General features: G+C 38.3%; 60 protein-coding genes and 4 pseudogenes (2 of these 64 only partly in view). 35 read left to right on the forward strand and 29 right to left on the reverse strand.

Annotated elements, in window-relative coordinates:
* Both ACHB7C_RS11775 and ACHB7C_RS11780 read right to left on the reverse strand, forming a co-directional pair.
* Positions 1-267: the 5' portion of a toxin YdaT family protein gene (locus tag ACHB7C_RS11775; protein ID WP_110592086.1), read on the reverse strand. Its footprint begins 189 nt before the window's first position; 267 of the gene's 456 nt are visible here — the first part of the coding sequence; it begins with the start codon at positions 265-267; its stop codon lies off the left edge, out of view.
* A 71-nt stretch (positions 268-338) separates the two neighbouring features.
* On the reverse strand, positions 339-548 hold the full coding sequence (locus ACHB7C_RS11780; protein ID WP_048607770.1) for a helix-turn-helix domain-containing protein: 210 nt from the start codon (positions 546-548) through the stop codon (positions 339-341).
* A gap of 104 nt (positions 549-652) precedes the next feature.
* Here ACHB7C_RS11780 and ACHB7C_RS11785 point away from each other — a divergent pair, with 104 nt between their 5' ends.
* The 14 genes from ACHB7C_RS11785 (at position 653) to ACHB7C_RS11850 (ending at position 12,671) form a co-directional block, all read left to right on the forward strand.
* On the forward strand, positions 653-1,345 hold the full coding sequence (locus tag ACHB7C_RS11785) for a helix-turn-helix transcriptional regulator (RefSeq protein ID WP_048607772.1): 693 nt from the start codon (positions 653-655) through the stop codon (positions 1,343-1,345).
* A gap of 9 nt (positions 1,346-1,354) precedes the next feature.
* Positions 1,355-2,512: a type I restriction endonuclease gene (locus tag ACHB7C_RS11790; protein WP_110732076.1), complete on the forward strand. Its 1,158-nt coding sequence runs from the start codon at positions 1,355-1,357 to the stop codon at positions 2,510-2,512.
* A gap of 554 nt (positions 2,513-3,066) precedes the next feature.
* Entirely contained in the window at positions 3,067-3,399 is a 333-nt protein-coding gene (locus ACHB7C_RS11795) for a hypothetical protein (RefSeq protein WP_349491958.1), read from the forward strand.
* Positions 3,400-3,411: 12 nt separating this feature from the next.
* A complete protein-coding gene (locus ACHB7C_RS11800) occupies positions 3,412-5,376 on the forward strand; it encodes a hypothetical protein (RefSeq protein WP_395347392.1) in 1,965 nt (654 codons plus the stop codon).
* Positions 5,376-5,876 carry a siphovirus Gp157 family protein gene (locus tag ACHB7C_RS11805; protein ID WP_222960451.1) on the forward strand — a complete coding sequence of 167 codons (501 nt, stop codon included), beginning with the start codon at positions 5,376-5,378 and terminating at the stop codon, positions 5,874-5,876. Before ACHB7C_RS11800 ends, ACHB7C_RS11805 begins: the two co-directional genes overlap by 1 nt.
* A 45-nt stretch (positions 5,877-5,921) precedes the next feature.
* On the forward strand, positions 5,922-6,098 hold the full coding sequence (locus tag ACHB7C_RS11810; RefSeq protein ID WP_165568298.1) for a hypothetical protein: 177 nt from the start codon (positions 5,922-5,924) through the stop codon (positions 6,096-6,098).
* Positions 6,099-6,120: 22 nt separating this feature from the next.
* Positions 6,121-6,351: a hypothetical protein gene (locus tag ACHB7C_RS11815; RefSeq protein WP_349491961.1), complete on the forward strand. Its 231-nt coding sequence runs from the start codon at positions 6,121-6,123 to the stop codon at positions 6,349-6,351.
* A complete protein-coding gene (locus ACHB7C_RS11820; protein WP_395347395.1) occupies positions 6,351-6,935 on the forward strand; it encodes an HNH endonuclease signature motif containing protein in 585 nt (194 codons plus the stop codon). The genes ACHB7C_RS11815 and ACHB7C_RS11820 overlap by 1 nt, the downstream gene beginning before the upstream one ends.
* Positions 6,936-7,197: 262 nt before the next feature.
* Positions 7,198-7,404 carry a hypothetical protein gene (locus tag ACHB7C_RS11825; RefSeq protein WP_395347397.1) on the forward strand — a complete coding sequence of 69 codons (207 nt, stop codon included), beginning with the start codon at positions 7,198-7,200 and terminating at the stop codon, positions 7,402-7,404.
* Positions 7,405-7,448: 44 nt separating this feature from the next.
* Positions 7,449-7,658, forward strand: coding sequence for an excisionase (locus tag ACHB7C_RS11830; protein ID WP_068445436.1), 210 nt, complete (start codon positions 7,449-7,451; stop codon positions 7,656-7,658).
* Positions 7,613-8,794 (forward strand): Arm DNA-binding domain-containing protein, encoded by a 1,182-nt coding sequence (locus tag ACHB7C_RS11835; protein ID WP_395347399.1) that lies wholly within the window; start codon positions 7,613-7,615, stop codon positions 8,792-8,794. Before ACHB7C_RS11830 ends, ACHB7C_RS11835 begins: the two co-directional genes overlap by 46 nt.
* Positions 8,795-9,056: 262 nt before the next feature.
* On the forward strand, positions 9,057-9,977 hold the full coding sequence (locus ACHB7C_RS11840) for a hypothetical protein (RefSeq protein WP_395347402.1): 921 nt from the start codon (positions 9,057-9,059) through the stop codon (positions 9,975-9,977).
* A 674-nt stretch (positions 9,978-10,651) separates the two neighbouring features.
* The gene (locus ACHB7C_RS11845; RefSeq protein ID WP_042844839.1) at positions 10,652-11,917 is read left to right on the forward strand and encodes an integrase domain-containing protein; all 1,266 of its coding nucleotides are present in this window, start codon (positions 10,652-10,654) and stop codon (positions 11,915-11,917) included.
* 1 nt (position 11,918) lies between these two features.
* Positions 11,919-12,671: a hypothetical protein gene (locus tag ACHB7C_RS11850; protein ID WP_395347404.1), complete on the forward strand. Its 753-nt coding sequence runs from the start codon at positions 11,919-11,921 to the stop codon at positions 12,669-12,671.
* A gap of 44 nt (positions 12,672-12,715) precedes the next feature.
* Here the strand turns inward: ACHB7C_RS11850 and ACHB7C_RS11855 are convergent, their stop codons facing one another.
* The 6 genes from ACHB7C_RS11855 to ACHB7C_RS11880 all read right to left on the reverse strand — a co-directional run bounded on the left by ACHB7C_RS11855 (position 12,716) and on the right by ACHB7C_RS11880 (position 18,006).
* Positions 12,716-13,696, reverse strand: coding sequence for a hypothetical protein (locus tag ACHB7C_RS11855; RefSeq protein ID WP_395347406.1), 981 nt, complete (start codon positions 13,694-13,696; stop codon positions 12,716-12,718).
* Positions 13,697-13,899: 203 nt separating this feature from the next.
* Positions 13,900-16,770, reverse strand: coding sequence for a DUF927 domain-containing protein (locus ACHB7C_RS11860; protein ID WP_395347408.1), 2,871 nt, complete (start codon positions 16,768-16,770; stop codon positions 13,900-13,902).
* A 3-nt stretch (positions 16,771-16,773) separates the two neighbouring features.
* Positions 16,774-16,971 carry a hypothetical protein gene (locus ACHB7C_RS11865; RefSeq protein ID WP_395347410.1) on the reverse strand — a complete coding sequence of 66 codons (198 nt, stop codon included), beginning with the start codon at positions 16,969-16,971 and terminating at the stop codon, positions 16,774-16,776.
* Between the two features lie 4 nt (positions 16,972-16,975).
* The gene (locus ACHB7C_RS11870) at positions 16,976-17,161 is read right to left on the reverse strand and encodes an AlpA family transcriptional regulator (RefSeq protein WP_247605712.1); all 186 of its coding nucleotides are present in this window, start codon (positions 17,159-17,161) and stop codon (positions 16,976-16,978) included.
* Between the two features lie 181 nt (positions 17,162-17,342).
* Positions 17,343-17,534 carry a hypothetical protein gene (locus ACHB7C_RS11875; RefSeq protein WP_395347412.1) on the reverse strand — a complete coding sequence of 64 codons (192 nt, stop codon included), beginning with the start codon at positions 17,532-17,534 and terminating at the stop codon, positions 17,343-17,345.
* Positions 17,527-18,006 (reverse strand): host cell division inhibitor Icd-like protein, encoded by a 480-nt coding sequence (locus tag ACHB7C_RS11880; RefSeq protein WP_395347414.1) that lies wholly within the window; start codon positions 18,004-18,006, stop codon positions 17,527-17,529. The genes ACHB7C_RS11875 and ACHB7C_RS11880 overlap by 8 nt, the downstream gene beginning before the upstream one ends.
* Positions 18,007-18,085: 79 nt before the next feature.
* On the opposite strand from ACHB7C_RS11880, the gene ACHB7C_RS11885 reads away from it, so the two are divergent.
* The 5 genes from ACHB7C_RS11885 (at position 18,086) to ACHB7C_RS11905 (ending at position 22,136) form a co-directional block, all read left to right on the forward strand.
* Entirely contained in the window at positions 18,086-18,808 is a 723-nt protein-coding gene (locus tag ACHB7C_RS11885; RefSeq protein WP_294110470.1) for a hypothetical protein, read from the forward strand.
* A gap of 3 nt (positions 18,809-18,811) precedes the next feature.
* The gene (locus tag ACHB7C_RS11890; protein WP_336431037.1) at positions 18,812-19,921 is read left to right on the forward strand and encodes an XRE family transcriptional regulator; all 1,110 of its coding nucleotides are present in this window, start codon (positions 18,812-18,814) and stop codon (positions 19,919-19,921) included.
* A 38-nt stretch (positions 19,922-19,959) separates the two neighbouring features.
* On the forward strand, positions 19,960-20,394 hold the full coding sequence (locus tag ACHB7C_RS11895; protein WP_395347416.1) for a hypothetical protein: 435 nt from the start codon (positions 19,960-19,962) through the stop codon (positions 20,392-20,394).
* Positions 20,395-20,424: 30 nt separating this feature from the next.
* Entirely contained in the window at positions 20,425-21,621 is a 1,197-nt protein-coding gene (locus ACHB7C_RS11900) for a hypothetical protein (RefSeq protein ID WP_395347418.1), read from the forward strand.
* An 83-nt stretch (positions 21,622-21,704) separates the two neighbouring features.
* Positions 21,705-22,136 carry an antiterminator Q family protein gene (locus ACHB7C_RS11905; protein ID WP_395347420.1) on the forward strand — a complete coding sequence of 144 codons (432 nt, stop codon included), beginning with the start codon at positions 21,705-21,707 and terminating at the stop codon, positions 22,134-22,136.
* A gap of 51 nt (positions 22,137-22,187) precedes the next feature.
* On the opposite strand, the gene ACHB7C_RS11910 is transcribed toward ACHB7C_RS11905, so the two are convergent.
* Entirely contained in the window at positions 22,188-23,243 is a 1,056-nt protein-coding gene (locus ACHB7C_RS11910) for a competence protein CoiA (protein ID WP_395347422.1), read from the reverse strand.
* A 572-nt stretch (positions 23,244-23,815) separates the two neighbouring features.
* Between ACHB7C_RS11910 and ACHB7C_RS11915 the strand changes: the two genes are divergently transcribed.
* A complete protein-coding gene (locus ACHB7C_RS11915) occupies positions 23,816-24,598 on the forward strand; it encodes a hypothetical protein (protein ID WP_349483782.1) in 783 nt (260 codons plus the stop codon).
* A 164-nt stretch (positions 24,599-24,762) separates the two neighbouring features.
* Here ACHB7C_RS11915 and ACHB7C_RS11920 read toward each other — a convergent pair whose 3' ends face one another.
* Positions 24,763-25,566 carry a CatB-related O-acetyltransferase gene (locus tag ACHB7C_RS11920; RefSeq protein WP_349483781.1) on the reverse strand — a complete coding sequence of 268 codons (804 nt, stop codon included), beginning with the start codon at positions 25,564-25,566 and terminating at the stop codon, positions 24,763-24,765.
* Positions 25,567-25,792: 226 nt separating this feature from the next.
* Between ACHB7C_RS11920 and ACHB7C_RS11925 the strand changes: the two genes are divergently transcribed.
* Entirely contained in the window at positions 25,793-26,782 is a 990-nt protein-coding gene (locus ACHB7C_RS11925; protein ID WP_395347424.1) for a glycosyltransferase family 52, read from the forward strand.
* Positions 26,783-26,829: 47 nt separating this feature from the next.
* On the opposite strand, the gene ACHB7C_RS11930 is transcribed toward ACHB7C_RS11925, so the two are convergent.
* From ACHB7C_RS11930 to ACHB7C_RS11940, 3 genes and pseudogenes are all read right to left on the reverse strand, one after another.
* A complete protein-coding gene (locus tag ACHB7C_RS11930) occupies positions 26,830-27,426 on the reverse strand; it encodes a phage baseplate protein (protein WP_349483794.1) in 597 nt (198 codons plus the stop codon).
* 493 nt (positions 27,427-27,919) lie between these two features.
* A pseudogene (locus tag ACHB7C_RS11935) lies at positions 27,920-28,300 on the reverse strand (phage tail protein); the annotation flags it as partial.
* A gap of 5 nt (positions 28,301-28,305) precedes the next feature.
* Complete coding sequence (locus tag ACHB7C_RS11940) at positions 28,306-28,965, reverse strand: DUF2612 domain-containing protein (protein WP_395347426.1); 660 nt, start codon at positions 28,963-28,965, stop codon at positions 28,306-28,308.
* A 698-nt stretch (positions 28,966-29,663) separates the two neighbouring features.
* Here ACHB7C_RS11940 and ACHB7C_RS11945 point away from each other — a divergent pair.
* Together ACHB7C_RS11945 and ACHB7C_RS11950 are read left to right on the forward strand one after the other, a co-directional pair.
* A protein-coding gene (locus tag ACHB7C_RS11945) for an IS5 family transposase (protein WP_395347470.1) occupies positions 29,664-30,378 on the forward strand; the annotation gives its coding sequence in 2 pieces (ribosomal slippage) (positions 29,664-30,332 and positions 30,334-30,378; 714 coding nt in all).
* Positions 30,379-30,489: 111 nt separating this feature from the next.
* A complete protein-coding gene (locus tag ACHB7C_RS11950; RefSeq protein ID WP_131680628.1) occupies positions 30,490-30,882 on the forward strand; it encodes an SMI1/KNR4 family protein in 393 nt (130 codons plus the stop codon).
* Between the two features lie 3 nt (positions 30,883-30,885).
* Here the strand turns inward: ACHB7C_RS11950 and ACHB7C_RS11955 are convergent.
* The 3 genes and pseudogenes from ACHB7C_RS11955 to ACHB7C_RS11965 form a co-directional block, all read right to left on the reverse strand.
* Positions 30,886-31,187, reverse strand: a pseudogene (locus tag ACHB7C_RS11955) (RNA 2'-phosphotransferase); the annotation flags it as partial.
* A 795-nt stretch (positions 31,188-31,982) separates the two neighbouring features.
* Positions 31,983-32,714, reverse strand: a complete 732-nt coding sequence (locus ACHB7C_RS11960; RefSeq protein ID WP_395347429.1) for a hypothetical protein — start codon at positions 32,712-32,714, stop codon at positions 31,983-31,985.
* A 93-nt stretch (positions 32,715-32,807) separates the two neighbouring features.
* Positions 32,808-33,104 carry an antitermination protein gene (locus tag ACHB7C_RS11965; protein WP_395347431.1) on the reverse strand — a complete coding sequence of 99 codons (297 nt, stop codon included), beginning with the start codon at positions 33,102-33,104 and terminating at the stop codon, positions 32,808-32,810.
* Between the two features lie 179 nt (positions 33,105-33,283).
* On the opposite strand from ACHB7C_RS11965, the gene ACHB7C_RS11970 reads away from it, so the two are divergent.
* Genes ACHB7C_RS11970 through ACHB7C_RS11980 form a run of 3 tightly spaced genes read left to right on the forward strand, consistent with a single transcriptional unit; the run spans position 33,284 to position 35,083 of the window.
* Positions 33,284-33,622, forward strand: a complete 339-nt coding sequence (locus tag ACHB7C_RS11970) for a hypothetical protein (RefSeq protein ID WP_395347433.1) — start codon at positions 33,284-33,286, stop codon at positions 33,620-33,622.
* Position 33,623: 1 nt separating this feature from the next.
* The gene (locus ACHB7C_RS11975) at positions 33,624-34,391 is read left to right on the forward strand and encodes a Tox-REase-5 domain-containing protein (protein ID WP_042844943.1); all 768 of its coding nucleotides are present in this window, start codon (positions 33,624-33,626) and stop codon (positions 34,389-34,391) included.
* 14 nt (positions 34,392-34,405) lie between these two features.
* A complete protein-coding gene (locus tag ACHB7C_RS11980) occupies positions 34,406-35,083 on the forward strand; it encodes a hypothetical protein (RefSeq protein WP_395347436.1) in 678 nt (225 codons plus the stop codon).
* 626 nt (positions 35,084-35,709) lie between these two features.
* Here ACHB7C_RS11980 and ACHB7C_RS11985 read toward each other — a convergent pair.
* Positions 35,710-35,921: pseudogene (locus ACHB7C_RS11985) on the reverse strand (IS1-like element transposase); the annotation flags it as partial.
* A 274-nt stretch (positions 35,922-36,195) separates the two neighbouring features.
* On the opposite strand from ACHB7C_RS11985, the gene ACHB7C_RS11990 reads away from it, so the two are divergent.
* Entirely contained in the window at positions 36,196-37,194 is a 999-nt protein-coding gene (locus ACHB7C_RS11990; RefSeq protein ID WP_042844947.1) for an FUSC family protein, read from the forward strand.
* A 345-nt stretch (positions 37,195-37,539) separates the two neighbouring features.
* Here ACHB7C_RS11990 and ACHB7C_RS11995 read toward each other — a convergent pair whose 3' ends face one another.
* From ACHB7C_RS11995 to ACHB7C_RS12005, 3 genes are all read right to left on the reverse strand, one after another.
* Positions 37,540-37,698: a hypothetical protein gene (locus ACHB7C_RS11995; RefSeq protein ID WP_158516029.1), complete on the reverse strand. Its 159-nt coding sequence runs from the start codon at positions 37,696-37,698 to the stop codon at positions 37,540-37,542.
* 229 nt (positions 37,699-37,927) lie between these two features.
* Positions 37,928-39,022 (reverse strand): Zn-dependent alcohol dehydrogenase, encoded by a 1,095-nt coding sequence (locus ACHB7C_RS12000; RefSeq protein ID WP_197679462.1) that lies wholly within the window; start codon positions 39,020-39,022, stop codon positions 37,928-37,930.
* Between the two features lie 92 nt (positions 39,023-39,114).
* The gene (locus ACHB7C_RS12005; RefSeq protein ID WP_042844948.1) at positions 39,115-39,615 is read right to left on the reverse strand and encodes a DUF4334 domain-containing protein; all 501 of its coding nucleotides are present in this window, start codon (positions 39,613-39,615) and stop codon (positions 39,115-39,117) included.
* Between the two features lie 300 nt (positions 39,616-39,915).
* Here ACHB7C_RS12005 and ACHB7C_RS12010 point away from each other — a divergent pair, with 300 nt between their 5' ends.
* Together ACHB7C_RS12010 and ACHB7C_RS12015 are read left to right on the forward strand one after the other, a co-directional pair.
* Entirely contained in the window at positions 39,916-40,791 is an 876-nt protein-coding gene (locus ACHB7C_RS12010) for a LysR family transcriptional regulator (protein ID WP_272572533.1), read from the forward strand.
* Between the two features lie 427 nt (positions 40,792-41,218).
* The gene (locus ACHB7C_RS12015; RefSeq protein WP_129466185.1) at positions 41,219-41,413 is read left to right on the forward strand and encodes a hypothetical protein; all 195 of its coding nucleotides are present in this window, start codon (positions 41,219-41,221) and stop codon (positions 41,411-41,413) included.
* 615 nt (positions 41,414-42,028) lie between these two features.
* Here ACHB7C_RS12015 and ACHB7C_RS12020 read toward each other — a convergent pair.
* Positions 42,029-42,391 carry a hypothetical protein gene (locus ACHB7C_RS12020; protein WP_042844954.1) on the reverse strand — a complete coding sequence of 121 codons (363 nt, stop codon included), beginning with the start codon at positions 42,389-42,391 and terminating at the stop codon, positions 42,029-42,031.
* Positions 42,392-42,509: 118 nt separating this feature from the next.
* On the opposite strand from ACHB7C_RS12020, the pseudogene ACHB7C_RS12025 reads away from it, so the two are divergent.
* A pseudogene (locus ACHB7C_RS12025) lies at positions 42,510-43,670 on the forward strand (IS3 family transposase).
* 122 nt (positions 43,671-43,792) lie between these two features.
* Here ACHB7C_RS12025 and ACHB7C_RS12030 read toward each other — a convergent pair.
* Complete coding sequence (locus tag ACHB7C_RS12030) at positions 43,793-45,361, reverse strand: hypothetical protein (RefSeq protein WP_198860806.1); 1,569 nt, start codon at positions 45,359-45,361, stop codon at positions 43,793-43,795.
* A gap of 339 nt (positions 45,362-45,700) precedes the next feature.
* On the opposite strand from ACHB7C_RS12030, the gene galE reads away from it, so the two are divergent.
* Complete coding sequence (gene galE, locus ACHB7C_RS12035; RefSeq protein WP_198860807.1) at positions 45,701-46,741, forward strand: UDP-glucose 4-epimerase GalE; 1,041 nt, start codon at positions 45,701-45,703, stop codon at positions 46,739-46,741.
* A 9-nt stretch (positions 46,742-46,750) separates the two neighbouring features.
* Positions 46,751-47,800: a UDP-glucose--hexose-1-phosphate uridylyltransferase gene (locus ACHB7C_RS12040; RefSeq protein WP_198860808.1), complete on the forward strand. Its 1,050-nt coding sequence runs from the start codon at positions 46,751-46,753 to the stop codon at positions 47,798-47,800.
* A 39-nt stretch (positions 47,801-47,839) separates the two neighbouring features.
* On the opposite strand, the gene ACHB7C_RS12045 is transcribed toward ACHB7C_RS12040, so the two are convergent.
* Positions 47,840-50,020 (reverse strand): extracellular solute-binding protein, encoded by a 2,181-nt coding sequence (locus ACHB7C_RS12045; protein WP_198860809.1) that lies wholly within the window; start codon positions 50,018-50,020, stop codon positions 47,840-47,842.
* A gap of 295 nt (positions 50,021-50,315) precedes the next feature.
* Here ACHB7C_RS12045 and ACHB7C_RS12050 point away from each other — a divergent pair, with 295 nt between their 5' ends.
* From ACHB7C_RS12050 to ACHB7C_RS12060, 3 genes are read left to right on the forward strand one after another with little or no spacing between them, the layout of a single operon-like run.
* Positions 50,316-51,137 (forward strand): MBL fold metallo-hydrolase, encoded by an 822-nt coding sequence (locus ACHB7C_RS12050; RefSeq protein ID WP_198860810.1) that lies wholly within the window; start codon positions 50,316-50,318, stop codon positions 51,135-51,137.
* A 10-nt stretch (positions 51,138-51,147) separates the two neighbouring features.
* Positions 51,148-52,398, forward strand: coding sequence for an MFS transporter (locus ACHB7C_RS12055; protein ID WP_198860811.1), 1,251 nt, complete (start codon positions 51,148-51,150; stop codon positions 52,396-52,398).
* 21 nt (positions 52,399-52,419) lie between these two features.
* Positions 52,420-53,130, forward strand: a complete 711-nt coding sequence (locus ACHB7C_RS12060; RefSeq protein WP_198860812.1) for an MgtC/SapB family protein — start codon at positions 52,420-52,422, stop codon at positions 53,128-53,130.
* Between the two features lie 33 nt (positions 53,131-53,163).
* Here ACHB7C_RS12060 and ACHB7C_RS12065 read toward each other — a convergent pair whose 3' ends face one another.
* From ACHB7C_RS12065 to ACHB7C_RS12090, 6 genes are all read right to left on the reverse strand, one after another.
* Positions 53,164-55,017, reverse strand: coding sequence for a glycerophosphodiester phosphodiesterase family protein (locus ACHB7C_RS12065; protein WP_198860813.1), 1,854 nt, complete (start codon positions 55,015-55,017; stop codon positions 53,164-53,166).
* A 191-nt stretch (positions 55,018-55,208) separates the two neighbouring features.
* Positions 55,209-55,619: a lysozyme gene (locus ACHB7C_RS12070; RefSeq protein ID WP_198860814.1), complete on the reverse strand. Its 411-nt coding sequence runs from the start codon at positions 55,617-55,619 to the stop codon at positions 55,209-55,211.
* Entirely contained in the window at positions 55,619-55,888 is a 270-nt protein-coding gene (locus tag ACHB7C_RS12075) for an HP1 family phage holin (RefSeq protein ID WP_198860815.1), read from the reverse strand. Before ACHB7C_RS12075 ends, ACHB7C_RS12070 begins: the two co-directional genes overlap by 1 nt.
* A gap of 107 nt (positions 55,889-55,995) precedes the next feature.
* Positions 55,996-56,502, reverse strand: a complete 507-nt coding sequence (locus ACHB7C_RS12080) for a hypothetical protein (protein WP_198860816.1) — start codon at positions 56,500-56,502, stop codon at positions 55,996-55,998.
* Positions 56,503-56,824: 322 nt separating this feature from the next.
* Entirely contained in the window at positions 56,825-57,331 is a 507-nt protein-coding gene (locus ACHB7C_RS12085) for an AAA family ATPase (protein WP_210855301.1), read from the reverse strand.
* Between the two features lie 250 nt (positions 57,332-57,581).
* A protein-coding gene (locus ACHB7C_RS12090; RefSeq protein ID WP_048607795.1) for an antitermination protein crosses the window boundary here: on the reverse strand, positions 57,582-57,671 show its 3' portion. It continues 714 nt past the right edge of the window; only the last 90 of its 804 coding nucleotides appear in the window; its start codon lies off the right edge, out of view — the gene reads right to left on this strand; it ends in the stop codon at positions 57,582-57,584.

Consider the following 57,671-nt stretch of genomic DNA (forward strand, 5'->3'; position numbering starts at 1 on the left):
CTCAATTGCAGGCATCAGCTCTGCTAATTTCTTCATCGATGCGTTCGAATCACCTCGTAGCCAGCGAAATATCTGCTGTCGGTTATTGTTAATCGCTTTCCAATCCGCTTGACCTCGTTCATCTTCAATCACATGTAAGCGGCTCTGTGACTTGTCTCGTGTGATCTGCAAATACGCACGGCTTATCTCAATTGCTACGTGCTCTTGACCATGTTCTGTCGCCCAGCTCTCGATTTCAGAGCGGACAATATCGATATCAAAACTCATCTCTGCGTCTCCTGTCGCAAAATTGATTATGAATAATCAGTTTTTTAAATTTCTTGTTGATATATTCGCTTTCATACAACTCTCTCATTGCCATTGATGAGCCACGTTGGGTCACAATTTAAAACCTTCGCAATTTCAACAATAAACCGAGGTCTTTTAATAAGACCTGATTCGATTTGCTGAATTGATTGCTGTTTTAGCCCAACTCTGTCTGCAAGTTCTGACTGAGTTAAATGGAGCTCTATACGACGAGTCTTAACTCGTTCAGATAACGTTCCCATCCTCACCTCCTTTTACAATATTTCTTGTATTTAAAAACAAATTAGTTTGTTTGTCAATTACAGGTTTTCTTGTAATTATCCTCTAGAGTTATAAAGGGGTTTATATGTCAATTTCTGAACGCGTAAAAAATAAAAGAATTCTTCTCGGCCTCACTCAAACAGAGTTAGCCGAAACCGTTGGCACTACACAGCAGTCAATAGAGCAATTAGAAAGCGGAAAAACAAAACGTCCTCGCTTTTTGCCCGAACTTGCAGCTGCCTTAAGGTGTTCTGTTAGCTGGTTGGTTACAGGAGAAGAAGACAAGAACGATACCCTACCTCCTGAAAATGAATGGGGAGGGATAAAGTCTTGGGATAATAAAACGCCTTTGGATTACGATGAAGTAGAAGTGCCATTCTATAAAGATATTGAATTTGCTTGTGGTACCGGCGGTAGTATTGATGTGGATTACAACGGTTTTAAATTAAGGTTTGCCAAATCAACACTACGCAAGATTGGTGCCCCTACTGATGGCTCAACAATTATTTGTTTTCCAGCAAGTGGCGATAGTATGGAGCCGGTAATACCAGACGGTTCTGCTATTGCCATTGATGTATCTAATAAAAAAATTATTGATGGAAAAGTTTACGCTATCGATCAAGATGGCTTGAAACGTTTAAAAATGCTTTATCGAAAACCAGGTGGAAAACTTATTATTCGCAGTTATAACCGTGAAGAATACGACGATGAAGAGGCTGATGAAAACAGCGTAATGATTATTGGCAGAATGTTTTGGTATTCTGTTCTTGATTACTAAGGTAACCCTATGGAAAATTTCAAGTTAAAGCTTAAAAATCATGTGGATCATGTAAAACAAGTTGGGCAACATTGCTCAACAGAGGAGACAACTAAACAGGCATTAATCTTGCCTTTCCTTGATATCCTCGGCTTTAGCCCTTATGACCCTCAAAAAGTCAAAGCAGAATACGGTGCTGACTTCCCTGGTGTAAAAGCAAATGAACGTGTTGACTATGCTCTATTCTGTCAAGATGTCCCCGTTATGTTTATCGAAGCCAAATGCTATTTTGAAAAATTAGATAACCATTGTCCTCAGCTTTCTAGATATTTTAACTCGACTCCTGAAGTTACAATCTCAGCAATAACCAATGGGCTAGAGTGGCGTTTTTTCACTGATTTAAAACAAAAAAATGTTATGGACCCTACTCCATTCTTACGCATTAGAATGGATGAGATTAGTGATTCAGACGCAAGCCAATTATTCCGTTTTAGGCATGATAAATTCAAACCTGAAGCATTAAGAACGTTAGCTGAAGAGAGCGTATATTTATCTGCTTTCACTAAAACCATTAGTTCAAGCCTAAGAGATGTTGATAGTGAATTTGTTCGCTATGTCGCTAGCCGCTCTAATGTTGAAAGACAATTAAATCAGCGTTTTATTGACTCTATTACACCACTAGTAAAACAAGCCGTTGAGCGTTCTGTTAGTGCGATGGTGGTTTCAGGCTTATCTGGTAAATTTACTTACGGTGAAGAGCCTGTTGAAGCGGCGGCAGAGGAAACTCAAGAGTCTAATGAATTAAAAGATATTATCGATCCCGATAATCCAAACATTATTACCACAACGACTGAATTAACTTTATTTGAAAAAATAAAGCAGATCACTGGATGTGATGAAATTGAATATAAAGATACTGAGTCTTACTTCGGTGTCCTATATCAAGGTAAGGTTAATCGTTGGATAGTTAGATTCTACGATAAGAAAAATAGCGCTTATATCATGGTTCCTATAGAGATTACTGATCTGCTAGGTAATGAAATAAAGCGTGCAGGTTTAGAATTAACGAATAACCGAATCACCATTCAATCCCCTGAAGATATATTAAGAATAACAGGCATCATTCTTGACTCGTTTGAATATGTAAAAAATGATGAAAACTTCAGAAAAAAGTCAGCTAATGAATAAGTTATAATTTATCTATATCCGCCCTTGTTCAATAAAGCACAAGGGTTTTTTGTATGTTCTCTATACTTTCCCCCTCATGTTTTGTTCTCAGTTTAAAGCTCCCTATAACCCATTTGTAGTATTTCCTACTATTTAAACCGTGACCATCTCCCTGTTTTCACAAAATTAAACAAAATAAATCATCCTATAAAAACAATAAATTACAATTAAAATCACGATAGAATACAATTTAATACAAATTTAATTGTTTACATTCATACAAGATACCTTGTATATTACAAATATCGAAACAAACACAGCAAGTGTTTAGATAAGTGTTCAGACTTAAATATTAGCCCACACCAGGGAAACAGTTAGACTAAAGCTTGAGGCAAGACCAGACAGCTCGGAAAGACGAGTATTGATTTGCTGACGTAAAAAAACCCACCGAAGTGGGTTCCTTTACCTCGGGTCGCCGACCAAAGCTAACCGAGAGTTCTACTAGCGCGACCAAACGCTAGAAGAGGCAAGACCAATGATAAATCACTGATCACAGTTATTTTAAAGGAGCTGCTATGAAAGCACAACCTAAAACCCTAAGTGTCACCCTTTACATCCATGCACAGAAGCAACCTGATGGTTCATATCAATTCAACGCCTATGCATTTAAGTCTGATGTGAAATCAGGGTTAGGCTTTGTTATTGCTGAACACGTTACTGAAATTCCTTTTACAGAACCAACCAATGCAGAACTTGTTCAGTTAGAAATCAATGCACTCAAAGCTGAGCAAAGCAAAATTCTTGCTGATGCTCAGGTGAAATCAAGCTTACTGGAAGACCAGATCCAGATGTTGCTCTGTTTGGAAGGCAAACCCATTTCTAAAACTGACGAACAAATCCCTTATTAAGAGGCAAGACCAATGACAACTTTTATCTGTGTATTTGAGCCTACAACCGAGGCTCGAACCAATGGCGCTGTACCTTTAACAATTGCTTTCAATGCAGCTAATACCAAAATTGCGGCAGCAACAGCAATGATTAAGCTATCGGAAGCTTACCCTGATTCCATGGATAACTTTAATATCGATGAGCCGATTATTTGTGAGGATGCTGTCGGTTCCCCTCGCCCTGCGCTCGATCAGTTCGATGAAAAATTTGCTGTTGAAAATGAATTTGACGGCGAAAAATGGCAACCCATTAAATATAAAGAATTTAAAAAGCTGGCCACTAAACCTCGCGTAGCTGCTTTACTACTATTTGGTAAAACTCAAATAACGGATCAAGAATTCACTTATACATTGAACCATCTTAGTGAAAGTAAAGCTGCTCCTAAAATTCGTAATATCGCCACTGGCCTTGCTGAAATTACCAAAGTTTCATTGATGGATGCTGAAGCCACGATGGAAATTGCACAGGCGGTTTATGAGCATGCTGACGATAATGTCACCATCGAAGATGCTAAGGCGCTTGGTGAAAGTTGGTTAACCGAGGAACCTGAACTTCCTCCCGTTGAGGACGAGCCTGTCCTTAAACGTGATTATGCCGCTCTTGACCTCGAAATTGCCCTCGCTCTCATGGACGTTAAACCAAGCGATGCAAAAAGCGCAGATATTCGCAAAGCAAAAAAACTTATCAGCGCTGAAGATAAAGCATGGAAGCGTTTATCAATGGATTTACGCACATTCCCTAGCGTGCTAGATATCCCTCGCGAGAACATCTTTGCACTAGTGGCTGAGGCACGCGAAAAGCCCGAACTATTTGATGATGCAAATGCCCGTAAAGCGTTTATTGATTCAAAACTTGGTGCCAATAACCCTAAAGTAACCTCACTCGGTAGTGGCCGTTTTGCAGTTGATAATTTAGATGCTAAGCCAGCTAATGATGAAACGCCCGAAGTACCAGTCAAAACGGAAAAACCAAAGCGCACCAACAAGAAAAAAGACACACTGGCTAAAGTAGAAAAAGAACCAGCTGTGATTGAGATACCTGTTATTTCTGCGCCAATTGCCACTGAACAAGATGATTTTGAACAACGTGCAGCGGTACTTGATGAGGTGCTTAATAGCGGTAATACAAACCACCTTAATATTTGGAAGCAAGTACAACGTACTGATTCACGCTTTACCAAACCACTTGATGGCATGGGCTTTGTTGGTACCAGTATCAACAGCACCTATATGTTTATGCGTGCGACTGAAATATTTGGTCCAATAGGTGAAGGCTGGGGTTATGAAATCATTGAAGAAAAAATGATTGATGGAAAGCCCCTTGTCGAGCCCGTACTCGATGCTCACCATAAACAAGTCGCAATGAGGTTCCTGCGTGATGGGGATGGAACATTACTCTTTGAACAAAATCACTCAATCAAGATACGCTTTTGGTACATCATCGAAGGCGAAACTCGTGGTGAGTTTGAGAGCTACGGTGCCACACCTTATCGCTATCAGACCAAGCAAGGAATAAGAACGGACAGTGAAGTGATAAAAAAATCACTCACCGATTCAATCAAAAAAGCACTTTCCATGCTGGGCTTTAGCTCTGACGTATTTATGGGAATGCATGATAACCCTGAATATGTGGCGAGTAATAAGCTCGAGTACGAAATCAAAGCCGCTAGCGATAACGCTGAAGATGCTACCCGCATTCGCAAAGAGCTAGACGAGAAGTTCACGCGACACACTGAAACGATGCGCAGTGCGGTGACGCCAAACGAATTACGGGGTATCACATCCACCCTCACCCGTGAAATTTCAACGCATGCCAAGTTGGCCAAACAACGTGGCGACAGTGAATATGAAAAATATTTAAACGGCCGTCTACGCCGACTAAATGAAATTGAAAAAGAGTGTTTAGACCAACTGAAACAAAAAGAAGAGGCAATGTAATGACCAAGACAACTGCTATTGCAATGGCTGCTGACTACAGCAAATTACAACAACTCGTCGAAACAGGTGAATTCACCGCAGAAGATGTTGCCGATACACTTCAGGGTATTGAAGGTGAACTAGGCGATAAACTCGATGCAATTATGCTTCACGCTCGTAATTTAGAGGGGCAAGCCAAAACACTGGATGAGGAATCTAAACGTTTGGCTGACCGTAAAAAATCATTCGAAAACCAAGTTAAGAACCTGAAAAAATATGCATTGGATTGCCTATTAACATCAGGCAAAGACAAGTTAAAAACCACTAAAAATACTTTTACTGCTCGCGCCGGTGTTGTGCGTGTCATCATCGATAATGAGGCTGCTTTGCCCGATGAATTGGTAGATGTTCAGACCATTACCGCCCCTGACAAGAAACGCATTAAAGAAGCGATTGAAAACGGTATTGAAATACCTGGTGCTCACCTAGAAGTCGGTGACCGTTCATTAATGGTTCGTTAATCAATATAGCGCCCAGTAATGGGTGCATTATCAGGAGATATCTTTATGGCCATGAAATTAGAAGTCATCATTACTCACGATGAAACTAACAATAAATGCAGCGTTGAATGGTCAACGGCCGCAACCGAGAACGTGACTCAACAAGAAAAACAAACCCTGACTCAAATACAAAAAGCAGTAATGATCCAGTTTGACTGCCCTGTTAACACCGTCATGCATTAGCGTGACATGTCACGGAATATTGATGATGAAAAATAATTTAGAAGATTTACACAACCACTTGTTTGCTCAGTTAGAACGCTTATCCGATGAAGACCTGAAAGATAACGAACTTAAAGACGAAATAAATCGTGCTAAAGCATTATCAGCAGTTGCGTCACAAATAATTAGCAATGGGCAATTGGCCATTAATGTTCAGCGTTTAACTTATAACGATATCGTACAGAAACCACCAAAGTATTTAGAGGTAAAGTAATGAAGTGCTTTGTTTATAGCGAGAAAATGCGTGATTGGATGCGACTGAATTATATGTTACGCCTAGACCTCCTCACGGACGCTTTTAATCACAAATTTAAAACTGAACGTTCGCGCGAAGCAATTAATGGCTTTCGCAAAAGATTAAGGCTCCGCGTTGGTCGTTCTGGTAAATTTTCTAAGGGTAATGTTCCTTTTAACAAAGGTAAAAAGGGACTAATTTCTGGAAATAGCGGCTCTTTTCAAAAAGGACACAAACCACATAATCATCAACAGATTGGGGCTGAGGCGCTGACTAAAGATGGCTATATAAAAGTGAAAATTGCCGAGCCAAATAAATGGGAGTTAAAACACCGGCTTGTGTGGGAGGAACATAACGGTCCTGTTCCACAAGACCACGTTATTAAATTCATTGATGATGATAAGCAGAATTGTGATATCGATAACTTAATGATTATCACAATGAAAGAGCATGCAATTATTAATCGACATTATTCAGGAGCTACCGCGGAACATAAACAAGCAACTGTTCAACTGGCCAGAATTAAATTAGCTATTTCTAGCCGAACTAAAAAGACCAAATAGAGGCAAGGCCAATGCTAAGACACGAACATCAAAAAGACCAGGAAGTAAAAATCACCCTACCTGATGGATCGTACGGTTTTATCTCAACAGATAGACGTTGCAAGGTTTCTTATGACTTTCCGGCGAATGTCAAAATTGAAATACAGCCTACAGTAACCGCACAACAAAGGGGGATTGGCAATCTAATTGATTAAGCATAATCAGTTTTCTTCTGCATTTTTTCTTACTGTGGTGGTTTATTCAAAACCAATGGATAACCACCATGAAACAACCACAATTAACCCCTTGGACACCCGAGGAGCAATTATTAACTGAGTTTGATATTAAGTTAGGCAAGCTAGCTGCCAGTGTAAAAAACAGACCATGTACTGAAGCTGATATCAAGCATGCCTGCAACATTGCTGACCAACTTATTTTATTAATGATGAGGCAAGACCAAGATGAAACAAAATATCACAGAAGGCTATGATTTATTTCGCCGCGACATTAAACAAGCGGACATAGGAGGAAGTTATGTTATATGAATGTTTGCCTATTTCCGCATACTGCAATATGTACGGAGAAACACCAGAGTCCATTAATAAGCGCATACAGAGGCAATATTGGATAGTCGGTGTACATGTTTTAAAAGTTGAAGGTTCAAAAGAACGTTGGATTGATATTGCTGAGGTGAATAAGTGGGCGCGAAAAAACAAACAGGCTACGCACTACCAAGAGGGGTGACCGTTCGTAACAACAAAACCAGCCAAACTATTGTTATCACGTTTACTTATAGAGGGGCGCTCTGTAGAGAGCCTCTCTCTAGACTAACCGTCGATAATAAAAACATTAAATACGCTGAAAGGTTGCTCGCTGAGATTCAAAATAACATTGAAAAAGGCACTTTTAATTACGCTAAATACTTTCCTAACTCTAAAAAATTAATGCTTTTTGGCGTTAATAATCGAGAGAAAAGAGTAATTGATTATTTAGAGGAATATTTAGTTATTTGTGAAACTCGAAATTTATCGCCCTCAACGATTGGCGGTTATAAAAAATGCAAAAGCGCCTTGTCTGATTTGCACCAATTACATGTTTCATCACTAACACCAGCAATACTAAAAAACTGGATACAAAAGCAAACGACAGTATTAAAAACCATCCGTAATCAGCTCTCTTTCTTGCGTAGCTCGCTAGATGAAGCTATTACCGATGGGATTGTATCAATTAATCCTGTGAGCCTTGTATCTGCTTCAAGGTATCAATCAAATAACAGTGGCAATGAAAGCAGTTATATTGTTGACCCATTGTCACCTAAAGAAGTCTCTGCCCTACTCGCTGCGGCAAGATATGAGCAATGGAAAAATTTATTTCAGTTTGCCATTAATACAGGGTTAAGAAGTTCTGAATTATGCGCACTAAGATGGAGTGATATCGATTTCATAGAAAATACTGCACACGTGCAATCGGCCAGCGTCGTCGGTGTTATTAAGAAAACCAAAACTAAAGCCGGTACTAGAAAGGTAGAATTAAATAGTGAGGCCATGAACGCCCTAAATGACCAAAAACAATTCACGTTCATGAAAGATAGTGTAATTTTCGAAGACCCGAAAACAAATAAGGCCTGGGCAGGCGCTGATGCGATCAGAAAAAAAGCATGGGTACCAACTCTGAAAAAGGCTGGTATCCGATACCGCAATCCTTACCAAACGAGACATACCTTTGCCACTAGGCATATAAGCCAAGGTGCTAACCTTTTTTGGCTAGCAGGACAAATGGGGCATAAAGGGCCTGAAATGTTGTTTAGGCATTATGGGGGTTATCTTAAGGAGTATGATGGGGGTACGGTGAATAATATGTCTCAAATATCTTTAAGCTAGGATTTATTTAAATTGAATCAAATTTCAAATAACAGTCAGCTTTGTATTTAATAAAATTATTTCATCAAAAACCGCCTCTTCACGGTATACTTCAGTTCAAATCAGTGTAGTTATCACAATAAAAGCAAATGTACTCAGTTATATATGGGAAGGCATTAATTAATTTGAAGATAATCATGTTGTTAATGAGAATACATACGATTAACCTATACAGGTAGATGAAAATAAAACCTAATAATAGTTTTGTGCTAAGGATAATATTGTGAAACGTCATGAACTTTGGCGAAATGAATATCGTCAGCATCGGTATATGGAACACTTATCTGATGATGAATTACAAACAAGAACTAAAGATATCATATCAAACATGTCTACCCTTACCCCTAAAGGTCAAATTGGTCTTCATGACATCAATGATACTGGCATATTTTGGATGATTAAATGGACTCATATAGTAGAAGAGTTTGGATTACGGTATGGCCCCTATCCTAATGGTTTTACTTCTGGCTTTTTGAAAGATGTTCCTATCGTTAATCCTACTTACCCAGAAATACCCGCATCAAAGAAAATAATAGATCAAGTTGATGGACTAAAGGAAGGATATGTATATAAATTTGGAAAAAGTACACACTTAATGCCAATGTTTAAGTATGGACGAATTAGAATTTCGCCTGCATCATTCTATAATGACCCTTCATTAAACAAGGCAATACAAGATGATGAGCTTTCTTTTTCTGTTAGTAGAAAATCTGAGCAGGTAATCATTAAAGATAATGATAATAACGACATACCGACATATGGCAATGTTATATTCCATCTTAAGTCGAATACCAATTACTACGTTCATTGCTTTGCTAATAAATATACTTTTAGAGAATTTGACGATTTTGAAGCAGACTCCTGTATTATTATTTCTAACCCAAGAATTTTATTTCAAAAGATGATGAAAGCCTGTCATAAAAAAATCTCTGATTACACAGGGTTCGTATCTCCCGTCAAATATTTAGATCCACTGATATGTGATCCACAAGATGTTAATATATTATTTTCCAAGCATTTTAGATACTCATATCAAAATGAAGTAAGAGCAATATGGGTACCTCCATCACCAATACAAGATTTAGAACCACTATATATAGAGATAGGATGTATGGATAAATATGCAAAAATTATTCATCTTTAATAACATATGTAACGGCATAAACTAGAGATCCTATTCTAATGAATATTTAATATAATAGCCTTCGGGATCCCTACACCATGACCTCCATGTGCACGTCTAGTGCACATGATTGAAGCCTCTTTAAAATACCCTTTCATAATCAACAAATTAAAAAAATACGGACTCGGGTTCAACTCCCGCCAGCTCCACCAAATTAGTATTCGAATACATTCGTAATTATTCGAAAACACCTTAAAAAGCCTTAATTCATAACGAGTTAAGGCTTTTTTATTATACGTTTATATTCGTTACCTATCGTTTTAACTCGAAAGCTTTGGTAGTATGTTTAGTAGTAAAGGATAGATACTACTATTTTTCTTACTACCAAAGTCCTGTCCTTATAAAATCTCTTTATATAGTTATGTTTTTCGCTGAAAAATGCGTCCCGCTGTCCCAAAGCAGATTATCGCATTGATATATAAATAAAAAACATAGGACAACGCCCCGTCCTCGGCTATTGTCTCAACATTTATTAACCAGCCACAAAAACAAGCTAACCACATGATTTAAAATAGAAATACACACTGGGACACTAAAATTAAAATAGGACACACTGTTAAGTAATAGAGCAAATGTCCCATAGTAGTAAGCGATTTAACCGTTAAAAACGTTACTACCAAGATAGAGAATCGAATATGCCTAAAAAAATAAAGCCCCTATCCCCTACGGCTGTAGCCAACGCAAAAGCTAAACCTAATCAGGCAGGGGAACTTAAGGACACAATATATCGAGACGGGGACGGATTAGAACTCCTCGCTAAAGTTTCGGGTTCTCGTCGTTGGTACTTTCGTTACTACAAGCCGCTTACACAAAAACGCACAATGATAGCAATTGGTGAATACCCTGCTATTGGATTAGCTGACGCCCGTAAAATCAAAGATGAGTACAAAGCATTACTGGCACAAAATATTGATCCTCTTGATTGGGGTAAACAGCAACAAGCTATAGCACAAGAGGAAAATAGTCATACTCTTGAAAAAGTTGCTACTCGCTGGATAGCCATTAAAAGAACGACCGTCACACCCGACTACGCAAATGATGTATGGCGTTCACTCGAAAAAGATATTTTCCCCAAATTAGGTAAAATGCCAGTATCTTTACTCAAAGCCCCTATGCTGGTGGAAATATTAAAGCCTATTCAAGCAAGAGGAAATTTAGAGACAATAAAGCGCCTTACTCAACGAACAGTTGAAATAATGGACTTTGCGATGAATGCAGGGATTATTGATGCCAATCCGTTTACTACCGTTAGTAAAGCGTTTCCTAAACCCAAGAAAAAGCATAACCCGACCCTAAAACCCGATGAGCTTCCTCGGTTAATGCGTGCGCTATCTGTTGCACAAATTGAATTATCGACTCGCTTAGTTATTGAATGGCAATTACTAACCGTTACTAGACCAGGAGAAGCAGTACAAGCTCGTTGGTCTGAAATTGACTTTGATAACAAGTTGTGGAATGTGCCCGCTGAAACAATGAAGATGGGCCATGCACATACAATCCCATTAAACCAACCTGCTCTCGATATCTTAGAAGTCATGAAACCTATTTCAGGCCACAGAGAATTTGTCTTTCCTCATCGTTCTGAACCTTCAAAATCGATGAATAGCCAAACAGCTAACATGGCCTTAAAACGTATGGGATTTGAAGGCTTACTAACAGCTCATGGAATGCGCGCTATCGCCAGTACTGCGATGAACGAACAAGAGTTCATGCCTGATGCTATTGAAGCCGTGCTAGCCCATAGAGAAAAGAATTCGGTACGTGCAGCCTATAACCGCTCAACTTATCTTGAACAACGAAAGGTTATTATGGATTGGTGGGGACAATTTGTTAAAGGTGCTGCAACTGGTGATATGACAGCTGCAGAATGTATTAAGGGTTTACGGGTTGTTGGTGAATAACATGAGCAAAGATCTGTTCACTCTAGAAAATATCAACAAGGCTAAGGTATTATTTTCCCCCTATAACGAGGATAGTCTAGATTTATCTGTCTACTCCTCGGCTCATTGGTGTATCCACCAGCTTTCTATGCTATCAGAGGATAATATTAACCAAGCGTTAGATTACTTAAGCGTATGGGACTTAGTTTATGAGCCATTCGTCACAGTTACCGAGTTGACCAAAATTGATAGTGATGTATGGCAATATTGCATAGCTTCACCATTATCAGAGGGTAATAAAATAATACCTATAGTTGGTGCTTGTGCTGTGCTTGGCAGCAATGGAAACGCAGGAGTTCTATTAGAACAAGCTTTACTTGCGGCTGGTAATTTTGCCTTTGCCATCTTAGCTAAACAACAATTTGACGCTGAAACAATCAACGACTTTGATAACCTTGACTTAAAATCTAAAAAAAGAAAAGCCGCCAAAGCTAAAAGTGATATTTACTATGGCCCAATCAAGGCACAAATGATCGAATGGGCAAAACAGGTAATAAATACAAATACAGGAAAAATAACTAAAGCAGAGCTAACAGCTAAAGTAGATGCTAAATACCGAGAATGGATAGCTACTAACCCTGTCGGGTCAGAAAGTTATGCTAGATTACATCCATTTAACAAAAACGATGAAATAGATAAAATTATTGCTGAAAAGACGATTTATAGTTATGTATCCCCGCTACTTACTCCTAAATTAAGTAAGCCAGCTAACTGACTCACCTAAGCTAAATCCTCTTACAAATTGGTATACTAGTTAAATTAACTCTGGCTACTTCTTTCATAAAAAGTATCTGGTATTGAAAGGTTTAGACAATATCGAATTGGTTTCTCCTTTTTAGGAGCATCATTAAAATATATTTTATATACAGGGAAATTTGGCAAAGTTAAAATAATACAAGCAAGAAAAACTTCTTCAAAAAATGTAATTAAGAAGTTAAGGATTTCGTTAGCCTGTATATGAATGAAATTTAAAGCATCATTTTTAATTCCCCATTTAGGTAGGGATAGATCAAGCCCATTCTCAATATTAAAATTTTTCACTATTAATGGCTTATCTGTTGTCGCGGCATGCTCTTGTGAGTTCCGTAGAGAGAAAATATACTCACACATTGCTAAGTTGTTTCGAAGAACTTCTATCAACTCATTCGCATTATCATGCTCAGACTCAATTTCACTCAATAACTTATCGATTCGTCCATGCTTAGCTTTCAGTGTGATAAAACAATTAACTAACACTGAAATTTCTTGAATACATCTTTTAGCTGTAATCAATAATTCTGTTGCAATCCCATCTATATTCTTGATTTGTGGAAAGTAAGCATGAGCTCTTCCATTCATCTCATTCTTATTAAAATCATATTTATCGATTTCTTCTTTTAATTTTTCAGTAAAAGATATTAGGGAACATAAATATTCCAATAATACATTTCTAATATCTCTAACCTTCTGAATAATAACAAGGCGCTTAGGGCTATCAATAGAAAAAAGTTGTTCCAAAAACTCATTTGCAAGTAATATTGTATTAGCAACTAATTCATTTGAAGCACCAAAATGAGAAGTCTTAGTATAGATCCAAGGTGTTTCCTGGTGCTTTCTATCTGGGTCTAAGGTGTCTGGGCTTACCATTTTAAATGTAGAATTTTCAGTAAATACTTCCATTATATCGCCCAAATTTACCATTGCTAAAATATCGCCTGTTTCGTCTTCAGGCAAACCAAAAGATACCGGATCATCACGCATTTGACTCTCTCCAATTTCAATCAATCAAACTTTCTACAAAGAGAACTACCTGCCACATTACCTTAAAGTGAAACTTACTTCATCGTGAATCTCCATCAATAATTTAGGTTCATAGCTCATTCATAAAACTATCCTAAATATTCAATCTTTGTATGTGATGTGAGTATTCAATTCTAATATAGCGCTGCTACTACATCACCTAGCTATAATTCTAACTTCGTTTCATCAATACGATAGTAACGCTTCCGTTTACCGTCGATAGGATTATAAGCCCTTGGGTTATACTCAAATTTAAACTGCCCATTTAGCTCTTGGGCTTCTTTAACTCCAATTAGCGCACCAACTTTATGCAGCTCGGCTAATGTCATTTCCATGTTACAGTTGGCTAATACCCTATCTCGCATAGCATCAGCCGTTACCCAATACACCCCACCAGCATCTATAACTTCATCAGTGTTATCCGTGGTTTCATCGACAAAATCACCAATTGAAGCATCTGGAGCTTGATTGCGAACATAATAGCCGTCAAAGGTAGACAATGAAGAATTGACGCCTATCTGCTTAAAACGTGCTTCGCGGTGCGTACTTAAATAGGCGCAAAGCTGCCTAATACCATTAACACTTTCTAAGTCCCCTACCGTTCCTCGTTCTTCAACATAGCTATTAAAGCACTCCCCTACCCCATTAATAGCTTCACCATTGCCCCAACCAGTTACACCCAACTCAGTCGCATACTCACCCGCAGCCGCGCATAGCGCAAAACGTTCTAATACTCGGTCAAGCTGAGAACTTGCATTATCTGGGCGGTACATAGCCTTAAATTGGGTAATATATGCCTCAAGCTTCGGCATTAACTCTGAGCGTTCAATATGTGTAAGCTTCTCGAGCCAGTGAATGCCGGCAGAACCATAGTATTGAGCTGATAAAGTATTGAGGCTGTCAGCAAATGCTTTCGCGGAGGACATACTATGGATATCATCAAACACACCCAACTCATCACTAACAATCGCAGGTATATCAACAAATCGAGCTTGCTGACCTGCAGCTATAGCTTCACCTGCCGCTTTGAGATAATTTTCAAAAGCATCTTCACTAGAAGCTAGAACAAGCGTTCGCCATTGTAGAGTATCACGTAAAGTAACATCTTTAGTTCCTCGGACTTTACCCTGTCCGAGTGCCAACATATAAGCGATTTGCCCCACCATTTTAGGGTTAGCCGCTTTCAGCTCATCCAGTATTAATGGAAGATCATTATGAGCGGTGGCCAGAACTTCAATTCCAACTAGTGAAGTATTACAACTATGTGCATAGCCACCTGTTGTAGCACCACTCCCCCAAACAGAAGCCGCTGTATGTTGAGCCGTGCTCTTACCTTTAGAAGATGGGCCTTTTAAGCTAAAGACTCCACCATCTACGCCTAGGACGTCTAACAATGGTGCAGATAGTGCCACACAGACCGCAAAAACTAATCGAGTGTTATTAACACACTTAGCTGCAATATGTTCTTGCCACTCTTCTAATGTACCTAATTGTGATAATTGGCTACTTTCGGTTTTCTTTCTACCCGATAAACGATACATGATCTTATCGTCAGTAGGGCCAATTGTTCTATCGGGTAAAACAAATGCATGAGCATTAAACCAACCTGTTGTATCTGCCAATGTAATGCGTTCTTTTGCTGTTGTAATATTGAAGTAATCGAGTAACGCTCTACTTTGTGAAATGTTGATCCACAAGCCTAAGTTAGCGAGCCGCTGGAGGATATCCGTACCTTGTTTATGTAATTGCTCATCGGGAACAATAAATTGCTTCTGTATAGAATCCCTATCATTAAACGTAATTAACTTACCCCAGTTATCGCTATACGCATCACGCGTTAAGCCTTGAATTGAAAATAAAGCGGAAACTTGCTTAGTAACAATGATTTTATTCTTGCCTGTCCCTTCCTCTTTATTGAGCATTAACCCCTCATCAGTCATGTATAACCCGACTTTTTTAAGCTCAAGATAAGGTCTTAACTTTTGTGGGTTTACCCAACCTAAGCGATCTGCTTTTGCAAAAACAGCTTTATAGCTGGTTAAATCTGCTCTAGATGTAGCCCAAGTCTCCTCGAATGCTTGCTCATCAAATGTAGAACCGCCAGCAATAGACCACGATAAGGCCAGTTGATAAGCTTCATCTTCATAAGGCGTATTTTTTAGACTACCGAGTGCCGCTAACACTTTTTGCCAGTCAGTGCGCCCACCTTTTGATATTTCAACCATTGGCTGGAAGAACAAAGCATCCTGTAAATCGGCTAAGGTATGTTCATCAACATCAAGCCAATTATCAAAATCAGTAAAATCATCAGTGTTAGGCTCATATTTTTTAGGTGCTTTTAGCTCTAGCGTATCCGCCCACTCTAAACATTCTGCAACGTTGACTAGCTCACCATCGAATTTATAGGTAATTGCATCTGTAACTGGTACGCCTTTCCTAATTTCTTTATTCAACGGATTCTTTATCGGTAAATAGCACTGTTGTTCTGCACGATATACCGACTCATCCCACCCAATGGTTGGACTCCATGAAGAGTCACCTAGCTGTTCAGCCAATGAACTCAAAGCTTGGTTAATTTCTACTTCAATAGCTTTACTGACTAGTTTCCCTTGATTGCGGTCAACCTCACTATTCAACAGCAGCACAAAGCGGCATCGAGGAGCTTCTACGGTGTAGTTGAATGTGGTGTATAAAAGTCCTTTATACCTTTTTTGCAAATAACTGATCAGTGCTTGGTAGGTTTTAGGGCTATCAAAGCTGTCACAATCAAAGCTAATGAATCGACGTTTAGCGGCAAGTAAAGATAAGCGCCAAGGTTTAGTACCTTGAAACTTTTCAGGATACTTTTCTTTTGGATCTTGCCCTCGAGGATGTTCACCTATTGCCATTGGAGCACAAAAATACTGCTGATATTTTGCTTTAGCGGTATCGGACAGAATTTTATTGATAAAATCGTCCTCATCCTCTGCACACCGCTGTTCGGGCGTAATGTCGAACTTATCCCGACCTCGGGAATAGTAGATTTTATCTGCCATATATTAACTACCTAATTTCTTATTACGTTTTCTTTCATTAGCCTTTATACGACGACGTACAGCCCGATTAACAAAACCCGAGTCCATGACAACCATGTCGCCATAATGTTTTTCTATGCCTATATCTGATGAAAATGTTTCTGCTTTAGCTGCACTACAACGCTGTAAAACTGCAATGTGTGAGTTAGAGTATTTAGACATAATGTTAGTTATCCTCTCGTGAACTAAGTTGAGCGGCTAAATAAGCATCGACTTCACTAGCCGCCCACCCTACACGCCTTAGCCCTAACTTGACGGACTTTGGAAATGTAGGCGTTCTTTTTAAAAACTCATGAAAGCCACTATCAGACTTATAATGCAGTAAAGCCTTTACTTCCTTTTTCGTTAGCATTGATTCACCCGTTGTCATTGTCTTCATCTTTATTCGGTATTATTCGGTTTACGCTGAAAAGGTACGCTGGCTAATTACCGCTTATAAGACTTGTGCATGTGCAGAGGGGAATAGACACGAATAAGGCAAAGTTGCAAAAAATTACCTACTCCGCGAAATATTCCCCCTCTAACACCAATTACTAATCATCAATTGGCTTTTCGTTTTGCATCTTAATAGCCATAAGCGCGGCTGTTTCTTGCGCCCATGCGATTAGGTCATTGGAGATGTCTTTAGCCAGAGGATCTAACGCCAAGAACTGAGCCGCTTCTAATGCCGCAGCAATTGGGCGAATAATATCCGCAGGAGTAGCAAAAACAGGATGATTAGGCATGTGCCACCTCCTGACGAATACGCGCAGAAAATACACAAGGTGAGTCGGGGAGTAATAAACGAGCTTCTTGTTCGCTGGTGGCTTCAACAGTGAAATATTTAAATTGTTGGCAGGAGAAAAAACGCCATATAAATTTAGGGTGAGTTTGGGCAGGGGTAGCCATCATTATGATGATCTCCGTTTGTATTAATTCGAAGTCACCACCAGAAACGCCAATTTCGAGGGTGGTGACGTTGACAGGGTTGGCGTTACTGGCACAAACGGAAACCAGCCAGCCCGAAGGCTGCCCCACCAACGCCACCATTGAATCAGAACGGCATAACACCGTATTTAATAGGTGTGCGTAGGCATGGACACAAAAAAAGACGCAAGGCGCGTCATGTGTCGCCGTTTGTAAATTCAGGACGCCAATCCTGATACTAGATTTTGCTAGTATGAGATCACTATATCGAATTGATACTGGTAGATGCAAGTTATTTTCACAATAACTTTCTTGATTTACAACCTCAATTGAGGTTTAATAAATGGAAAGTCATCTAAAGGAACCCAACATGCAGTTATTAAATACAGAAAGAATAAAAGTTATTCATCAGGAAGATGATGTAAATGCATTTTTATCATCTTTAGATGTAAGTACAGAAGAGTTTACAGAAATATTATATAGAGCATTAAGCAAACGAGAATCCGTAACCTCAAATTTCCCTGCGGCATCTAAAGGGCACTTTTTTACTGGTGAGGCTGTTAGCAGCTCTCGTGAAATCCTTAGTCTTAAAGGCTTCAAAAAATTATCTATTCGAAATGTTGAATTTGTTGCGAACGATAAAATAGCCATTCATATAACTCGAGGATGCGAACAAACAGGATTGGTTAATGGTTATCCAGAAACGTTCTATCCTAAAGGTGAATTTACATGTGACCTAATGGGGCTTTTCGAAAATGATATGCCTGGTCAAGGAACTTTACCAACAATAAATGATGAACAGCTAACTTTTGATTTTCCAACTACCAATATTGAAAATATATCTCCACTTCCTAACAAACTAAATTTAGACTTATGGTTTTTAATGTATACATTTACTGAACCTAATAGCTTTGGTCAACAAACTATACGAGCTGAATTTTCAAGGCCTTTAACGTTTAGTTATAAGAATAAAATTAATAGTTTTTCAATTCGAGTAATTCTTTCGATACCAACTGATCACCCTATAGAACCAGTGACAATTTCACCAGAATTCACTCCAGATATCGATATTGATATCCTTAACGTTGGTTAATTTATGTATTTTTCTGAACGGATTCGAATGGCTAGAGAGCGTCGTGGCTTAACACAAAAAGCTCTCGCAGACGCTACTGGATTAACAAGTAAAACAATTAATAACTATGAGAATGCAAATAATTTTGAACTAGCTATCGATGATAATATAAGCAAAATAGCTAACGCACTGAATTATCCATTAAGTTTTTTTGAAGTTGAAGATACACCTACTTTAGAAAACGATACCGTAAGTTTCCGCGCAATGACAAAACTTTCTGCGGGTCGGAGAGCATCAGCAATCAGTGCAGGAAAATTGGCTCAAGATATATCTAAATGGATTGAGTCTAGCTTTCGACTACCTGAACCTTGCTTACCTGATTGCTCCTTTGATAATTTCATGGGGCCAGATCAGGCTGCAAGGGTTACAAGAGAAGCTTGGGGATTAGGAGAATTATCTTTAAAAAATATTATTCACTTAGTTGAATCTAAAGGAGTAAGAGTTTTTTCTCTTGCTGAAAACTGTCTTGAAGTCGATGCTTTTTCTTTTTGGATGGATAACAAACCATTCATGCTGCTGAACACCATGAAAACACCAGAAAGAAGTCGATTTGATACCGCACATGAATTAGGCCATTTAATTATGCATAAGCACTCAAGTAATAGCGGTAGAGAAGCTGAAATAGAGGCAGATCGATTTGCTTCTGCATTTTTAATGCCAGAGCGCAGCGTATTAGCTAATGTGCCAAGAATGCCATCCTTAGATTTATTAATTGAATTAAAGAAATTTTGGAATGTATCTTTAGCTGCTCTTGTACGACGAACTTTTGATTTAAACCTTTCAACAGAATGGCATTATAGGCAATTATGCATAGATTTAACTCGTAGAGGATTCAAAACATCAGAGCCTGAAGGATTAGAAGTTAGAGAAAAATCGCTTATATTAGATAAAATATTCACAGCATTAAGACAGCAAGGGATAAAAAGATCTGAAGTTTTAGAACAATTAAATATACCTTTAGATGAAATGAATGCGTTAACATTCAATAACCCTTTCTTTATGGAAGCTTATAACGGAATTTCTGAAAGCAATGACTACCGTTCTGCTAAAGCAAAATTAAGTCTTGTAAAATGACTATATGTATTAAATTAGCTTCCGATCTCCGAGAAATATTGGAAAAGGCCCATACTAAACTTGATAGTATGGGTTTTCCTTTCTTTTTTGATTTTCCTGTAAATTGTTGCCAAGGAAGTTCCATTCTCCTAGGATTAGAAGCATCACAAAATTTTCCCTCATCCAAAATTGAAATTATCTTAGGAAGTACTAGAAAGCGAGATATACATCATTATTGGGTTGAAATAGATAGCAAAGTATATGACCTAACAATTGACCAATTTTCATCTTGGATAGATAAAAAATATCAATGCCCCACCAGCCCTGTGTATGCAGCTAAAAAACACCCGCTGAGAAATTACTTTTTCTATAAAGAACGCTATACACCTATTGAAGCATACGTAATATTTTGTAGTAAGCATGCTAACTTAAAAGATGTCATTAAAGCACAAAGCTTAGTCAAAAAAGAATTAGTACATTTTGGGTGGATATAATGAAACTTAAAAAAATTTAATGGTGAAAAAATGGATTTAACATCAAGTATAAAAATAAAAATTGCGTATTATGACAAAGGTCATCAGACTCTATTAGAAAATAGTAATAACTATGACCCAGATTTTATAGCGAATATGAAAGCGTTAGTGGAGGATGGCTTTGAAATATCAGTCAGTGATTTTGTTTTAAATTCTTTGTTTCATAAAAAACAAGTAAATTCAACAAAATACCCTGACAGAGATTCATTAAAATCGTCTATAAGTAATACCATTGAAAATATGACAGATTATCTAGATATTAAAAATAATACTTTGGTAATAAAAAAAAATTGCGATCCAACAGTAGAAAATAGAGAGCGTATTGGCGAGTCATTTGCTATATCCGTTATATCTAAAATTATTGGAGTTATTGATGCCGACTGGGATATTATACCTGTACTTCCCGAAAAAGCCTTTGATTTTATATATTCCAGTACTGGAGCCAAAGTTACACAAATCGAAGCTAAAGGATGTTTTTCCAATGAAAAGGGAAAATCCTCATCAATATGTAACCATAAAAAAAGTATTATTGATAAAAAAAGAAGTGTAAGAAACAATACTACTCATAGTTATAAAGCAGACTATTACTATGGTGTAATTACAAAAATCAGCAATGGTAACAAGGTCACCTGTTATTTATTAGATCCTCCAACATCAGGGTTTGAGGGAGATAGCTTCAAGCTTAAAATAAAAAACAGATTGAAATACTACTCTCACTTTCTAAATTTAATAGCTCCAACATCAGAACTAACGAAAATAATAATAAATTATGATAGTGATATATACATAGACAATGAACCATTACACTATAAATATATATCAGAGCCATATAATAGTTTTTTTCATCAAAAAATAACATTTCAATTTGCCAATGAGATAATTGGAGGAAGTTTAATCTTCCAAAAAGATAATTTTTTTATTTTTATTGGATTAACTTCATCTATAATAAATTCAATAGCTTTAGGGAAATTAGCATCATTCTCTAAAACTAGAACGGAAACTTTAAAAAACATAGAGTTTCATATAGATGGATATAACCTTTCTAAATCAGAGCAAGAAGAAATAGAAAAATTTATCGAAGCAAATCCACATAGCTCACGGTTATTACTAAACCAGATACATTTTTCAGGTGATATTAGTATATCTAATTCAGGAGTAGCTATTGGAATTCTATCATTAAACTATTAAGTAAATAAGTTATAGGCTATTTGCTTTATTTCTTTTACATCGTAAAAATGTACTAATTGATACAGAAAGCTACAAGTGTAAAAATGCAAAGAGATATACAGAAGATACTTTTACATTGGAGTGGTTGGGTAGTTCGTGGGCGATCTGGCCTTGGCTACTCGTCTGTTGCCGCTGGGTTTAAAGGCTTGGTGAGCCGCACGAGTATTACTAAGCTGTCATGTTGTGACGAGGACGGACTTATTATTGATGGATGTATTGCGAAATTGCGTAATGTTCAGATGGAACAAGAATGTGACTTTATCGAATGCTACTACGCCAAGGGCATGTCCAAGCGGTCTATAGGTCGTAAGTATAAGCTGAATGAAAGCGAGGTCCGTAAACGCATGGCGATAGCGGAGAGCTTTATCTTAGGTTATTTAACCGCAGTAGATGAACCTTTAGAACTAGACTTACTTTATGGCTTTCCCTGCCACCAGCAACGCGTACAGCTACAAAATACTGCAGCTCTTAGATAACCCTGCCTGAGTAGATGGTATCGTTTTTGAGCCATGTTAAAAATTGCATGGTTATATTAGCTTTGCTCTTTTTCCTTGAAAATACCAATTCGGCTCGATAAAAGGACTTCCGCGATAGTCAAACGTAAACGCCACTATAGATTTATATTTACTTGCTTGATATTCAAAAGAAAGAGGGGCATCAGGTAAATAAATATCCCCAAGCAAAGCATCGCAATACTTACACCCGTTGGAAAAATAAAATTCTTTCTTAGTTTTACTATACCTAACTTTTAACTCACCAACTCCATATGATTTTAAGATTTCATTTTTAATATTATGATATATAAGATCTTTGCAATCATGATTATGAAAAGAAATAAAATCTAGAGCTGTGTCATCAAGCGAATGTACCCCTATTCCTCGGACTCTGTTAGTATTCTTTCCGCAGCACCAACATTTTTCTTTATACAAAATAACCTTAGCTTGTAGCTTTGCATTATTTTGTGGATACCAAGCTAACTTTTTATTTAAAACACCAGTAATGAACTGATCTACTGAAACCGAGAATTGAGGCAAATAGTAATTATTATTTTCGTCCTGCAGCAGACCAAACATTGGTAAATCGTAGGATATACAAATATCGCGAAAATAAAATTCTTTGCCTTTTCTCAATTTGTGTAACCAAAGAACTCTATTAATGCCTGACGCTGTGTACTTAGCCTGTCGTTCTTTGAATACATCCATGCTCTGTTGTGATAGCTGTACTTCAAATATCAATTGAACATTATTTTTAGTGCAGTAGACATCCGCTATCCACTGCTCACCTGTTGGCGTTTGGCCTGATTTCTCTGTAGTAACAGACCATCCAGCTTTGTGCGCTAACTTTGCAATTAAAAATTTCAGGTATAAATGATCTGGGCTTTCCCTTGCATACTGGCAATCGCTTTTGGGTTTGTGCGAAAAATGAAAGTTATTTAGCTTACTGGTTTTGGGTATGGCACCGTGTCCACAGCACGACATTACGAGAGTTCGTTTTCTATATGAGTCTTTTAACTCTTCCCATTCCCTCTCATTAAAAGTGAATGAGTGGATTTCTTCCCCATCTAAAATTGCTTTTAACGGCATGTCCCCTCCCTGAAATGATGAACAGTCAAAGCTAGTATACATAAGTACACTTCCTAACTGGTACAGAAAAGCACAGGTTAAAATTCAACCGCCCCCATTAGGTACAATCCGAGGAGGGGTAACGCATTAGGACACAGAAAAAATAGGTGTCCTGCGCATTGTCCCATGATATGTACGTTAGGTAGGTATTTTAACTGTATAATATATATAATATTTTTATATTTATATATACTATATAGGACAGATGGGACAGCGGGACAAGCAAAAATAGATAAATGTATTTATAAAAATACTATACTCTTCCTCTCCTCGGTCTAATCCCCCTAGCAAAATACTTTGGTAGTAAGCTTGGTAGTAAAAGTAAAAACAATAAATACAAATAATACTATTTATCAAAATGTTACATCACTAATTCCAATTCCGCCAGCCCAAATTTAGTGGGTCAGTGATAGGACAACAGGTTTAAAAACAGGAAGTTAGCGAAATCAGTTGGACTAGACACTGGCAACATTAAGACTAGAAAGTGCACGTGAAATGCACGCGCATTTGAGAGTTACTAAAAGCCCATTTCGGTGGGCTTTTTTACAACTATAGGTAATTTCATAGATGTTCTATATAGCAATACCTTCTGGACCGCTATTTCAGCAAGCGCTGCTGTTATTGCTATAGTATTGTCCCAAATACAGCCATTGAAAATATTCTCTAAACGCAAAAAACCACTATTAACATTCCCTGTTCAATGTGCGGTAACTCACTATATCGGAAAGCCTAGCTTAAACATATTTATAGGCATTGATAATGAATCTCGTCATGATATCAAAATAGTATCAATAAAAAGCATCATCAAGAAATCATCAGACAAATCATCCATTGAATTGCCAATTAATGCGTACTTTGGAACTTCACCACAAGATCAAATGCTAAAGTCATTCATACCATTTACACTAAAAGCAGGAAGCTCTTGGGCTAATAATTTACAGTTTTATACTCCTATTGCTGGTGAGTCTGACAATAACTTAAGAAAAATAATAAAAATATATAAAGAAATAAAAGCAGAGAATGCTACATCTCCCAATAGGATTAATTATTTTGAACATGATAGTGAGTTAGAGAAAAAAATTGATTCTCTATTCAAAGCCAATAAATATTGGACCGAAGGTCAGTACCATATCAATTTAGAGATAAAAACAACAAATGAAAAATGCAGCATTAATGCCGCCTTTGATTTTTACCTTTACCAGATTGATATTCAAACAATGGAAGAGATGTTTAAGCATGATGTCATGTATGGTGGGAGCATATTGTATCAAACAATTGACCATATAGTGTATCCTTCCATTAATATTGAACGATAAAATTTAAAACCATTCACCAATTAATTGGCATCCACTACCACTATCTAACCAATTGAGTTTGATAATTAACTCTAGCTAGCATTCCATATATTAACCTTTCAGCCCTAGTTGTCTTCTGATTGAAGGTGAGTTACTTAGTATTATAGAAACTATAAAATATACATTTAAATCTCACTCAACTCTTTCCCTATATTGAATTTTTTATAAATAATTGGCTTTATATCACCTCGTTCAATACTTAACGAAAGATGCTCGATAAAATAATTCATATCATCGCAATGCGAGTTATCCGGTAGGTCTGTAAACTTATAATCCCACCATTTTAGCTTTAAGAGCTTAATAATAACCTCTTCAGGAAAACGATATTTAATCACCTTTGCAGGAACACCTGCAACTATAGCGTAGGGAGGGACATCCTTAGTTACTACTGAGTTTGCCGCTATTACCGCTCCATCACCAATTTTAATATTGCCTTTAATCACCACGTCATCTGCAATCCATACATCATTACCAATCACTGGAGCCCCAATATTCGTGTTATATGGCTTAACATCCCAATGGTCACCTTGAGATTTGGCAATATCCTCAAATTCTTTTTTATACGTCAGTCTGCTAGTCGTAAACCTATCATAGGGATGCTGTCCCCCCATAACTTTTACGCCACTAGAAATACTGCAATAACGACCTATTACAACATCATTTGAAAAATAGCATGCGGGCTCTGAAAATGCGCCAACAGAACAAAAGCTACGAAATGGCATCATTGAATATTCTTCAACAAAAACATCGCCAATAATCCTAATTTTTTCACCACGATCGAAAAGAATAAAGTTTCGTCTGGAATAAACACCATCCACTTTTTTAGATTGACCACCTTGTCTCAAGAATATTTTATTTTCTATCAAATAGTCTTCATGTGCTTTTTTCCATCTAAAAACATACTCTATTGAAGCGCCCATGTTTTCCATAGTATAATTACTTCTTATTTAATTAAATACAACCAACTATATCATAACCATTGGCGCACATTAAATCACACTTAGGCAGAAATAGTAACTCTGTAAAATAGTTAAAAATCGATATGTTACACAGAAACATCAGTATAAAAACCACGTATAAAGTAGTGCCATTTACTTAGTTAAGAGCTATACTTAAGAAATAATTAAGTTATAAATAAAAGTATGGAAAATAGTAATGTCATCACACGTATTCTTAATCTGCTCACCACTTCAGCTTCGAATCGCAGCAACAATAAGAGATAAATTGACAGAAGGTAATTTTCACGCGATCTACCTAAATACAAATAAAAATATTATGGTTGGGGTAAAAAAAGAATTAGAGTTTAAATTTGATTCTCACTTAGTTGCTAAAATGGACTATGACATAGTGAACTTGATCGCAATCAATAATTATCTAAAAAAATCAGTCAATAACCCGACTACTGTATACTTAGCCAATGCTGGGGAATTACCCCTTCATTACATAGTTAGCTTACTGGGTAAGAACATTACAATAAAAACATTCGATGATGGTATTTTGAACCTCAACTCATTGGATGACATACAAAAGATTGATGGTCGTATGAAGGAGAGAAGTAAACTAAGGTATAAACTATCACGCCTTTTCTTCAAAAAAATATATAACACACAAAAAATTGTTGATAGCACGATCTTGCATTACACTATTTTACATGAAAATAAAAAGGTTAATGTAAAATCAAATGTAGTCAAACTTGAAATATTCAATAAAGAACATGATAGCGTCGAGAGTACGAAAAAAATTAAAAAAAATAAAACAGTTAATATTTTTGTAGGTTCAAGATTTAAAGATATTCTACAGGCTAAAACCCCTGAGAATTTAAATAGTTTAATAGCAAAAATAGATAATGTCTCAAATAAATATGATGATGTAATGTATTTGAGGCATCCTAGAGAGTTATCAGAAAATTCATTTAATATGATAGAACACCATATCGAAACCATTTCAGAAGATTATATTTACAAACTAGCAGAAGAGAATAACTCATTAAATATTATTGGGTTTGGTAGCACATGCCAACTCAATGTAATGAATATACCCAATGTAAGTGTAGTTTTACTACAAACAAAGTTAATTAGAAATGACATATTAGACTCATTTGGTTTATTTAAATCTCCTAACGTAATTATATTCAATATAGATTAATATTCATTAGTAATGGTGAAGATATTCCCCATTACTAACTATCCATCTTAACTTATACGATACCAGCCCATCAACATGACATAAGTGTTAGTTACTGTCAAAGCAGCTCCTGAACCTAAGTTTTCTGTATTCCCTGAATAGGTATGAGTATGTGTCCCACTATTAGAAGTTTCCCCTGTCCAAGAACTAGCCGCATTAAATATATACTTACGAGAACTTACGTTATTTGAGCCTGTGTATCCACCATTAGCAGAACCATCACCTAAAGAAAAAGCGCCCGATGCATAAGCGTATTGGGCGGCATCACGACGCATATAACCATGCTCGCCCGTAATATTCATTGTCCCACGCGTGTGGGTATGCCCTCCACTTGAAACAGTTGTACCCGAATACTTAAGTGAAACCGCAGGAAGATGACCTTTACCTATCGTAACTGAATCCGAACCGCCAGTTGTCAACACATTCGCACCACTTGCAGCAGCTAATCGAATGGTTTTATTCTCGCCAATGTACTGCCATTTCGTACCAGGGAATAATGTATTGGGGTTCTTGTTTTGCGCGAACCACACAACAATACCAATAGGGTAAATGGTATTAAGATTGACCGCGTTTTGTAATGCATCAGTGACGGCTTTCTGACTCATCACGCTAGTTGTTGATGCGCCAGTCGATTGGACGACACTACTTGTATTGAGCTTATTATTAAGCCCGTTATTGAGTGCTGTGTTTGTTGCATAATCCCCCGACGGTTGATAACTCCCCTTAGCTTGGTACCGTGTATCCCCTTCCGCTTTGGTGTAGCTCTCGCCTTTGAGTGCATAATTCCCTGCGGGGGCATAGTTGCCCTTAGGTTGATAGTTGGTGTCTGACTCGGCTTTCGAATAGCTATAGCCCGCGGCTTGATAACTGCCTTTAGGTTGATATTTACCATCGGTTTCAGCCTTGGTATAACTATCTCCTTTTAAGGCATAATCCCCTGATGGCTGATAACTGCCTTTTGGCTGATATCGTGTATCCCCTTCTGCCTTTGGGTTGATAATTGGTATCAGATTCGGCTTTAGAATAGCTATAACCTGCCGCTTGGTAATTGCCTAACGGCTGGAAGCGCTTGTCAGATTCCGTTTTGGTATAAACATTGATATCACCGGCACTTAAATCGGCTTTCAGTTCCTGCCATGCTGTACCTGCGACAGGTTCAACATTGTTATTTTCAATCTTCGACTGCCACGTTTTGTTTTTATGATAAACGATAGCGCGAATTGGGTATGGCGTACCTTCTGTCGCCCATTTAGGTAAACCAAAGCTCTGCAACTCACCTATTGCTTCTGTAATATCGTGAAATATGCCGTTCATCTTTTCACGTTCAATATCTTTAGCTGCAGGATCAGTTTGTTGGTCACGCTCATAATCGTAACTATAGCCTTGCGTATAAGAAACCGCGCCATCGGCTTGCACATCATCGGGAATAGAAGTCCTGTCCCCTTGTGTTGCAAAGGGGATTTTAAATATTTTTGTCATGAGTTTTAGGCTCCGAAATTACTGCTAAGGAAGTTTTTGCGATATTGGCCGTGACCGAAGGCTTTTTTCGTCACGATACGGTATTTGACACCCACACCCGATGGGCGAGGCATAAGATCAAAGTTTTCAAGAAGAACCCGTAAACGTTCGTCCGGATTGAAATTAAACACGTAATACAAATAGGTCATATCCAGCGGATCAAGCACGAATACTTTACTATCCGCCTGCCAAAAGAAGCGTTTAAGAAATTCATTAATATTGGTGACCGTTGGGCTTTGCGTAAGGTTAAAATAGCGCATACGCACGATGAGACGTTTTTGGTCGACCGTCAGCGATAAGGTGTAATCGGCATTACGCCGAGAGTTGCCTTTGAAATTGGCATTCTTTTTACCAAAACCAAAGCCGATTTTCGTTTTATCGCTAGGCGGGACATCAATCCCCAACGGCACATCGAGTATGCGCGCCCAAATATTTAGCCCAAACTCGTTCGCAGTATCGATATTAAACACATCACGGTACCAATCACGCCAAAACTGGACTGTGGATTGTTCAAAATAGTCTGCTTTGTGTTTAGCTAACGCCTTGAGGTTTGCCGCATCCTCATATTGCCAAAGGATCGCCTTTAATAAATCAGAATGAAAATCAAAGGATTGAATTTTGCTCATACCAACTTCGTCCCAATATCTGGGGCATTTTTATTTTTTCCTCACAAAATAAGGTTATGTGAGGAACTGTTGCTGTAGCGTCCCCCAATTCGGTTTAGCCATCGTGCTTATCTCCTGTATAAATCTCTATAAATGCCACTTTATGAATAACGTTTGTAGGATTTTATAAAATTCCGGTAATAAAAAACCCGCACTAGGCGGGTCATTCATAAAAAAACAAAATGTACAGTACAGGTATGAGAATCATTACTGTAATAACAGTAAATATTATGAAAGCAAAACACTCATCTGAATCAATTTTTTTTGAAATCCATTCAGGCCTTGAGCCTTGGCTCATCATTACCTGCTTGCTTTCAATTGATTCCTCATTCATTTTTTACCTTTGTCGTACATTGATAATACTAGTACAGGTAAAATCAGAAGTAAGACAATAAATACAATGACAATTACAAGTGTAATTACAGATATTCCAATATATCCATCCATAGAGCACCTATCATTAACTAGCCATTTCAATCCAGTTTATCAATTTATGTTTAGTGCACAATAAAAAAGCGATTTGATTCGCAGCTTAGCGATGTTTTGCTAAGCCACTTCTAGTCAGTTTCTAGGGGCTGTTGATCTTTGTACTTTTTTTGAACGGCATGGTGATGCTGTATAATCGATTTCGCCAAAAATTAACAATACAAATAGTCACCATGCCTCGAACAATGTTAACAGAAAAACTGTGGGTTACGCTTTACCAACTGATGAGAAATACTCGACGGGTTTATAATAAATACGAACATAGAATGACGTTTGAAGGCATTCTATATCGAATGAGAACGGACCGCCCTTGGCGAGACATCCCTAAAGCATTTGGTGAATGGAATACGATTTTTAGACGATTTAATCTTTGGTCTAGAAAAGGAATTATTTATATTTTATTCAATGAGTTATCACGTACATCCGATAGCAAATATCTCTTCATTGATGGCACAATTATACGAGCACATCAACATGCTACAGGTGCGGCAACAGAAGAAAATGAAGAGATAGGAAAAAGTCGAGGAGGAAATTCAACGAAGATCCATCTCGCAGTAGATAGTCACGGTTACCCTGTTAACTTTGAGCTTTCAGGCGGTCATCGAAATGACATTGTTTTTGCAGAAGAACTTGTTAAAAATAGCCCAACATGTGATTTCACAGTAGCGGATAAAGGTTATGACAGTGAGAAATTTCGTGCTTATTTAACGGGTATAAAAGGGTCGACGCCAATGATACCAAGGCGAAAAGTGAATCTATTAAACAATGATCATATGGACTGGGAGCTTTATAAGGTAAGGCATTTTGTTGAAAATGCGTTTGCGCAGATAAAGCATTTTAAATGCTATATCAAGTAGATATGATAAATTGGCAAGAAATTACTCATAGATGGTCGCTCTTTCATTAATCATGATGTGGATACCAAAATACCGATGAGTAATTTTTATACAAAGATCAATAGCCCCTAGGGTAACTGGAAAGCCAAAGGATTAACATAGTATGTCATGTTATATTTATTCATTAGATGAATTACCAAAAGGATTTAAATTTCCGCGTACTTTTTTGGAAATCATAAATCAAGAGGTTATTTTAGATTTAGACCCTTGGTGGTTTTTATGTGAGTTTGAAAAATTTGCTAAATATTGGTTGCTTGAAATGAAGAACCAATACCCAACAAGAAAGCTAATTCCATTCGCAAAACTATCTTACTCTGATGATATTGTTTGCTTTGACGGGGATGATACTTCGGGAGATCCAAAGGTGTTTTATGTTCATGCATTCGCCTCTGCTGGCTGGGAAGATAGAGGATACACTGATAATTTTACAGAATGGCTGAAAATAGCTCGTCTTGAATCAGCCCGCTATAAAGCAGAGCAGGCAAATGATGAATAGTAATTATTCTTGGATGAACTCATAGGGCACTTGTTCTGTTAACCAAACTCCATTATCAGCTTGATAAAATTTAAAGCCCTGTTCGTACATGTTCAGGGTTTTTATTTTCAGTAGAACTGGTTTTCCATGACGTTGACCTACTGAAATAGCAGTATTTTCATCAAGTGAAAAGTGAACATACTGTCGTGACATAGGGAGTAAACCTTGCTCTCTTATTGTAGGTAAAAATCGTTTAGTTGTTCCATGATATAAAAAAATGTAGATACTTTTTCCTTATAATCAATATTTACTTGCTGAGAGGAATGCCGGAGAACAAAAAGAAATACATACAAAAGAATATAAGGCATACCAAAATGATAATTTGGCATAATAAAATGTATGAGCGAAAGAATCACCAAACAATCCACCACTTGATGACCCAAAATTAAAAATAGCAAAGCAAAGATATCCAATAATCCCAATATAAAAGAGAATTGCTGGGAGCAAATTATTCCCATTCAGTATTTTTTTCATACCATACCATAGCTACCGAGCTGAATTTCATCTCACCTTATCTTGGATACTTTACATCTACCACATGAACTATCCGAAAATTCCGAATAGTTGGAATTTGAATTAATGCATGCTACAACGTTAAGAAATTAACTTAAATGGAATTCACTATGTATCATGACTTGGAACGCTTTTTAACTTGGATGTCTACTTTAGGATTTATATTACCTATCATAGCTTTTTATTTCATGAGAGGCGCTCGAAGTGAGTCGCTCGCAACAATGACATTAAAACTATTTCTGGGAATTATAATTATTGCATCAGTGTGCTTATTTTCTTGGCTGAACAGAACGAATGCCATTCGTTTCTCTTAACATATCAGATTGAATTTAAGTGGATTAAAAGAAAAGGACACCAGATGATGTTTTGGTTGACAGATATCTGGTATCCCTATTCATACAACTCTCCAAAATGAAGAGTGTGTATATAAAAAAATTGCTATTGCGATGCCTTGAATTGGTTTAATGCGTCTAGGTATAAGATGTCCATTATTAGAAGGTGGTAAGCCGATTTCGGACAAAATGCAAGAAAATAAGATTGATTGCTATCTATAGTTTAGGTGCTCCCTTTATTGGTTTTGGTGATTTAGAGTAATCTTCAACTTTTAATACCCTTGTTGACCCAGAGCCTCCTAATGGCATGGAGCTGCAAACATAAGTTTCTTTTACAACATACTCCCCAAGCTTATTATCAACGAATACACAAGTCCTCATCGACTTCCAGTATTCTTCAAGAAGATCTCGACAATCGGCGTTTAAATAGCAAAGCAAATCAACAGAGTCAGAATAGATTTCCTCTCTGCGTGATAACTTTAGATTATCAGGGTAATCACGCGGTGAAAAAGTCGTATTTGATTCATTTATCGACCTGTTTACCTTATCAGTTCTAGCCTCCTTGAGCCACTCACAATCAATTTTTGCACTTTGCTTTGCATCATATAAATAACGTTCTCTATTAGGGTCATCATCAGAAAATTTATACTTTGAGCTTAGATATGAGGTTGGTAATTTATCAAATTCAGAAAACAGTGGGTCTATAGCGCATGCATTAGGCAATAGCTTACCGTAAATGTCATTTAGCTTTGAATAAAGGCTCGAATATTTTGACCTGCAAGACTCATATACCTCCTGTTGAGATTTCTTGCCTGTACCTATCCATTCGATAGTTGGGATTTTCGATTTTGAATTCAGGATTGGAGGAAAGCAAACCTCTTCTCTCGAGGATGGTAACCACCAAATAAATAACAATAACGCCACTAGCAGCCCAATGAGTTTTTTCATGTAATTCCTTTTATGTTCAGTATTCAGCACTGCTGAACTTAACACAAATCTCCCTACATATAATTAGCATTATCTCACTATTTTGCTAAATGCTTATTCCACAGCACTCTCTTCAATAAAACACTTACTTGTTAATTTTTCATAGAACGGCTTCCAATTTCTGCGCCATGTTCTTTCGTTAAGGTCTGGTATTAAATGTCTTATTGCATTAAATGCCACAGACGACGGTACACGGTTGAACCCCTTACCAGCGCAACGAGGGCAATCTTTAAATACGGGAATGTCCCGCAGCTTAGTCTGAATATCATCTAATAGCTTGCCCCTCCCTTTGCAGCGACAACGGTGTGTTATTTGCCCTTTTCCATTACAAGGTATACATAATTCTTCCACCCTTTCGTTTTCAATCTACGGCTCAATACCCACTGCAAGTATTTATCATTTAACCCACAATATGCCTCATATGCCTCAAGTTCTAACAACCGGACAATTCCATGAAATAACCACGCCGCTCATTGCATGGTATTACCGTTTTGAAGGACGATTTTATGCATTACAAGGAGGCGGGTTAAATGCAGTTTAGCGAAGAACAATTAAAGAAAATTCAAAATATTGAACAGAGTGATTATGTGACTCAAGTGAGTGCTGATTTTTATCAACACCATTTGAATAAACTCCAGAACCTCGAAACATTGAATAAACGTTTAGAAGATGCATTTCAATATGTTCTCTCCCTCGGTTTTACTCAAGAACCGTTAATTCGGTCATTTTTATTTTACGAAGCTTGCTGCCCCGGCTTTTATTTAAAGCCAGAAATCAGAAATATGCTTGAGGAGGAAAATCGTGTGCCAGGGCAGCAGTATCAAGATTTTTTACGGATAGCGATGAAATTGATTGAGTGGAGAACCTAATATGCCAATCCCATTAATACTTGCAGGTGCAGGACTAATGACTCTGGGTGGACTAGCCGCAGTAACACAAGAGGCCTCAAAAATCGGCTTTCCTTCTTCGTCAGGTAGTGGAGATGATGAATGGGGAGATAACACAAGTTACGGTGATAAAATTCGTGAGTATGAAAGTATTGCGATTGGCGGTGAACTTGGTGATGAAGATCCCGATGATAAGCGCAGAGGCAGCCAAGGAGCAGCCGCAGGCGCTGTGGCAGGTTCATCAGCAGGTGTAGCCGCGATTGAGTCTAGTAAGGGTTGTAAGGATTGCCCTGCTATTCCTTATGTTATTCCTCATGAAAGAGAAATAACAAAAACAAAGACAATGGCAGCTTTTGAATATCAATCAAAAATATGTAAAAGCGCAATAAGGACGGTTGATACTCCTAGTGGACAATTAAAGTATATTGACGAATGGCAATGTACAGTCCCTGTTCCTACTAGAACTAAATTTCCTTGTGTTGAGTTTGATGGCTGGGTGCCCGAAGAGTGTAATTTTATTGAAACGAAAGATAACTTCGACTTTGCATTTGATAAAGATGGAAATGTGAAGCCCTTTTTTAAAGGCGGAGGAAAGCCATTTAAGCAAGCTTCAGACCAAAATTGGTTATGTAGAGTTCCATTTAAAGGGAAATCGTATTCTGACTGGCATTTTTCCCAGCAAAAAATGTATAGATTTTGTACTAAAATATTCCAGCAGCTATCGCAAATTAGAACACATCATACAATTTAATATAGGGCTAAATGATGAATTTAAATATTGAAGTAGATATTAAATTAAATGACAATGTAACGAATAGTACTATTATTGAAATATTTCAATTTATGCTTCAATTCTCAAAGAAAATAGCACATGCCGATCCTGAAGTTTGGTATTTTTGTGGGGATTCACAAGAAGAGGCGATGAATTACAAAGCATTTGAAAATGGGGTACCAACTGATTATTTTAAGAATGAATATGATTTCAATAATATGGAAGCTATTTGGGCTGGGGATGATAACGCATTAGTTATAGTTAATAATGGAATTAGCTCTGTTTATAAACTAGATTTTGACTTAAGGAGAATTGTTAATTTTAATTTTGATATGTTGATCAATTTTATATCTGAAAGTGCGATTAAATTTGATTTAATAGATATTAGAATAGATACAAATAATTATTCATATAATCAAAATAACGTATTCCCAGACAGACTCCCCGTTGGTTGGATGCTTTACCTAAATAAAAAAATCACGCAAGAACAATTACCTATGGCGGCTGAACTTATTGATATTGAAAATGAAAAAAATAACGGTACTTTGATCATCAGTACCGACCATGTGTTTGATGGTTCAGATAAAGAGGATATCAAAAAAGCCAATGAGATAGAGATTCAATTAACAGCATTAGGGTTATTGCCTTTAGTCAAGGAAATTTATAGCTAATACTGCAAAGCGAAATAGAGTAGTTCTATAAACACTGAATCTACAAAATTCTCGTTAATCTCTTACTCTATGTTAAGATGGCAAGCGAAATTTTGAGCCTGCCATCAAAAAAAAGTAAAATAAACTTTAGGCCCAACAATAGGCCCAAATTAAAAGTTGAATTGGATTTTATTGATTTAAAATCAATGCACTACAGTCTTAATTCAGACTCCGCCAGCCGTTAGGCATAGAAGATTTCAAAAAATCTCAATGACCTCTCAATGATGGCGGGAATCTATTTCGCACACTATCAGCGATACCGGATCTTTATACGGGAATACTTCTACTATTTAAATACATAATCATCATATCCGTATATTCATAAAAAGATGCTTGTCAATTAATATACTCACCTCCACATAAAATATTACCTCACCCTAACGGGCGAGGCGGGTTATTTAGAAACCCGACGGAAAATTCAAACAACAATTTGAAAAATTTAAAATTGTTGTTAACACGGGTACGATTTTAAAATTACAAAAAAGTTGTAATGATTTAGAGCATCTACACCCTAAAAACGGTCATGCATTCAATATGTAGACCATCATAATAGATCGTGTTCGCGTTCAATAAATATGCTGGGGAGTTCTGGCAGTATCACAAATACCTGCATTATTCACCGTGAGGTCAATAATTTTATCCTTTTTCCCAGATTGGCAAGCCCGATATTCATAATCTACTTGGAATCTTTGGCGCAGGCTTGGCAGCGATAGCATTGATGCTCAACAATTCGCTATCCATGTTTTTTAACTAGATGCGTTGATTGGCAAAATGCGCATTTTACATCGACTTTGAGCATAAATATCTCTATCTTACAGACTGTTCACCGAATTGAATACGAGCTCCAAAAATACATCTCTCATAAAATACCAGTAATTCAATTATTCTCATTGAAACTGAAGAGTGAAAACTATAGTGTATGAAAAAAGTATTTACGCTATTTATTGGAAATAATAGAAAATATAGTACTATACCTTTTAACAGGCTCTTTTCATGTGTTTTTTGATTTAGTCATAATTTGAACATCGAGCAAACTGAGCCCTTACTTTTTCATTTAGTAACTAGGTAAATCTATGATTAATTTTTTAGAGAGCTTTTATTTCACATTATGCCTCGTAGTAAGTTTTATTATTACTTATTACATTGCTGGCATTGATGCAACACTATGGAGTTCACTCTCAACCCTGCATGGCTACACGATATTTAATAAAGCTAGCCAATATAAAAATATCACCTATTCACTACTGTGTTCTTTTTTTGTCTTTATAGGCTCTGCCTTAGGCTATTTTTTGGGTTTCGGCAGCCTATTTTTGGTAATTCTCTTCATAGCACCTTTTATTTACTACCAGTTTTACAATATAGACTCCTCACTGGATATGTCATTTAAATACTTCATGATTTTTTATATCATAGGGGCGACACTCAACAAATCGAGCTTTGATGGCCTAGTAATAGGCTTGCTGATAGGAACAATCATAACTCTTGTATTTTGCTACACCATCAGTAACCGTAAAAAAATTACGATGTTTCAAATAAAAAAGTATATATCACTAAAAAAAGACAAATTATCATATAGCCTTATTTTTCAATCACTAATCTATTCTTTTGGGTTGCTTTTATGTGTTTTGACCTCTAGAGCAATTAATATTGACCATTTCTTCTGGGCACCACTGACATATATATTTGTGTTAAATCCTAAATTAACTAACATCATTAAGTTAACTAGAGATCGAGTTATTGGCACATTACTTGTTGTTTTTATTTTATATTTTACGTTTAATTTTACTGCCTTTATGCCGTATGTTGGCTTTGCTTTGATATATCTATTTGCTTTTCTAATCCCGATAAGTAACAGCAAAAAAAACAACGTTTTTGGCACATTTTGCCTTACAGGACTTGTTTTATCCTTAATAGAAATGTCAATTTACTTTAACCATATCGATTACCATCTTTTACTTGAAAGAATAATGGAAACATTGATTGGTGGTATATTTGCGATTATATGTAGCTATTTCCTTAAACTAGCAACACAAAAACAATCCGTTAGCCATATACGAAAAATACATAAATGAATATCTAAAAATGACTAAATTAAAATTACTCAATTTAAATTTAGAATTAAATTGCTATTATTAATAACTATGCCAAATTAAAACCCATTATTATAGATGCAAAGGCAATTGTTCAAGAATACTATAAAATAACAAATAAGTGCCTCGGTATAACGAGGTAATTTTAGAATTTAAAACAAAAATTCTTAGATTAGAGGAAGGTGACGCTCGTTAAACTAGATAGCAGGCAAGACGGTATAAATAGACATAAAAATAACCTATCGGTGCGTTGGGATTTACTTTAACGTTTTCGATAGTTGTTGAACCATCAGTCTTGGTAACCGTGGTGTACAGCACATATCAGATCTACAGACGTCGCCTTTTCTCCGGGCCAACACAACCAGTTGGCTTTGTCACTATCATCGTTGTCACTATCACATTATCATCGGATGATTGAGCTTGTGCTGATAGTGTACCTATGCCCAAAGCCAATGAAATCCCTATCGCGAAGTGGTGATTATTCATGAAGGGCACCTTAATATTTCATGCAGTAAGATAATACCTTACTGCATGATTTTATGTGATTTTAAGTTTTTCAGAGTGTTTTAAAGGTCTTATAAACACAGGCTAGAAGCCGTGATTTACATTGCCCTTACAAGCCCCCTAAAATAACAATCTCATTCTCATTGCCAATAAAGGTACAGGATGTATCCGTTTGACTGAAATCTATGATGCGGCTTCCTTATGAGTTGGGTCAGAAGCGGGTGATTACACTTCGTGCAATGCCGCCATTTTTAAGCTCCTGATAAGCTTCGTTAATTTCATCGATATCGATCTGTTTGGAAATGAGGTCATCCAAGTTAAAACGTCCTTGTAAATAAAGATTGGCATACATAGGAATATCATGCTTAATATTCGAAGACCCCATGTAAACCCCTTTAATAGTTGCCTGATTAAGCAACACGTCCTCCAAGGCATCAACACTAATGGGGTTATCTGGCTTCGGCATACCAATCACATAGGTAGTACCTCCCTTTCTTAACATCTTGACAGACTGCTCAATGGTAGATTTTGCACCTACCACCTCGAAAGCATGTAAAACTCCGCCATTCGTCATGGTACGAACCGTTTCAACATGATCACCATCTCCCGCCAATACGAAATCAGTCGCACCAAACCGACGAGCGAGTTCCTCTTTAGCCGGTTGAGTATCAATGGCAATAATACGTGTAGCTCCAGCAAGCCGTGCGCCAGAGATGACGTTAAGACCCACGCCACCAACACCAATCACAGCGACCGTATCTCCTGGTCTGATCGCAGCGGTGTTAATCGCAGCTCCGGCTCCTGTTACGCAACCGCAGCCTAGAACAGAAGCTTGAGGAAAAGGTAACTCTTTGGGAACCTTGGCCAGCTGATTCTCATGTACCAAAGTGAATTCTGCAAAAGCAGCAGTACCAAACATCGGTAAGACTGGCTCACCATTAAGGGTTAGACGCTGTCCCTCCCCTGCACCTCGCATAGTTTCCTCAGGATGTTCGCATTGGTAAGTTCGTCCGTCCAAGCAGGCTTCGCAATGGCCGCAATATTGAACCAGAGAACCAACCACATGGTCACCAATAGCGAACTCTCTGACCTCAGGGCCTATCTCTTTGACAATTCCAGCTAGTTCATGCCCTAGTACGGCTGGCAGCGGAAAGCCGTAGTTATTCTCTGCAATATGTAAGTCCGTATGGCAAAGGCCAGATGCTTTGACCTCCACCAGAACCTCGCGCCCTTTCGGGTGGTCAATCTCAATATTCTCAATCGAAAAGAGCCCGTTAGGCGTATTGAGTACAGCGGCTTTCATCATGGATTCTCCTATCCAAATTTCAAATCACTCAACACTGCTTTTGAGCTTGTTCGCGGCGAGCAATAGCCGCGTTTGCCCACATAAACAGTTTTTCACTCTTCCACGTATTCGACTGGGAAACTATCTACCTTTTCAAGATAGAAAAAGTAGTACTTGCCGTTATCAACAATATCAGGGGAGCCCTCCAACGATTTACCATCCATGACGCCGAGCAGTGTGTTTTCATCAACTTTACGTAAATGATCGAAGATAGGTACACCATCGTAGATCATAGTAGTCGAGACTTTTCCACGGAATTCTACATCCCAAAGCGAGGCTTCACCCTTCATTGCCTGACTTGAAAATAGGCGATTTTGGTCGTCATAACAGATAAGTGGCACTGCATCCATCTTGCTACGATACCATTTTCCGTACCATTTCCTTTCTATCAGAGCACGATTGCACCAGTGCCCTGTATTGAAATCACCGCCTTTCCAGCGCCCCAGAACTTCATCTGTAGAAACGGGTGAAAGCGAATCAAAGAATTCAAACAGAATTTCGTCATTGAGGCGTTCCGTATTCTTAAGTTGGTCGAACCTCTGTTTCGTGTCCATGCATTCCTCCAAATTTGTTTATTTCACACTAATGCTAACAATTGTGGCCGTACGCCAAACCAATTTACCAGTAGTGGATTAGTACAGATTTCGATGGAAGTATCCCTCTATCAAGAAGCCATGTCTAAGACGAATTTTCTCGTAATTAAGTCAAATTTCGTATAAATAACAATATACATGCTAACAGTATAGCGGTTAAGATTTGGTTATAATTCCAATAGGATTTAGTTAAAATGCGACGGTCATTAAACATTACGCTACAACATGCAGATCTCTGCGATATAAATGAGGAATTGCTCAATGAAGCTTGATCCGCGCCTTGTGGTGCAGTTTGCGATAATCGCTGAGGAAGGTTCATTCACTCGAGCAGCTGAGCGTTTACATGTAGCTCAACCGTGGCTGTCTGCCCGATTGAAAAAGTTTGAGGAGCAGTTAGGGTTTCCCCTATTTACTCGGAACACTCGTAATATTGCCTTAACCAAACAGGGCTACGAGCTACTTCAAGCAGCACGCGGCGTACACGCATCAATGATGCTGACCGAAGCTCTTGCGTCCCAATTGCAACACCGAGATGAGCGTCACCTTAGGCTTGGTTCTCCTCCTTACGGCAACCATATTGTTCGCAGACAAGAACTGGTCGACCAATTTGCGTTAATTTATCCCGATATCAGTGTTGAACTCGATATTGGCTGGAGCTCAGGGCTGATTGATCGGGTTCTGAAGGGGGGTTTAGACCTTGCTTTTGTGTTGGGTGAAGTACACCATTCTGAAATTGAGACAATGTTACTCTGTGAGCTCAAGCTTGAACTACTGATGTCTGCCAATCATCCCCTCGCGAAGGTCAATAATCTGAAGCCTGCGGATCTTAAGGGCCAGACTATCGCAGTGTTTACACGGGCACTCCATCCTGAACTGTTTGATTCTATTTTCACTGGATTAAAAGCCGCAGGTGCCACGCTCGTTCAGTTTATCGAGTTCAATCAAGCACTCTTAGATCGTACTCACTCAGCGGAACCTACTATGGTGGCCAGCTTTGGACTGAGATATGACTACCTAAATGCTGCTAATATTATCGGAAAGACTCTCGATGAGAGTAACTCGATTCCTTTTTCCCTAATACGAAAGATTGGTCATGCGTCTGAGGAAAGTCAGCTTTTTTGGGATCTTTCACTTTAAGTCTGCAAAATCTAAAGGACAATCACAGTTTAATTTAGAAGAGCCTCAAAGTTTTACATAGTATTTATTTCTATTCTGGATCAGTTGAGTACTGTGTGATTAATGAAGGGCAGCCGAATAGTAGTACTAAACTAGCTTGGCTGCTGGATTTCAACATTTCAGTTCCCATCTCTATGCAATTGGCTGATCAGCCTGAGAGGCAGGTCAAACAAGAACATGTTAATGTTATACGTTAATAACGAACAGGCTTACTGGCATCTTATAAGTAAGATAGGAAATGTTGACATTCAAAATAATTTAAACCGACTTGCTTAAATATTAAATCTTACGAGTTATATTATTACCATCAATTTTCTGCATTTTTTCTTATCGCATATAAAACCTAAATACCTTAGACTTAATCATATTAAATTTAAGGGGACTCAAAGTGGCATTCACTATTACTTATCTTTTGTTTTTTGCTTTTTTATTACTCGTTCTTGCTTATTGGAGTTTTTCAGCGCTACTCCCTAAATCGCCGCCAATCAGCCTTAGCTGCCTTTTTGCTAGGACAATCATTGGTGCTGTTTTGGGAATAGCTGCTTTATATGTAATTATTGTTGTTGCCTCAATCTCTATTTAACCGATTATAATAAGGTTACTTTACCGAAAGCGTCGTTATTTCCAACAGCGCAGAATAGGAAAAAACAGGGTCTATAGGCATAAAGATAATAAATGTTAACCAACCTATGTTTACCATATCATAAGCAAAATTAATATACATAATATCTCCTTGTATTTGGTAACGGTATTTCACTGTATTAAAGTAATTAAAACAATAAGACAAACACTGAATTAATCATTTATATCTCGATTAATAGTCAATAATACGTAAAATTAAGGAGTGGGAAGTAGAAAATAATATTAACGACTGGATGCACTATGATGAAAAAAATTAATATTATATAAAGATGAAATATTCAGGCTATTTTAAAATATCGCACAATATTCTCTAATAGAAGAAAGTATACTAAATTTTATACGTTTTTAATCATTGATTCCTTACATGTGATAGAGCATCCCATATTAATATTTGTTCAGAATACAATTACGACAGTTTTAAGTTCATAGTTGATACAAATGTATTTGTATCTAAAATTAACAGTGAATGATTAGAATTATTTAGTCAACTAATTGATTTATATAAACAGCAATCAAAAAGTGGCACTGACTGCGCCACTTTAGCTTCAATAATTACTTATGAGATACGATACCACCCCATTAACATAATATAGGCGTTGGTTACTGCCAAAGCCGTTCCTGAACCAAGGTTTTCTGTATTTCCTGAATAGGTATGAGTGTGGGCTCCATTATTAGATGTAGCTCCAGACCATGTCTTTGAAGCATCAAAGGAGTAGTAACACCCACCATTCGATGTTTCTGTGTGTGAGGTGACATTTCTCGTCGTCATCCTTGTAAAAGCTCCTGCCGCATGTCCTGATGTAGTTGTATTTTTCCATGCCTCACCATTATTCGCAAATTCCCCAGTGATATTCATCGTTCCACGATTATGAGTATGACCACCATTTGAACTCGTTGTGCCAGAGAATTTCAAGGGCACCGCTGGAAGATTTCCTTTACCAATGGTTACAGAATCCGAACCACCACTACTTGTAATGGTCTAATAAAACTGTAGAGATTTATAGCTTATAATTAAGCAAAATCTTATAGGTATAAATATGACCCGAAAAGTAAAAGTGACCTTTAGCGCAAAGCAAAAACTGGAATATGCAAAACTCATGGTTGAAGGCGGATATAGCAATATTCAAGTTGAAAAAATATCGGGGGCGGGCAAATCTGCTGTATCACGATGGAAGCAACAATATCTTGCTGAGTTAAAGGGGAATACGCCTGTAAAATCAAAAGCGTTAACCCCCGAACAACAGCGCATACAAGAATTAGAAGCTCAACTTAAGCGTGCGCAGAGGAATAATGACATATTAAAAAAAGCCGCAGCTTACTTCATCCTCGACAATCAAAACTCAACATCGTGAAGCAAATGAAAACCCTGTACCCCAATTTTACGGTCACTGAGCTATGCCATCTTTTTGAAGTAAGCAGCAGTAGTTTTTATTATGAACCCAAAATACCCACAGTTGAAAATGAAAACCTGTATGGCGAAATCAAGCGTATTTTTACTGCATCGGGTCAAACGTATGGCAAAAGACGTATTCAAGCTGAGTTAAAGGGATTAGGGCACCAAATTGGCACACATAAAATAGCGAACATCATGAAATTAAATCAATTAGTTGCCATAAGACCCACGAAAAAGCATTATTATCCTTCATCGGGTAACGAACATCGATATGCGCCTAATTTGCTTAAACGCCAATTTTCGCCTGAACAGCATAATCACTATTATGTCGGGGGATATCACGTATATTCGACATCATCATGGGTGGAGCTATTTAGCCTGTGTGTTGGATTTAGCGACCAAAGAGATTATTGGTTATGCCTTATCAACAAAACCGGATTCGAAATTAGCGAAAGAAGCCTTAGATAATGCCATTGAACGACAATTACCGGATACGACAAGTTTGATGTTCCATTCAGATCAAGGTTGCCAATATTCATCGGAGGAGTTTAGGGCGCACCTCATGGAACGGAAAATAACTCAGAGCATGAGTCGGCGAGGTAATTGCCTGGATAACGCGGTGATGGAAAGATTTTTTAGGAGTTTAAAGACTGAAAGACTCAACCCTTTATCGTTTATAAATCATCAGGCTGTAGTCTGTGAAGTTGAAGATTACATTCAGTTTTACAATTATTCTCGGCGACATTCAACGATCGGCTATTTAACACCGCATCAAAAATATCATGAACTTAGAAATGCCGCTTAGATCTTCTACAGTATTTGTTGACCATTACAACTATGGGTGAGTGGATCGTACCGTAGGTTTAACCGCTGACGAAAAAAACGGCATGGATTTTAGCCATGCCATTAAGTGGTTATTAGAGAATATTATCTATTAGAAATACCTAGCCAGGCAGGAGAAGCACTGGGTTTACGGTTCTTATTAGTTGGTTCGGAGCACCAGACGTTATTGTCATTACACGAAGATGCACGCCTACGTCCTCCGTAGCGTGTGAAACTATCATCCTTTATAGCTATTGCAGCGTAAGGGCCCCCGGAAAACTCAATGGCATTGTCAACATCTAGTGCTTGAAAAAGCCCGTACAACTCCCGACGGTCTAGACCTTCATCAAATTCCCCACCTTGATAGATAAAAATGACGTTTTCATTTTCATTGAAACTCATAGCTACTCGTCCTAATCCTTCCTCAGCATAAGTAGGGCTGATTGAAGGGTCGTACATCCTGTCATTAAGGCCTACACCGGAAACAGCGATATACTTGAACCCATCTCTATTTAGCTCCTCCATTTGTTTCCTTACGTTTGTGGCTTCCAATGAATCGGCATGAATAAGCATGCGATGCGAATAAATATCATCAAGCCAAAGCATTGTATCCAGCGGGATTGATTTGTTGTTATTCGGGTTAATGAAGTAAGGTAGGCCTGCCAAATATTTATCTGGGGCATTGTGGGTACCTTTAGTCGGCCCTTTAGTAACATTATCGTAATACATGCCTACAGGTGATGAACAACCGTTCATTTTCCAGTCTGTATGCGCCTCTTGTCTTCGAACATCAAAAAAGTTTGCATTGAGAGCTACTAAAGGTTGGTCCAGCTTATTCCAGGCTTCATGTGGGGTGTAAATTTCTGCATCTTGATGTTCTCCGGATACCGTTGCATAAACATTGTATTCACACCGTTCCGCTTCACCTTCGTGAGTATCACCAAGCAAATGAGGGTAAACATACCGAACATTGCCAACCAGCTTTGGAATGATGAGAAGACTACCTGAAAGAGCCACTGTGTAGCTTTGAGAACCAAGCTTAATAGGAACTTCGAAATGATTCTTGAGCGATTTATCGAGGCCAAAAACATATTGGCCTGGTTTTTTCTCTGTTAAAACATCCGATACAGCAGAATTAATTCGATTAATTTGAGAATGAGCATTGCCATCAACCCAAGATGTTCCATGACGGCTATCTGGTCCGTGTATTCTAAATGACCATTCTACTGTTCCATTGTTTATATACTGTATAGAAATGCCGTCCACATCAATTGCATATTCACCAGAGCGTACAACAGGGAATTCGAAACGAGTTTGGAATTTTTTAATAACACCAAAGGTCTCATCAGACATTTGCTTGGAAACCTTACCAGAAATCAAGTGCTTAATGGATATATATACTCGAATTCTTGTTTCATTATACTTCGGCCCTGTATAACTCATGTCATGTAAATATACATCGATAAGAAGAGGTCGGTCGCCATTCCTTACCGATACATCGCTTTTGGCTTTGAACTGATAAATAGGGGGCATACCAAGAGAGATGGGTTGCAATCCCCACGCCTCCCATGCCTTTGTTGAAGGGGCTTCATTTGCCTGAACATTAAAACTGGATAGAAGGAACAATAACACCATATAAAACAATGGAATGAACCGCGATGGCTTGAACATCATTTTGTACCTCTTAAAGGTTAATCTTCTAAAGAAGGCCGAGTCCATTCGTTTATACCAGTGATTATTTGATTATATATTATTAAATTTGAAACAAAATCAAACACATCCATTCACTCTATTACAGTGTAGAACGAACCACAAGGATAGCAACCCTTCGCATGTACTGTTACGTACCAAGCATTTTACTAGGTTAACTTCATGATTTACTTATTTATTTTTGGAATGATTATTTTTACCAAGTAATTTATTGTGATCGCCATTTCAAATTTTATTTTAATTTATGAAATTGATACGTTCCAATTATATGATGTATGTAAACTATTTATATCGAGGTTAAGAATGAAAGGGAACGACGTTTTAGTTACTGGCGGGCTGGGTTATATCGGGAGTCATACATGCGTTCAAATGATACAGGCAGGTTTCACGCCTGTTATTTTAGATAACTTAATAAACTCCAATCTAGAAGTATTAAATAGAATTGAAAAAATAACTGGCGTTCGCCCTGTGTTTTTTGAAGGTGATGTTCGGGATTCCGGTATCTTGGGTTGTATTTTTAAAGCACATAATATCCAGTCAGTGGTTCATTTCGCAGGGCTAAAGGCTGTTGGTGAATCCGTTGAACAGCCCCTCAAATACTATGATATGAATGTCAATGGTAGTCTCGTCTTATTTCGGGTGATGAAGCAGCACGCTATTAAAAGTATTATTTTTAGCTCATCTGCAACGGTGTATGGTGAGCCAAAAAACGTTCCTATTGATGAGACCTTTACTACAGGTGCAACTGCTAGCCCTTATGGCACCAGTAAATATATGGTTGAGCGAATACTTGAGGACATGCATATTTCAGACCCAGAGTGCTCTGCAACCCTGCTGCGCTATTTTAACCCTGTTGGGGCCCATCCATCTGGCGAAATGGGGGAAGATCCATTAGGCATTCCAAATAATCTAACCCCCTACATTACTCAAGTCGCCGTGGGGAAACGGCCTTTTCTTTCAATTTTTGGTAACGATTACCCCACAATTGATGGCACAGGTGTTCGAGATTATATCCACGTTATGGATTTGGCTGATGGGCATGTTGCGGCCTTGGGAGCAGTGAGTCAGCAGCCCGGACTCCATATTTTTAATTTAGGAACAGGTAAAGGCACCAGTGTATTAGAAATGCTTCATGCATTTGAGGTTGCATGTGGAAAAAGTATTGCTCACGAATTTAAAGCTCGTCGCGAAGGGGATATTGCAGAGTATTGGTCAACCCCCGAAAAAGCTCGACGTGAACTTAATTGGGAGGTAACACGAAGTATTCAGGATATGGCTGATGATGCATGGCGTTGGCAATGTAATAACCCTGAAGGCTACAACAGTTCAAACAATAACAAATGAGGACCCAACATGAACTTACCCATATTTGACCCTACAGAAGTCCCCCACCGCCGGTATAATCCGTTAACTGATCAGTGGGTGCTAGTTTCACCACACCGTGCTAAGCGACCGTGGAATGGAATGGATGAACCCCCTGAACTGTTAAAACTCCCTGAGTATGATGAAACGTGTTTTTTATGCCCTACGAATAAAAGGATCTCTGGTGAGATAAATCCAGACTACAAAGGAACCTTTGTTTTTCAAAATGATTTTTCAGCCCTTACCCCACAAGGCTCTACTCAGCCGGAGAATATCACTAGCCTGATCCGCACACAAGCAGTTCGAGGCCTTAGTCGAGTGATATGTTTTTCCCCAGATCACAGTAAGACTTTGCCAGAACTGAGCGTTCCGCAGATCAAAGACGTCGTGACAACCTGGAGTGAACAGTTGTCTGAACTTGGGGAAAATTACATATGGGTTCAAGCGTTCGAAAATAAAGGTGAAATGATGGGATGCTCACAACCTCATCCTCATGGACAAATTTGGGCCAGCGACTTTCTGCCAAATGAAATAAAGCGAAAAGATGACAACCTGCGGCGGTACTACACAGAAAATGGAAGTAGCTTACTTTTAGACTATGCTACATTTGAAATGCGTGATGGAAGCCGGACAGTGGTAGACACGGATCATTGGATTGCGGTCGTGCCCTATTGGGCTGCATGGCCATTTGAAACAATATTGATGCCTAAAACTGTGGTTCATCGTATGGATGAATTAACGGAAGAGATGAAGGATGATTTAGCCCTTGCGTTGAAAAAACTCACTTCACGTTATGACAATCTTTTCAAAACATCTTTTCCTTACTCAATGGGGTGGCACTTTGCACCTTTCTTCAAAGATAATCAGAATATTGAGCATTGGCAATTGCACGCTCAATTCTATCCACCATTATTACGTTCATCTTCAGTGCGTAAATTCATGGTGGGATATGAAATGTTGGCTGAAACACAACGTGATTTAACGCCGGAACAAGCAGCACAGAAATTAAGCGCTGTTAGCGATATACATTATAAAATCTGAAAAAGACCACGGCCCCTAAGAGGCTGTGGCCTGTATTTTTCAAAGATTTTTCAATCCCAGATTTATTTTTTGAATAGTTTCTTGGATGGTCATTAACCCATCCAAAGCATCGATGACACCACGGCCAATGATATTTTCAGCTTGACGAAGATTAAATGCTTCGCCATTAGGCATGGTAGATTCACGGACTCCAGTCTCTATCTCATTGTAAGAAAGCGACAACCAAGGATAACGCTGTCTGACCTCTTGCATGTATATATAATTTCGCTGAATGGTATTGCCACCAAGCATCAATATGTGATCCTGGATGACATCTGAGTAAAGCCATCGATAAAAGAGCTCAACTAATTCTGTCTTTTTACTATAGCGTGACATTCCTAAAACCCCTCCGCCAATTTGAGGCTTTCCTCCCGGCACGGGTGCGTATCCAATGTTATTGGACATGGGGCTATGAGCGACATCATTAAATAAATTCATATACGCGATGTTCATCGCGAGATCTCCTGACTCAAACCGCTTTATCGATTCCCCCCACCACTCACTGTTAATCCTGTCGGTATAGGATAGTTGATTCATGTAGTCAGTAAGCACTTTCTCAGCGATTAACGGGCTTAAGCTGGGTTCTGTGCCGGAGCCAAACAAGCACCCACCTGCGGCATAATAGCGTAACAGGTACTCCGATGAAATTATCCCAGCACTGCCTGTGGTAGAAGATGAACCATACGGTTTATTTTCATTACCAGCTTCGCGATGTGTATAGAAAAAACGACTTATCCTGTCGTACTCCTCAAAAGTAGAAGGTACTTTCAGCTCTTTACCCGTCGATTCGAAGTACATGCGCTTCGTTATTGGGTCTTCGAAAAGATCCTTACGGTAAAACATAAGCTGCACACTTGCGTCGAACGGCATCGCATAAGCCATATCATTGACTAGACAAAAACGGCTTTGTTTTTGCTCCGTGTATTTTGATTGCAAGTCTGTTAATCCACCACCAACGGAATTAAGCGGCACGAGGGTCTTTTTTGCAAACCAAGGAAAAAAAGCGACATCGATACGTAATAAATCGTAAAAAGGGTGTTCTTCTATCGTGTTAAGGATATTGAATATTTCGCCAAAAGGACGAACAGAGATATTAACGTGAACCCCCGTTTGAGCGAAAAAGTGGGGAAGCAGTTTTTGTAGAGCGTCGGTTGAAGGGCTTGGTATCGTAAGCAAATTAAGTGTATCGACTCGAGTACGTTCGCCATCTCTGGCCTCACTGGTATAAACGCGGGCAAAAGGGCTGGAGATTTGCTGCTCCTGCTCAAACTTTGTTCCTTCATTTTTAAATAAGCGCGCAGCCACATCTAAACCGAGTTGAGCGTAATTCATCGGAATGCAATACACCCCGCTAACCATTGGTGGTGTGCTACCTGTTAATGAATAAATACGTGGAACCTGCTTCGCGCTTCCGAAAAAACTCGCCTGTGTTATATATCGAGTTCTTTCGAGATCTTGCGTAATGATTGCATCAAATTTTTGATTATTTGCAAAAAAATCAAAAGCCGTATTGTAAGACTCAAGGTCACTCGAATAACACACGACCACTTCAATATTCGGTACGTCTTTTTGTAAGGACAGTCGGACTTCTCGAACAAATTCCTCACTATTCAAATAATATGAAGATTCGGCAAAAATTCCAATTCTTTCACATGCATCTTTTGCTATTTGATTTGCAATGGCTTGCGCTGCATCGGCATAGTCAAGGCTGAAATACACTTTAGCATTCTGGGGTTTTCGGTATACAAAGGCGACATTTTCAGGAGGAATTTGAAGTGTATCAAAATACACACTAGCATCATTAAGACAGCTAACCGTGATAACGCTTTGGTAACCGCCAGAGGCTATTTTTTGTAGTATTTTCAATTCCTTGGATTGTAGGTCATCAGTCAAGAATACATCAAATGGCAAATCTGAGCTGTCTTCAATCGTCTGGCGAATAGCGTTGAACAGTATGGTGTACTTTTCCGATATCAGGTGAGGAAGCACGATTGCAATCTTGATATTTGTGTTTGCTCTGAGTAATTGCGCTTGAGTATTAACGTTATAGCCCAGCGCCTTGGCGGCATTTAACACGGCTTCCATTTTCTCCACGCTAACGTTGCCGCGTCCATTTAACACATTCGAGACTGTGCCGTGCGAAACACCAGCAATTCTACAAATATCCCTCATTGTTGCCATTGATTATCCCCTCCAAATCGACTGCCAATAATAATACCTTAATTTTAAAGCCAAATGAAATTGATTCGTATCATCACTTAACTCTGATTATATGGATTGGCATTTAACAAGTTTACTTTCCTGCATCGAGTAGAGCATACGTCAATATATTGAAAATCAGGTATTAATAGGTTTTATTTTGAACAAGATCACTTAATTCACTATAAAAGCTTTGTAATTATTTTAAAAAATATATATTGATACGTGTCAATATATAAAATACATATGAATAATTACAAATAAAAAGGAATTCACTATGAAGATCCATTTTTTAGGCACTGCTGCTTCCGAAGGTATCCCTAATCCATTTTGCCGATGTGAACATTGTTTGGAAGCTCGTCGATTAGGCGGAAAGGATATCCGCACGCAATCTTCCGCTATTATTGATGATGTTATGTTAGTGGATATGTCTCCTACGTTTAGTCATCAATTATTGCGGGATGGTCGTGATGCGACTGATATTGAAACCCTACTTTTCACACATACTCACCCTGACCATTTTAATGTGGGGGATTTATATAGCCGCATGGAAGGTTATGGTTACGAAATATGCCACCCCCTCCATATTTTTGGTAATGACAGAGCGATTAACGGGTCAGTCAGTGTTTTACCCGGCTACAGTAAAGAACGTTTCGGTTTCCATTGTATGGTTCCCTATGAAACAGTTGAGCATAAAGGCTATAAAATCACACCACTACTGGCTAATCACGCTAAGTGGGAATATTGCTTTGTTTATCATGTCGAGAAAGATGGACAAGCTATCTTTTATGGGCATGACTCAGGTTGGTTCCCAGAGCTCACTTGGAATTGGCTCATTAATAAGCCGCTGGATATTGTTGTTTTAGAATGCACCTATGGTTTGAATGGAGATGATCGTACTGATAACCACATGAGTTTAGAAACTGTTTTCGCCGCCAAACAAAAACTGGAAGCTCAAGGCTGTATACACCCGAAAACAAAGATATTGGTTTCTCATATCTCACATAGCGCGCGTTTATTACATAAACATCTGGAAAGTATTTGCGCTGAACACAACATTCTAGTTGCTTCTGACGGCCTCACGGTTGAAGCAAACTAAGGAGAACACTATGAACGTGAATATCACCTCCAGGCTTTTGATTATGATGTTTGTCCAATATTTTATGCAAGGCGCATGGAATATGACGATGGGGCTTGTCTTGAGTTCTTATGGAATGGCTAACATCATTGGTAATGCTTACGCTCTGCTGGGGCTGGCTACGATCATGTCGCCACTTTTCATCGGAATGGTGGCAGACAGATTCTTTTCATCGCAAAAAGTCATGGCTGTACTTCACATTATCAACGCTGGTGTGTTGTTAATGGTTCCTCAATTTGTGGAAACGCAGAATGTTGGAATGACGTTGTTCCTGATTTTCATTGTCGGCTTATTGTTTTACCCTACTACAGCACTCTCAAACAGCATCACTTTCTCGCACATTAACGGCGTGAAAATGTTCCCAGTCATTCGAGTGTTTGGTAATTTCGGTTTCATGGTCGTCGGATTTATCATGGGGGAAATGGGCTTATCTGGCAGCACCATGACTTGGTATATTGCTGCCGGTGCTGGTGTCGTTTTGGCGCTATACTGTTTAACCTTGCCAGATACCCCTCCTAAAGCAAAAGACCAGCCATTTAAACCTAGAGATATCCTATGTCTTGACGCGCTCTCTTTGTTCAAAGACCGTTATTTCGCGATACTTATGTTGAGCATCTTCGTACTGATGATCCCGAAAACAGCCTACTCTGCTTATATTCCTGTATTTATTAAGGCGCTTGGATTTGATAACGCAGCGTCTATGATGCAAATCGGGGTGGCTTGTGAAATTGTCTTTATGTTTTTGCTGTCATTCGTGCTGTTAAAATTCGGATTTAAAATTACATTAGCATTAGGTATAGGCTCTTGGATTATCCGAACCGTTCTTTTCTCTTATGCCGCAATGGATACTGGCACAATGTTCATCATTATTGGCCTGTTACTGCAAGGCTTGTGTTGGGACTTTTTCTTCACCGCTGGCGATATCTATGTTGATAAAAAAGCCCGTCCAGAAATCCGTGCTCAAGCTCAAGGGATCCGCTTTATCGTTTCTAATGGTGCAGGCTTATTATTTGCCTCAACCGTTTGTGGCTATATCTTCAACAATACAGTCACAGAGACGGGTGCCGCATCACTCCCTCAATGGGTTAATTATTGGCATTATCCGACCGTAGTTGCAGCCGTTGTGATGGTCTTCTTCCTTATCTTCTTTAAAGATGATGTTTCGAAAAAGAAAGCCATACAGCAAAGCGATAATAAAGCAGATGCAGTCATAGAAAAATAAATGGAGTAAGGAGAGAGGTAAATGGAAAGCTTAACCTATATCTACGAGCAGTTAAGCAACTTCCCTCCAACGTTAATCAAGTTGACGGTCGCTTTTGTCCTAGGCGGCCTCCTTGGTTTAGAACGGGAAGCAAAAGGAAAACCTGTCGGTTTCACTACATGCGTTATCATTGCAGTTGCCAGCTGCCTGTTAACGATAGTCTCAATACAATCAGCGGAATATTACGCGGGGATATCCGACAATATACGTAGTGACCCAATGAGGCTCGCGGCACAGATTATTAGTGGGATTGGTTTTTTGGGTGCTGGGGTCATCATGCACCGTAGCGATGATGCTATCTCGGGCTTAACGACCGCAGCAATAGTGTGGGCTTCAGCGGGGATTGGTATTGCGTCTGGAAATGGTTTTTACATCCATGCCTTTGTGGTGACAGGCTTATTTTTCATTGCAATATGGATTAGCCCGCAAGTCCTGCTTTACCAAGCAAAGAGCAAACGTTTAGGAAAATTGAATGTCCGCATGTTGTTTAATGATGAAGCAGGCTTATCATCAACGATAGATTATTTAACAAGCAACAATAGCATCATAGATAGCCTGAATATACGCGATCTTAAAAAAGAAAAGGTAGAGGTTAATTTAAAGTTAAATGTCAGACAGAAAATGACGCTACCTGAGTTCTACTGCACGTTAAAACAACTCCCTCATGTTCATGCAGTTACATTGGAACATTAAAAAAGGCCGGATATCCGGCCTCAAAATAGTAATCTAATAATCTCCGTTAAAGAATCCCCATTTCGCCCAGTCATCAACATCATTGAGCGGAGCCTTAAGCAACGTACCATAGTACTTAAAGTCCCACACAGCCTCGTTTCTAGAGGTAATCATCATAGGCCCCCACGGATCATAGTAATTCAAAAGAGGTAAAAGCCGGTTGAAGTCTAAAATAAACAGGCTTTTTTCATTTGAGGAAGAACAGTCTTGCATCCATAGGTACAAGTCATCATCATTTAGAATATTAGAAAGGCAGTAACTAAAGTCATGATTAAATATCTGGATTGCATCACCTAGAACATCGTGATGACTGTGCTTTTTGACTATCTTTGTATGGAGTAATTTTTTATAGGTACTGTCCTTATCATTAGAAAAGTCACAGTGATAAGTCCAGGCGTAATGATCACTTCTAGGATTATCCCAAAGGCACACCACCCCTCCCCATCCCCAAGCGGCATCTCCCATCCACGGTTTTATATTGATATTGTTGACTTCGGGAAAATCCACTAATTTTAGTTGTCGAGACAAAACAGAGTTCATCTCTAGAGTGGGTTTAACCGTCACCGGGATCGCGATAGTATCAAGTTCTCTGTTCATTCGGAAGAATGTATCAACACTGTCGGGATCGTCAACTGTGATGACGTTAGCGCCAATGCTTCTAGCCCAGGTAAGATTCATTCGCATGTCTTCCTTTTCATTAGGACCAAGCCTTTCTTCCATCGTGTAGCAACAGTAACCTGTATTATAGAAATAAGCTTCTTCAATATCGATTTGACGATTTTTGTCAAGGTTTTTAACTGTTACACCTTGAGACACTAAGTCACTACGCCACTGAATGTAATCTGGATTTGGAACAAATATGCCCAATGCTTTCTTCTTTGCCTTGATGATGGTAATCATACGAGCCATTGTTCCATCAAATGTATTATCCGCATTCAGTGTTGTAGGTTTTTCATAAATCCCCTGAGCTGATTTTTCTTTTATGGTTGCAATAAAGTCCTGAGAGTTTTTTATTACCACCTCAACGTTAGGAACCAATTTGGCAGGTTGTCTAGCCCAGGAAGCCACTGCGCGGCTAGTGTTATCTTTGTATGTTTCTCCAGGTGGATTGGGGATGTTCATTTTGTTGATTTTTTCAGCCCCCCAAGGACTAATGTAGGGGTTTGCCATGACAGCTGAATTGGCACCTTCCTTGGCCAGTAACTCTACCCATTTCTCATACGTTGGGACATGCTCCATTCCAAACTTGACGATGAATCGTTTAAGAACATCTGGGTGATTTTGGGCTTGGTCTGAAATTGCTTTAGCGACTTTCCCGATTGCTTTTTCTTCTTTAACGTCGAAATAAAACAACGCTTGACCGCTATTAGCGAGGTAATCAGAGATAACCTCCTCTACAGTAGGGACACTTTGATTAGTTACATCCCAGTTAACTGTCCTCATCTTTTTTGCTTGTATTTCAGCTTGTGTCAGACTGGATATTGAAGGGTTTGGTCCCGTATTTCTGTCAGGGTTATATTTCTGTTCAAGTACGCGACCTATATTGGCATCATGGAACACCATAAGCGCTCCGTCTTTTGATAAACGTATATCCGTCTCTATTGCGTGCCTGCACTTTTTGTATGAACCTCGGAACGCGATCAGGCTATTTTCTGGTACACTCCCACTCATATCTCCCCGGTGGTCTACTGTCACGACCGTGTCATCTTTCCCGATAAACTCTAGCCGATCGTATTGTTCTTGACCTGTTGGACACGCTGCGTTTCCGGAAATAGGTATCAGAGCTGATACGATCGTGGCTAGTATGATTAATTTGGTTTTGTAGAGTCTATTGGATTGCGGATTCATTTTAGGCCTCAATTTTAAGTTGTTAAATTGTCAAATAATTGAGAAATATCGATAGGTTCCCAAACAGGTAGTTTCTTGTACATTCAGTACAGCATGGAAAAGGCGAACATGCCGCCATATAGGCAGCAATAAAGGGGGAAAATTTCAGTTGGATGATCTACATCACATAGTGTGGAGGAATCACTGTCTGACTAACTATAGCTATCTTTGATTCCAAAGGCATATACCCTTTGAGCACCGTATTGGTCACCTGCGTTAAGCTTTTTCAACATGGTCGACTTAGCAAATGCGCCAGTGCCAACATTAAAAGCAAATGAATAAAGCGCGGCTTTTGTATGCTCATCAACAGGGACTTTAACTAGGCGGTCTACCTGTAATTTGGTTCTCATAAAATCCAGCTCTAACAGCTCATTGCATTCTTCTTTGGTATAAGTTTTATTGGGAACAATATCTTTCCCTGTGTGCCCATAGCAGACCGTCAGTACACCAATAACATCCTCGTAGGGCTCATATCTAACCCCCTCATAATGCGCAATCACGGCTAAACCGATAGCCGAAGCCCCTGCACCAACAAGCACAGTGAGTTTTTGTTTGAGTGACATTAGATATTCTTAGGCGCTTTCGCCATAAGTTCGGCAGCTTTTCGTGCAGTGGCTGAGGGGTTTTGTGGGTCAGTTTTATTAACGAGTTCTTCAAATAAACGTGTTCGCTTTCGCTGCTCTCGTCGATTCATAAAAAAGGTAATAAGACCAAGAATAATGCTAAACGCCATCCCGATAATAAAGCCCCACTCATAAAGTGATAGACTTGCAAAGAATGCTGTAAGCCCAGCACTGCCGTAGGCTGCGTTGCTGTATTTATCCATACGCATGATTTCACCCCCTACGGAGTGCCTGAGGTTGAGTTAATAAAAAAGACCACCTAAGTGACCTTGAAGAATTTAATAGAAAAGCAGCACACAATATACTAATTAAAATATTAGTTATACTCTGTCTCAATAATACCCGTTAAATTAAAGTCATAACTACCACCATTACCTTGTGTTTCTGCTAGCCTTATTAAACTAACTTCAACTGGGATTTCTGATGCTCCTGCTTTAGACTTAAACTCTAGTTTTTCATTGGGATTTAATATTTGACCATTTATTTTAGTTTTAACCCCAATATGGCTCGCTGTCGTTTGATATGCTGCACTAGAAAGTTTATGGGCAGCATCAGAAAAATAAACTTTAACATTAACATCCTGCATACATTGATAACTTACTCTGACAAACTCGGCTTGCGTTTCGTATCCAATATTTACATATGTTGGAATGGTATCAAAAGCCAAATTAAAGCTCGACTCGCTTGTCAAATTACACGGAGGAACAACCTCTTCAAAAGAACCGTGAATGTGAAATTGTAACGGTGGATTTGCAGCAAAGCTTGAAAATGAGCAAGAAAAGATAGTGATAGCCATTATTTTTTTAAATTTGAAAATACTCACAATAAAAACATCCTTTTTTTAAATAAACAAGAAAGGAAATTATTACATTTAAAAAAATTAAAAGGCATGAATCTTAATATCAATTAAAAACTAACTATTAGAATAAAAAATTTAACCCACTCAATTTTAGCTTAATTTAAGAATTGCTATTTTACCCATAAAAAATTAACTAGAAATTAGCTTTTTACTATAGACAAAAAAAGCCGCACTAGGCGACCTCTTGAATATAAGCTATCCACAAGACTAGATCACTGAACTTGTAAGGGTTACCTTACATATTAGTCGGTTAAACATAGAAAATGGCATCACTGTCCCCTTTAAATTATGAAGTTTCATTTAAATGTTTTTTAATTTCTAGTGAACACTGCTTAGTGTTATTAACTTCAACTATCTTATGCATAACAGCTGGGGTTGAATCAAAAAAAACATTTAATTGGTTATCAAATCGCTTTGCAAAGCGAAGTAATTCAATGGTATTTAGAATCGTTTCCTTATGTCTTGTTTTTGTTATTTTTGCAAGTAGGTAACGCTTTATTATTCTTAACACACATATCCGATATGGGATCTTCAATCTAATAATCAAAGAGCAGTCTTCAAAGAATGGGAGCATCCGACGATCATACGCGCCTTCAACTATCCAATCTCTTTCCGATTTTATGGCAGAAACAAGTGAATTAATTATCTCAGGAGTATTTTTAATATATTCTCCACTCCTTTTATTCCAATATATATCATCATACGCATAAGTAGGGACATTCAGTTCAATGGCTAATTTTTTAGCTAACGTTGTTTTCCCTGCGCCAGAAATGCCTATAATGCAGACTTTCACTTAAAACCTCACTTATCGTGCTAAACCACAGAAGATCACAAAATAAAACCCTGCCGAAGTGAGGTTCTACTCTTAAGAAAACGAAACACTTGTTGAGGTTTTTAGATATAAAAAAACCCCGCAATCGCGAGGTTTTGAATTGGTAAAATGAGACATCGATTTACTTAATTAGGTATAGAATGTCCATTTTGTAAAAATAATAAACCAGCTTCGGACAAAATGCAAGCTTTTTACTGTTTATTTGATCAGTTTATTTTATCGCTTTGCTAAACGCCTGCTCTGCAATACTTTCCTCAATGAAACATTTGCTGGCCAATGTTTCATAAAACGGTTTCCAATT

The organism is Providencia sp. 2024EL-00732, assembly GCF_044006275.1.
In the GTDB taxonomy this organism is placed as follows: domain Bacteria; phylum Pseudomonadota; class Gammaproteobacteria; order Enterobacterales; family Enterobacteriaceae; genus Providencia; species Providencia huashanensis.

Bases quoted from the DNA above. Each gene is read 5' to 3' on its own strand.
- ACHB7C_RS11850 (WP_395347404.1), top strand. From the start codon at position 11,919: ATGAGCAAAGATCTGTTCACTCTAGAAAATATCAACAAGGCTAAGGTA.
- ACHB7C_RS12050 (WP_198860810.1), top strand. From the start codon at position 50,316: ATGAAGATCCATTTTTTAGGCACTGCTGCTTCCGAAGGTATCCCTAAT.
- ACHB7C_RS11980 (WP_395347436.1), top strand. From the start codon at position 34,406: ATGAATTTAAATATTGAAGTAGATATTAAATTAAATGACAATGTAACG.
- ACHB7C_RS11870 (WP_247605712.1), bottom strand. From the start codon at position 17,161: ATGCTAACGAAAAAGGAAGTAAAGGCTTTACTGCATTATAAGTCTGAT.
- ACHB7C_RS11845 (WP_042844839.1), top strand. From the start codon at position 10,652: ATGCCTAAAAAAATAAAGCCCCTATCCCCTACGGCTGTAGCCAACGCA.
- ACHB7C_RS12040 (WP_198860808.1), top strand. From the start codon at position 46,751: ATGAACTTACCCATATTTGACCCTACAGAAGTCCCCCACCGCCGGTAT.
- ACHB7C_RS11925 (WP_395347424.1), top strand. From the start codon at position 25,793: ATGTCATCACACGTATTCTTAATCTGCTCACCACTTCAGCTTCGAATC.
- ACHB7C_RS11940 (WP_395347426.1), bottom strand. From the start codon at position 28,965: ATGAGCAAAATTCAATCCTTTGATTTTCATTCTGATTTATTAAAGGCG.
- ACHB7C_RS12045 (WP_198860809.1), bottom strand. From the start codon at position 50,020: ATGGCAACAATGAGGGATATTTGTAGAATTGCTGGTGTTTCGCACGGC.
- ACHB7C_RS12005 (WP_042844948.1), bottom strand. From the start codon at position 39,615: ATGGACACGAAACAGAGGTTCGACCAACTTAAGAATACGGAACGCCTC.
- ACHB7C_RS11810 (WP_165568298.1), top strand. From the start codon at position 5,922: ATGGCCATGAAATTAGAAGTCATCATTACTCACGATGAAACTAACAAT.
- ACHB7C_RS11815 (WP_349491961.1), top strand. From the start codon at position 6,121: ATGATGAAAAATAATTTAGAAGATTTACACAACCACTTGTTTGCTCAG.
- ACHB7C_RS11990 (WP_042844947.1), top strand. From the start codon at position 36,196: ATGATTAATTTTTTAGAGAGCTTTTATTTCACATTATGCCTCGTAGTA.
- ACHB7C_RS11865 (WP_395347410.1), bottom strand. From the start codon at position 16,971: ATGTCTAAATACTCTAACTCACACATTGCAGTTTTACAGCGTTGTAGT.
- ACHB7C_RS11970 (WP_395347433.1), top strand. From the start codon at position 33,284: ATGCAGTTTAGCGAAGAACAATTAAAGAAAATTCAAAATATTGAACAG.
- ACHB7C_RS11805 (WP_222960451.1), top strand. From the start codon at position 5,376: ATGACCAAGACAACTGCTATTGCAATGGCTGCTGACTACAGCAAATTA.
- ACHB7C_RS11795 (WP_349491958.1), top strand. From the start codon at position 3,067: ATGAAAGCACAACCTAAAACCCTAAGTGTCACCCTTTACATCCATGCA.
- ACHB7C_RS11830 (WP_068445436.1), top strand. From the start codon at position 7,449: ATGTTATATGAATGTTTGCCTATTTCCGCATACTGCAATATGTACGGA.
- ACHB7C_RS12055 (WP_198860811.1), top strand. From the start codon at position 51,148: ATGAACGTGAATATCACCTCCAGGCTTTTGATTATGATGTTTGTCCAA.
- ACHB7C_RS11995 (WP_158516029.1), bottom strand. From the start codon at position 37,698: ATGAATAATCACCACTTCGCGATAGGGATTTCATTGGCTTTGGGCATA.
- ACHB7C_RS12065 (WP_198860813.1), bottom strand. From the start codon at position 55,017: ATGAATCCGCAATCCAATAGACTCTACAAAACCAAATTAATCATACTA.
- ACHB7C_RS12075 (WP_198860815.1), bottom strand. From the start codon at position 55,888: ATGCGTATGGATAAATACAGCAACGCAGCCTACGGCAGTGCTGGGCTT.
- ACHB7C_RS11825 (WP_395347397.1), top strand. From the start codon at position 7,198: ATGAAACAACCACAATTAACCCCTTGGACACCCGAGGAGCAATTATTA.
- ACHB7C_RS12010 (WP_272572533.1), top strand. From the start codon at position 39,916: ATGAAGCTTGATCCGCGCCTTGTGGTGCAGTTTGCGATAATCGCTGAG.
- ACHB7C_RS11950 (WP_131680628.1), top strand. From the start codon at position 30,490: ATGTCATGTTATATTTATTCATTAGATGAATTACCAAAAGGATTTAAA.
- ACHB7C_RS11905 (WP_395347420.1), top strand. From the start codon at position 21,705: ATGCAAAGAGATATACAGAAGATACTTTTACATTGGAGTGGTTGGGTA.
- ACHB7C_RS11960 (WP_395347429.1), bottom strand. From the start codon at position 32,714: ATGAAAAAACTCATTGGGCTGCTAGTGGCGTTATTGTTATTTATTTGG.
- ACHB7C_RS12000 (WP_197679462.1), bottom strand. From the start codon at position 39,022: ATGATGAAAGCCGCTGTACTCAATACGCCTAACGGGCTCTTTTCGATT.
- ACHB7C_RS11860 (WP_395347408.1), bottom strand. From the start codon at position 16,770: ATGGCAGATAAAATCTACTATTCCCGAGGTCGGGATAAGTTCGACATT.
- ACHB7C_RS11975 (WP_042844943.1), top strand. From the start codon at position 33,624: ATGCCAATCCCATTAATACTTGCAGGTGCAGGACTAATGACTCTGGGT.
- ACHB7C_RS12070 (WP_198860814.1), bottom strand. From the start codon at position 55,619: ATGTCACTCAAACAAAAACTCACTGTGCTTGTTGGTGCAGGGGCTTCG.
- ACHB7C_RS11855 (WP_395347406.1), bottom strand. From the start codon at position 13,696: ATGCGTGATGATCCGGTATCTTTTGGTTTGCCTGAAGACGAAACAGGC.
- ACHB7C_RS11785 (WP_048607772.1), top strand. From the start codon at position 653: ATGTCAATTTCTGAACGCGTAAAAAATAAAAGAATTCTTCTCGGCCTC.
- ACHB7C_RS12030 (WP_198860806.1), bottom strand. From the start codon at position 45,361: ATGATGTTCAAGCCATCGCGGTTCATTCCATTGTTTTATATGGTGTTA.
- ACHB7C_RS11780 (WP_048607770.1), bottom strand. From the start codon at position 548: ATGGGAACGTTATCTGAACGAGTTAAGACTCGTCGTATAGAGCTCCAT.
- ACHB7C_RS11900 (WP_395347418.1), top strand. From the start codon at position 20,425: ATGGATTTAACATCAAGTATAAAAATAAAAATTGCGTATTATGACAAA.
- ACHB7C_RS11800 (WP_395347392.1), top strand. From the start codon at position 3,412: ATGACAACTTTTATCTGTGTATTTGAGCCTACAACCGAGGCTCGAACC.
- ACHB7C_RS11875 (WP_395347412.1), bottom strand. From the start codon at position 17,534: ATGCCTAATCATCCTGTTTTTGCTACTCCTGCGGATATTATTCGCCCA.
- ACHB7C_RS11790 (WP_110732076.1), top strand. From the start codon at position 1,355: ATGGAAAATTTCAAGTTAAAGCTTAAAAATCATGTGGATCATGTAAAA.
- ACHB7C_RS11930 (WP_349483794.1), bottom strand. From the start codon at position 27,426: ATGAGTCAGAAAGCCGTCACTGATGCATTACAAAACGCGGTCAATCTT.
- ACHB7C_RS11910 (WP_395347422.1), bottom strand. From the start codon at position 23,243: ATGCCGTTAAAAGCAATTTTAGATGGGGAAGAAATCCACTCATTCACT.
- ACHB7C_RS12060 (WP_198860812.1), top strand. From the start codon at position 52,420: ATGGAAAGCTTAACCTATATCTACGAGCAGTTAAGCAACTTCCCTCCA.
- ACHB7C_RS11920 (WP_349483781.1), bottom strand. From the start codon at position 25,566: ATGGAAAACATGGGCGCTTCAATAGAGTATGTTTTTAGATGGAAAAAA.
- ACHB7C_RS11890 (WP_336431037.1), top strand. From the start codon at position 18,812: ATGTATTTTTCTGAACGGATTCGAATGGCTAGAGAGCGTCGTGGCTTA.
- galE (WP_198860807.1), top strand. From the start codon at position 45,701: ATGAAAGGGAACGACGTTTTAGTTACTGGCGGGCTGGGTTATATCGGG.
- ACHB7C_RS11885 (WP_294110470.1), top strand. From the start codon at position 18,086: ATGCAGTTATTAAATACAGAAAGAATAAAAGTTATTCATCAGGAAGAT.
- ACHB7C_RS11820 (WP_395347395.1), top strand. From the start codon at position 6,351: ATGAAGTGCTTTGTTTATAGCGAGAAAATGCGTGATTGGATGCGACTG.